The organism is Leptolyngbya sp. GB1-A1 (assembly GCF_039962475.1).
GTDB lineage: Bacteria > Cyanobacteriota > Cyanobacteriia > Elainellales > Elainellaceae > Leptolyngbya_A.
Window position 1 is genome coordinate 57,672 of the sequence record NZ_JAMPLI010000017.1, and the last position, 57,671, is coordinate 115,342.

General features: G+C 48.0%; 35 protein-coding genes and 1 pseudogene (1 of these 36 only partly in view). 27 read left to right on the forward strand and 9 right to left on the reverse strand.

Annotated features, from left to right (window positions below):
- Positions 1-66 precede the first annotated feature (66 nt).
- The 18 genes from NDI45_RS16895 (at position 67) to NDI45_RS16980 (ending at position 34,385) form a co-directional block, all read left to right on the forward strand.
- Positions 67-5,118: a PAS domain-containing protein gene (locus NDI45_RS16895; protein WP_348248018.1), complete on the forward strand. Its 5,052-nt coding sequence runs from the start codon at positions 67-69 to the stop codon at positions 5,116-5,118.
- A gap of 138 nt (positions 5,119-5,256) precedes the next feature.
- Complete coding sequence (locus tag NDI45_RS16900) at positions 5,257-10,188, forward strand: PAS domain S-box protein (protein ID WP_348248019.1); 4,932 nt, start codon at positions 5,257-5,259, stop codon at positions 10,186-10,188.
- A 42-nt stretch (positions 10,189-10,230) separates the two neighbouring features.
- Entirely contained in the window at positions 10,231-16,275 is a 6,045-nt protein-coding gene (locus NDI45_RS16905; RefSeq protein ID WP_348248020.1) for an AAA family ATPase, read from the forward strand.
- Between the two features lie 34 nt (positions 16,276-16,309).
- Positions 16,310-19,102: an ATP-binding protein gene (locus tag NDI45_RS16910; RefSeq protein ID WP_348248021.1), complete on the forward strand. Its 2,793-nt coding sequence runs from the start codon at positions 16,310-16,312 to the stop codon at positions 19,100-19,102.
- A gap of 127 nt (positions 19,103-19,229) precedes the next feature.
- On the forward strand, positions 19,230-20,315 hold the full coding sequence (locus NDI45_RS16915) for a class I SAM-dependent methyltransferase (RefSeq protein ID WP_348248022.1): 1,086 nt from the start codon (positions 19,230-19,232) through the stop codon (positions 20,313-20,315).
- Positions 20,316-20,347: 32 nt separating this feature from the next.
- Complete coding sequence (locus NDI45_RS16920) at positions 20,348-21,100, forward strand: GNAT family N-acetyltransferase (protein WP_348248023.1); 753 nt, start codon at positions 20,348-20,350, stop codon at positions 21,098-21,100.
- Between the two features lie 170 nt (positions 21,101-21,270).
- Positions 21,271-21,546: a hypothetical protein gene (locus NDI45_RS16925; protein WP_190791227.1), complete on the forward strand. Its 276-nt coding sequence runs from the start codon at positions 21,271-21,273 to the stop codon at positions 21,544-21,546.
- Positions 21,547-21,683: 137 nt separating this feature from the next.
- Entirely contained in the window at positions 21,684-23,036 is a 1,353-nt protein-coding gene (locus tag NDI45_RS16930) for a hypothetical protein (RefSeq protein WP_348248024.1), read from the forward strand.
- A gap of 64 nt (positions 23,037-23,100) precedes the next feature.
- Positions 23,101-23,439, forward strand: a complete 339-nt coding sequence (locus NDI45_RS16935; RefSeq protein ID WP_190791297.1) for a hypothetical protein — start codon at positions 23,101-23,103, stop codon at positions 23,437-23,439.
- Positions 23,440-23,482: 43 nt separating this feature from the next.
- Entirely contained in the window at positions 23,483-24,232 is a 750-nt protein-coding gene (locus NDI45_RS16940) for a DUF6585 family protein (protein ID WP_190791296.1), read from the forward strand.
- A 121-nt stretch (positions 24,233-24,353) separates the two neighbouring features.
- Positions 24,354-25,712, forward strand: a complete 1,359-nt coding sequence (locus NDI45_RS16945) for a hypothetical protein (RefSeq protein WP_348248025.1) — start codon at positions 24,354-24,356, stop codon at positions 25,710-25,712.
- A gap of 188 nt (positions 25,713-25,900) precedes the next feature.
- Complete coding sequence (locus NDI45_RS16950) at positions 25,901-27,376, forward strand: calcium-binding protein (RefSeq protein WP_190791294.1); 1,476 nt, start codon at positions 25,901-25,903, stop codon at positions 27,374-27,376.
- A 477-nt stretch (positions 27,377-27,853) separates the two neighbouring features.
- Positions 27,854-29,221 carry a hypothetical protein gene (locus NDI45_RS16955; protein ID WP_348248026.1) on the forward strand — a complete coding sequence of 456 codons (1,368 nt, stop codon included), beginning with the start codon at positions 27,854-27,856 and terminating at the stop codon, positions 29,219-29,221.
- A 120-nt stretch (positions 29,222-29,341) separates the two neighbouring features.
- Complete coding sequence (locus tag NDI45_RS16960; RefSeq protein ID WP_348248027.1) at positions 29,342-30,805, forward strand: hypothetical protein; 1,464 nt, start codon at positions 29,342-29,344, stop codon at positions 30,803-30,805.
- 135 nt (positions 30,806-30,940) lie between these two features.
- The gene (locus NDI45_RS16965) at positions 30,941-32,644 is read left to right on the forward strand and encodes a hypothetical protein (protein ID WP_348248028.1); all 1,704 of its coding nucleotides are present in this window, start codon (positions 30,941-30,943) and stop codon (positions 32,642-32,644) included.
- Between the two features lie 67 nt (positions 32,645-32,711).
- Positions 32,712-33,491: an alpha/beta hydrolase gene (locus NDI45_RS16970; RefSeq protein ID WP_348248029.1), complete on the forward strand. Its 780-nt coding sequence runs from the start codon at positions 32,712-32,714 to the stop codon at positions 33,489-33,491.
- 79 nt (positions 33,492-33,570) lie between these two features.
- Positions 33,571-33,798, forward strand: coding sequence for a hypothetical protein (locus tag NDI45_RS16975; protein WP_348248030.1), 228 nt, complete (start codon positions 33,571-33,573; stop codon positions 33,796-33,798).
- Between the two features lie 101 nt (positions 33,799-33,899).
- Positions 33,900-34,385: a hypothetical protein gene (locus tag NDI45_RS16980; protein WP_348248031.1), complete on the forward strand. Its 486-nt coding sequence runs from the start codon at positions 33,900-33,902 to the stop codon at positions 34,383-34,385.
- Positions 34,386-34,629: 244 nt separating this feature from the next.
- Here NDI45_RS16980 and NDI45_RS16985 read toward each other — a convergent pair whose 3' ends face one another.
- A complete protein-coding gene (locus NDI45_RS16985; protein WP_348248033.1) occupies positions 34,630-35,196 on the reverse strand; it encodes an NAD(P)H-dependent oxidoreductase in 567 nt (188 codons plus the stop codon).
- Between the two features lie 63 nt (positions 35,197-35,259).
- Here NDI45_RS16985 and NDI45_RS16990 point away from each other — a divergent pair, with 63 nt between their 5' ends.
- Positions 35,260-36,180: a LysR family transcriptional regulator gene (locus NDI45_RS16990; RefSeq protein ID WP_348248034.1), complete on the forward strand. Its 921-nt coding sequence runs from the start codon at positions 35,260-35,262 to the stop codon at positions 36,178-36,180.
- Positions 36,181-36,208: 28 nt separating this feature from the next.
- Here the strand turns inward: NDI45_RS16990 and NDI45_RS16995 are convergent, their stop codons facing one another.
- The gene (locus NDI45_RS16995) at positions 36,209-36,463 is read right to left on the reverse strand and encodes a hypothetical protein (protein WP_348248035.1); all 255 of its coding nucleotides are present in this window, start codon (positions 36,461-36,463) and stop codon (positions 36,209-36,211) included.
- Between the two features lie 420 nt (positions 36,464-36,883).
- Between NDI45_RS16995 and NDI45_RS17000 the strand changes: the two genes are divergently transcribed.
- The 4 genes from NDI45_RS17000 (at position 36,884) to NDI45_RS17015 (ending at position 42,101) form a co-directional block, all read left to right on the forward strand.
- A complete protein-coding gene (locus tag NDI45_RS17000; protein ID WP_348248036.1) occupies positions 36,884-38,869 on the forward strand; it encodes an alpha/beta fold hydrolase in 1,986 nt (661 codons plus the stop codon).
- A 98-nt stretch (positions 38,870-38,967) separates the two neighbouring features.
- Positions 38,968-40,155 (forward strand): ABC exporter membrane fusion protein, encoded by a 1,188-nt coding sequence (locus NDI45_RS17005; protein WP_348248037.1) that lies wholly within the window; start codon positions 38,968-38,970, stop codon positions 40,153-40,155.
- Positions 40,152-41,309: an ABC transporter permease DevC gene (gene devC, locus NDI45_RS17010; RefSeq protein ID WP_348248038.1), complete on the forward strand. Its 1,158-nt coding sequence runs from the start codon at positions 40,152-40,154 to the stop codon at positions 41,307-41,309. The genes NDI45_RS17005 and devC overlap by 4 nt, the downstream gene beginning before the upstream one ends.
- Positions 41,310-41,348: 39 nt before the next feature.
- Entirely contained in the window at positions 41,349-42,101 is a 753-nt protein-coding gene (locus tag NDI45_RS17015; protein WP_348248039.1) for a DevA family ABC transporter ATP-binding protein, read from the forward strand.
- A 210-nt stretch (positions 42,102-42,311) separates the two neighbouring features.
- On the opposite strand, the gene NDI45_RS17020 is transcribed toward NDI45_RS17015, so the two are convergent.
- The gene (locus tag NDI45_RS17020) at positions 42,312-43,559 is read right to left on the reverse strand and encodes an amidohydrolase family protein (RefSeq protein ID WP_348248040.1); all 1,248 of its coding nucleotides are present in this window, start codon (positions 43,557-43,559) and stop codon (positions 42,312-42,314) included.
- Between the two features lie 56 nt (positions 43,560-43,615).
- On the reverse strand, positions 43,616-44,551 hold the full coding sequence (locus NDI45_RS17025) for a 2-oxoglutarate and iron-dependent oxygenase domain-containing protein (protein WP_348248041.1): 936 nt from the start codon (positions 44,549-44,551) through the stop codon (positions 43,616-43,618).
- A 221-nt stretch (positions 44,552-44,772) separates the two neighbouring features.
- On the opposite strand from NDI45_RS17025, the gene NDI45_RS17030 reads away from it, so the two are divergent.
- The 3 genes from NDI45_RS17030 to NDI45_RS17040 are packed head-to-tail and all read left to right on the forward strand — an operon-like array spanning position 44,773 to position 49,361.
- Positions 44,773-45,996: an ABC transporter substrate-binding protein gene (locus tag NDI45_RS17030; RefSeq protein WP_348248042.1), complete on the forward strand. Its 1,224-nt coding sequence runs from the start codon at positions 44,773-44,775 to the stop codon at positions 45,994-45,996.
- Between the two features lie 14 nt (positions 45,997-46,010).
- The gene (locus NDI45_RS17035) at positions 46,011-46,880 is read left to right on the forward strand and encodes a branched-chain amino acid ABC transporter permease (RefSeq protein WP_190793574.1); all 870 of its coding nucleotides are present in this window, start codon (positions 46,011-46,013) and stop codon (positions 46,878-46,880) included.
- A 3-nt stretch (positions 46,881-46,883) separates the two neighbouring features.
- On the forward strand, positions 46,884-49,361 hold the full coding sequence (locus NDI45_RS17040; RefSeq protein WP_348248043.1) for an ATP-binding cassette domain-containing protein: 2,478 nt from the start codon (positions 46,884-46,886) through the stop codon (positions 49,359-49,361).
- A gap of 32 nt (positions 49,362-49,393) precedes the next feature.
- Here NDI45_RS17040 and NDI45_RS17045 read toward each other — a convergent pair whose 3' ends face one another.
- The 3 genes and pseudogenes from NDI45_RS17045 to NDI45_RS17055 form a co-directional block, all read right to left on the reverse strand.
- The gene (locus NDI45_RS17045; RefSeq protein WP_348248044.1) at positions 49,394-50,083 is read right to left on the reverse strand and encodes a GntR family transcriptional regulator; all 690 of its coding nucleotides are present in this window, start codon (positions 50,081-50,083) and stop codon (positions 49,394-49,396) included.
- Positions 50,084-50,456: 373 nt separating this feature from the next.
- Complete coding sequence (locus tag NDI45_RS17050; RefSeq protein ID WP_348248045.1) at positions 50,457-51,422, reverse strand: hypothetical protein; 966 nt, start codon at positions 51,420-51,422, stop codon at positions 50,457-50,459.
- A gap of 459 nt (positions 51,423-51,881) precedes the next feature.
- Positions 51,882-52,091, reverse strand: a pseudogene (locus NDI45_RS17055) (peptidoglycan-binding domain-containing protein); the annotation flags it as partial.
- Positions 52,092-52,774: 683 nt separating this feature from the next.
- Here NDI45_RS17055 and NDI45_RS17060 point away from each other — a divergent pair.
- Positions 52,775-56,560 (forward strand): NB-ARC domain-containing protein, encoded by a 3,786-nt coding sequence (locus NDI45_RS17060; protein WP_348248046.1) that lies wholly within the window; start codon positions 52,775-52,777, stop codon positions 56,558-56,560.
- Between the two features lie 31 nt (positions 56,561-56,591).
- Here the strand turns inward: NDI45_RS17060 and NDI45_RS17065 are convergent, their stop codons facing one another.
- Complete coding sequence (locus tag NDI45_RS17065) at positions 56,592-57,401, reverse strand: hypothetical protein (protein WP_348248047.1); 810 nt, start codon at positions 57,399-57,401, stop codon at positions 56,592-56,594.
- 111 nt (positions 57,402-57,512) lie between these two features.
- A protein-coding gene (locus tag NDI45_RS17070; protein ID WP_348248048.1) for a hypothetical protein crosses the window boundary here: on the reverse strand, positions 57,513-57,671 show its 3' portion. 531 nt of this gene lie beyond the right edge of the window; the window shows 159 of its 690 coding nt (coding positions 532-690); its start codon lies beyond the right edge, outside the window; the stop codon is at positions 57,513-57,515.

Here is a 57,671-nt window from a genome sequence, read left to right on the forward strand (position 1 = left end):
ATTGATTGCGTATCTTTGACAGGATTTAATTGATGAAAGCCATATGGGCATACGGGCAGTACCTCAATGAAGCGCGATAAAACTGGCAAGTTCACTCAGGCTTGGCGGGGAGAATCCAAACAAGCAGTCAAGTTATCTTTAACGAACACTGCCTGGCAGTTGCTTGAGCAACAGTCAAAAGAGATGGGCGTTTCTCGCTCTGAGCTGGTTGAGCGGTATGCCCGGCACTCTCAGTGCCACTGCTGTGCTGGAAATACAATTACTTCTAACCATGGAAAGGCAAGCTGTCTCTCCGAATCTGTGACAGTGCCGGATACTCAATTTCCAGAAGCACTGCTGGCAAAACAAATCGCTGCATTACAACAGCACAATAAACAGTTGCAGGACCAGGTTGCTGAGCTTCAGCAAAGGATTGAAGCGTTGCGATCGCAGGAACAAACGGACGAACGGCAATGGCTAGAAGCAGTGCTCAATCTGCTGCCGACTCCTTTGATTCTGGTTGACCCAGAGCAACAGCGGGTGATCTTCTCCAATCAAGCCGCCAACGCGATCGCAGGAATCAATATTGCTAAGGATATTGGGGCAACTTATATTGGGGCAACCTACAACAGAGATTATTACTGTACGGACTCAGCAGGACAAATCATTCCGTCGGAGCAGGTTCCGGCAGTACGAGCGACACGGGGAGAGAAAATTGCCGGGGCTGAAATTAATTGGCATACTCCGGCTGGCATTTTCCCGCTACTTGTTGACGCGGCGGTATTGCCCGCCCTGTACGATCGTCCACCCATTAGCGTTGTCGTCTTTCAAGACATTCACGAACGAAAGCAAATCGAGGAACAACTCAAAGAAAGCCAACGCTTCATTCAGCAAGTTGCAGATGCAACCCCCGGAATTCTCTACATTTATGACCTGATTAAACAGCACAATGTCTATGTCAATCATCAGATTGGAGAAATTCTGGGATATCCTGCTGACGAAGTTCAGGCAATGGGCAGCTTGCTGTTTTCAGCGCTGATGCACCCAGACGATCTCGAAACGCTGCCAGCTCACCTAGAGCGATTCGATCGTGCCCAGGATGGCGAAGTCATTGAGTGGGAATACCGGATGCGCCACGCCAATGGTGAATGGCGATGGTTATGGAGCCGAGATCTGGTCTTCTCGCGAACGGAAGCAGGCACACCCCACCAGGTGATTGGCATTTCCCACGATATTACTGACCGCAAGCAGGCTGAATTAAGTTTGCGAATTACAGAAGAACGCCTATCTCTAGTATTACAGGCAACCAATGACGCGATTTACGATCGCAATCTCAAAACAGATTCGGTTTGGTGGAACCAGGCATACGATCAACTGGTGGGTAAGCGACCTCTGGAATGCAATTCTTCCCGGTGGTGGATTGAGCACCTTCACCCAGACGATCGGGATCGGGTGACAATAAGCTTTGAAGCAGCTTTAACAAGAGGCGATGAACGCTGGAGGGATGAATACCGCTATCAGCGAGCAGATGGAAAGTATGCAAACGTTATCGATCGCGCCTATATTTTGCGGAATGCAGACGGAACACCAGAGCGATACCTGGGAGCAATTTCAGATGTCACTCATATCAAACAGGTTGAAGAGGATCTGAAACAAACGGAGGAGCGACTTCAGCTTGCTCTTTCCTCGGCTCGAATCGTGGCTTGGGATGTGGATTTGAAGACAAATCAGGTCATTTGCTCTCCCAATGCGCTGAACGTTTGGGGAATTCAAGCTGGAACCGCAGAAGATTTTTTCTCTAGCATTCATTCTGAAGATCGGGAACGGATCATTCAAGGCTTGGAGCGGGCAAAAGCTGGGAAGGAACAGCACTGCCAGGAATACCGCATTATTCGTCCTGACCAGACAATCAGTTGGCTTAACAGCCAGGGGCGAGTTTATTTTGACCAGCAGGGGCAGGCAACCCGATTCGTTGGAGTTTCGGTTGATATTAGCGATCGTAAACAAGCCGAAGAGGCAGCGGCTCGATCGGCAGATCGCACGGCTCGCCTACAAAACATTACTGCCGCCCTTTCCGAAGCCCTGACTTCCAGTGATGTCGCAACGGTAATTGTTGAGCAAGCCTTAGCTGCGCTGGGAGCCTGTCGCGGCTTAGTGATGCTGCTAAGCACCAATGGAGAAGAGCTAGAACTGCTTGGTTCAATCGGACATCCTCCCAATGCTTTGTCGATGTGGCAGCGGTTTCCGATAACGTCTGCTGTGCCGCTTGCTCATGTAGTGCAAACTCAAACTCCCGTTTTCCTGCAATCTTTAGATGAGGCGATCGCCGCCTATCCTCAACTGGCTTCTTTGCAAAACAGTATTTCCTCAGGTGCGATCGCCGCCATTCCGCTCATTGCTGAAAATAAAGTTTTGGGTTCGCTAGGCATTGGATTTACAGAAGCCCACTCTATCCACGAAGCAGATCGGGCATTTATCCTTGCCCTGGCACATCATTGTGCTCAAGCGATTCGTCGGGCACAGCTTTATCAGGCAGAGCAAGAGGCACGGGCATTTGCAGAAGCCAGTGAGCAACGCTTCCGGTGTCTGGCAGAATCGATTCCGCAGATCGTTTGGGTGGCTCAAGCCAATGGATTTACCGAATACTACAACCAGCGGTGGTTCCAGTACACAGGCTTAACTCTGGAAGAAAGCCAGAATGCAAACGGCAGCTTCCGCCATCCGGGTGATCACGATCGCTTTATTAACGCTTGGATCAAAGCCGTCACGGATAAAGATACGCTACAAGCCGAACAACGTCTGAGACGAGCCGATGGGGTCTACCGATGGCATTTAACGCGAGCTTACCCTTTGCTGGACGAGAACGGCGAGATCACGAAATGGTTTGGCAGCTGCACCGATATTGACGATTGGAAGCGGATGGAGCAAACCCAGCGATTTTTGGCTCAGGCTTCCCAGACGTTTGCGGCAGCCAATTTGGACTTGCAAACCATTCTAGACACAGTGGCTCGGCTCGCCAGCGAATTAGCGGGGGATGTTTGTGTCCTCAATCTGATTGGAGACGATGAGCGATCGCTAAATTCTGTCTCGTGCTATCACGCCGACCCAGAAATTCGAGCCTTTCTGAAGGATTTGCTAGAGCAATATCCCCGTCGCATTGATGAAGGCATTGGGGGACGGGTGATGCAGAGCGGAGAACCCCTGCTGATGCCTGTCACTTCGCAGCAAGAGCTTAGTGCGGTCATTAAACCGGAATACCGCCTTTATCTAGAACGGTTTCAAGTTCGCAGTACCCTGCTCGTTCCATTGAAGGTGCAGGGAGAGCCGATAGGGGTGTTAAGCCTCACCCGTCATGCGCCTGCCGATCCACACACGCAAGAGGATTTAAACCTGTTTCAGGATTTAGCAGACCGGGCAGCGATGGCGATCGCCAATGCCCGACTCTATCAGCAGGCAGAACAGGCACGCCAGCGAGCAGAACGAACTGCCGATCGCACCACCCGACTCCAGGCAGTAACGGCTGCCCTTTCCGAGTCATTAACTCCGGTTCAAGTTGCAGAAGTCATTGCCCACCAAACCATGGCGGTGGTGAATGCTGCCTCAGTTCTGGTCGCTTTGGTCACTCCACAAAAAGACGAACTGGAGATTATTCACCATCTCGGCGATGGAATTGCTATTGCTCCAGAATGGCGACGCTTCTCGCTCACCGTTGCTACCCCGTTAACGGATGCCGTTCGCACCGGACAACCCATGTGGGAAGAAACGCTGGAAGAACGCATTGCTCGCTATCCGCACCTGGCAAAAAGCTACGTTCAAGCCAAGTACCCGATCTGGGTCTCTCTGCCCTTGATGATTGAGGGGCAGGCAGTTGGTGGAATATCCGTCACATTTGCCCAGCTCCCCCAGCTTGAGCCAGCCGATCGGGCGTTTATGCTCTCGCTCGCGCAGCAGTGTGCCCAGGCGATCGCGCGTGCCCAGCTCTATGAAGCCGAACAACGAGCCAGAGCGCAAGCCGAAGCTGCAAATCGAATGAAAGATGAGTTTCTGGCAGTGCTGTCCCATGAGCTGCGAACGCCGATGAATCCGATTCTGGGATGGTCAAAATTATTGCAGCGAGGCAACCTGGATGCGAACAGAACCGCGATCGCCCTTGAAACGATCGAGCGCAATGCCAAATTACAAGTGCAGTTGATCGAAGATTTGCTGGACATTTCTCGCATCCTGCAAGGCAAGCTGATTTTAAATCGCTGTCCAATCAGTCCCGCCTCGATTATTAGCGCAGCGATTGACACCGTTCGCTTAAATGCCGAGGATAAGCACATTCAGATCCAAACCCAAATTGCCGCAGAGGTTAGTCCTGTTTTGGGAGATGCAGCGCGCCTGCAACAGGTGGTTTGGAATCTATTATCCAATGCGGTGAAGTTTACGCCTGAGCAGGGTCAAATCGAGATCCAGCTCGCTGCGATGGGTGGGCAAGCCCAGATTCAAGTCAAAGACACGGGAAAAGGCATCAGTGCAGAGTTCTTACCTTTTGTCTTTGATACTTTTCGTCAGGCAGATAGCAGTACAACTAGAACATTTGGAGGATTGGGGCTAGGACTGGCGATCGCCCAGCACATTGTTGAGCTGCATGGGGGTACAATCCATGCGGAGAGTGCCGGAGAAGGGCAAGGTGCAACATTCACAGTCAAACTCCCCCTCGTATCAACCTCAACCGTCCCAAACCAGGAGGCAGCCGTGGTTAATCACACCTTGTCGTTGCAGGGGATTAAAGTCCTTGCTGTGGATGACGAAATTGACAATCTAGAATTAGCGACCTTCATCCTGAAGGAAGCAGGGGCTTCTGTCGTTGCGGTTTCCTCTGCCCCAGAAGCCTTGCAAGTGCTGGCTCAAGCGAAACCTGATATTCTCCTTCTCGACATTGGAATGCCGCAGATGGATGGCTACACCTTGCTGCGACAGGTTCGAACATTGGAGGCTGAACAGGGCGATCGTCCAATTCCAGCGATTGCCCTCACTGCCTACGCCGGAGAAGTCGATCAGCAGCAAGCCCTAGCAGCCGGATTTCAACAGCATATTCCTAAACCCGTTGAGCCAGAGGTGCTCCTACAGGCAATCCTGGGCTTCATTGGCTCCTAGCAAAATCCTGAGCAACAACGGGTATCAGGATAGCGGCAGTACGTTATTCCCAAACCGAAGTCTCAGTTCCTTGCTTAATCCCAACGTGCATTAAAACCGCTGACTTCAATTAATTCCCTTTTTTATACGGCTACGTTCATGTTAGATGCGGAAAAGACAAAAGAACAATTGCTGGATGAATTAGCACAATTACGCCAACGCGTTCAGGAGTTGGAACAGCGTGAGGAACTGTGCAGGCAGCGAGAGCAGACAGCGCACCAAAAGTTAATCCAGGAGCAAGCAGAACGCCGGCGCGATATTCAGTATGCGATCGCCCAAATTCTGGCTGAAGCAACTACGGTGTCCGATGCCCTGCCAGCGATTCTACAAGCGATTTGTGAAACGTTGGGATGGCAATTAGGGATGTTTTGGAGTGTCAATCCCCAAACGAATTGCCTGCACTATAGCGATAACTGGCGATCGCCCACAACTTCTGCTCAGGCCCTGATTGAGTCCAAATTGCAAACAACCTTCGCTCCTGGTGTTGGGCTACCCGGTCGAGTTTGGCTCAATCGTCAGCCCCTGTGGATTTCAGACCCCAAGGAAGACAGCAATTTTCCGAGGGCGGCAAAGGCAGCAGAGGCAGGCTTACGGGCTGTCTTTGGATTCCCCATTGTATTGAGCAATCAAGTCTTGGGTGTGATTGAGTGCTTTTGCGATCGTGTTCAAGAGCCAGATGCAGATTTACTGAATATGATGGCGGCGATCGGCAGCCAGATTGGTCAGTTTATGGAGCGGAAGCGCACAGAAGCAGCCCTCAAAGAAAGTCATGAGCTGTTCCAAAGCTTCATGAACCACAGTCCGATCGCGGCATTTATCAAAGATGAAGCGGGGCGATATGTCTATGCCAATTCGTGGGTTGAGCGAGCCTGTCAGCGATCGCAGGCAGATTTGATTGGCAAAACGGATTTTGAGCTGTTGCCACCTGCCATTGCAAAACAGCTTCGCGAGAATGACTTAGCTGTATTGACCAGTCGTCAGCCAATGCAAACGCTGGAAACCATTCACCACGAGGATGGCGAACACAGCTATATGGCTTTTAAGTTTCCTTTCTGGAATGCGAGTGGGCAGCAGCTTCTGGCGGGGGTGGCGATCGATGTGAGCAAACGGATTCAAGCCGAAGTTGCCTTACAGCAACGAGAAGCCGAACTGCGCCTGATTACCAATTCGCTCCCGGTTTTGATTTCGTTTATTGATACTGAGCAGCGTTATCGCTTCATCAATCAAACCTACGAACAGTGGTTTAGACGACGTGCCAGTGAAGTGTGTGGCAAATATATTTGGGAGGTGATGGGGGAAGTCGCCTATGAAAGCGTTCGTCCTTATGTCGAGCAGGTGTTAGCCGGACATGCGGTTAGCTTTGAGAACGAAATGCACTACAAAGATGTTGAGACAAAGATTATTAGTGCTACTTTTGTGCCTCGGTTTGATCCGCAGGGTAAGGTCGAAGGTTTTGTGGCATTGGTGAGCGATATCACCCAGCGCAAGCAAGCTGAAGAAACGCTGCAACAAAGTGAAGAACGTCTGAGAATTGCTCAACAGGCTGCGAATGCGGGTGTATGGGACTGGGATATTACAACGAATCAGGTGACCTGGTCAGAAGAATATTACCGTCTTTATGGGCTAGATTCAGCCGTCACTCAACCTTCCTATAAAAATTGGCTCAATTCTATTGTTGAACAAGACCGCGATCGCGTTGATCGGGAAGCCCGTCAAGCATTAGAGCATCAGATTGATATCAACGTTGAATTTCGTATCCTTCATCCAGCCCAAGGAGAACGATGGTTAACCGCGATCGGACAAACATTTTATGATGAAAATCGACAGCCCATCCGCATGACCGGAATTGCGCTGGATGTTACCAAGCGTAAGCAGGTAGAAACAGCACTGCAAGAAAGCGAAGCCCGGTTTCAGGTGATTGCCCGCAACGTACCGGGAATGATTTATCGCTATGCGCCCAAGGCTGATGGTTCTGAAGCTTTTACCTACGTCAGCTCTGGCTCGCGTGAACTGCTTGAATTAGAACCAATAAACGTTATCCAGGATGCAGATTGCTTTTGGAATCTGATTCACCCGGATGAACTGCCATCGTTACGAGAATCAGTGGCAATCGCCATCAACAATCGACTGCCCTGGCAATGGGAAGGACGCTTGATTACCCCATCGGGTCGGCTCAAGTGGTTTCAGGGCAAATCTCGTCCAGAGCAAACTGAAGACGGCATGGTGTGGGATGGCTTGTTAATTGACATTACCGAGCGCAAACAGGCAGAACAAGCCCTGCGAGAAAGCGAAGAGTGGGCGCGGCTGGCAATTCAGGTGGCTCGGCTCGGCGGCTGGCGGCTGCACCTGAATACAAACCTGGTTGAAATGGACAAGCGAATGCGTGAAATATGGGGCGAGCCGGAAGATGCGGTGATGATTCCCCTGCCCAGCGTATTGGAGCGGATGCACCCAGACGATCGATCGCGCGTCGCTAATGCAGTGAGTGCAGCGATCGATCCGCAATCAACCGGGAGCTACGAAATCGAGTACCGGATTATATGGAATGACGGCACTGAACGCTGGGTACTTGCGAAGGGGCAAGCCCAATTTGAAGGAGAGGGAGAATCTCGGCGAACGGTTGACTTCTTTGGCACATTGCTGGATATTACCCCTACAAAGCAGCGCGAAGCGGAACGCAAGCAAGCAGAAGCCGCCTTAGCCCAGAGCAATCAAACCCTACAGGCGATCATCCAAGCCTGCCCACTGGCAATTATGGGCTTGCGCTCAGATGGCACGGTGCAGATTTGGAACCCTGCCGCCGCACGCATCTTTGGTTGGAGTCAACAGGAAGTTTTAGGAAAGTTTTTACCCGCAATCCCGGAAAGTAAACGGAATGAGTTTTTAAACAACCTGGCAATCACCCTTCAGGGGCAAGGTTTAGCCGGAGTTGAGGCACAGCGTCAAAAGAAGGGCAATGTCCTGTTTGATGTAGAACTATGGGCTGCTCCAGTTGATGAAACCCAAGCCGGAATTAGCTGTGTATCGGTCGTTGCGGATATTACGGCTCGCAAACAAACCGAAGCGGCTTTGCGTCTCAGCGAAGAACGGCTGCGCAGCTTTGTGGCTGCTAACGTCATTGGAATTTTGTTCGGAGATTTAGAGGGCGGCATTCAGGAAGCCAATGACGAATTTCTCAGGATTGTGGGATACACCCGTGAAGATTTACAGGCAAGAAACCTGAGATGGAGTGATATTACTCCCCCTGAGTATCAGTCATTAGATGAGGAAGCAATTGCTGAGGCGCGGAGACGGGGAGCCTGTGCACCCTACGAAAAAGAATATATTCGCAAAGACGGTCGCCGAGTTTCAGTTTTAATCGGTTTTAGTCTGGTTTATGCAGTGCGAGAAGAAGCAGTTGCCTTTGTTCTAGATTTAAGCGATCGCAAGCAGGCAGAGGAATCGTTACGTCAGAGCGAAGAACGGCTGCGCCTGGCTTTATCAGTAGGTCAATCAGGAATTTGGGATTGGGATATCATCAACAATCACATTACCTGGTCAGAGCAAATTTATCAGTTTCATGGTTTAACCCCCGACACCTTTAGCGGCAAAGTAGAGGATTTTGCAGAGCTAATTCATCCTGAAGATCGTGCAAAAGTCTCGGCAGCCATTCAGCAGGCGCTAGAAAAGCGATCGAGCTATGAAATTGAATTCCGGGTTGTCCAACCTTCTGGGGCAATTCGTTGGCTCTCCACGACAGGAGGTGCTTTTTTCAATGCTCAGGGCGGCCCGGTGCGAATGCTGGGGGCGACAATCGACATTACAGAGCGCAAAGCGATCGAAGCAGAGCGAGAACAGCTCTTGAGACGAGAGCAATTTGCTCGTGAGCAGGCAGAAGCTGCTAACCGGGTGAAAGATGAGTTCCTTGCGGTGCTGTCCCATGAATTAAGAACCCCTTTAAATCCAATTTTGGGCTGGACGAGACTGCTCCGCACTCGCTCGTTTGATGCGACAGCGACCGACCGCGCCCTCGACACAATCGAACGCAATGCAAAACTTCAGTCTCAGCTCATTGAAGATCTGCTAGATGTCTCTCGCATTCTTCAAGGGAAAGTAAGACTAGATGCTCGCCCCGTTGATCTGGTGACCACAATCGAAGCAGCCCTTGAAACAGTGCGACTGTCAGCGGAAGCAAAAGGCATTCAGATTCAGACTGCATTCAATCCTGGGGTTGCACAGACGAATGGCGATGCGAATCGTCTCCAGCAAATTGTATGGAATCTGCTCTCGAATGCAGTCAAATTTACTCGGTCAGGTGGTCGAGTGCAGGTTCGACTCGATCGCATAGGAACCAATGCTCAAATTCAGGTGAGCGACACAGGAGAGGGAATTAGCCCTGATTTCCTGCCTTATATTTTTGACTATTTTCGTCAAGCGGATAGCAGCACGACCCGTCAATTTGGTGGATTGGGGTTGGGATTGGCGATCGTCCGTCATCTGGTTGAACTGCACGGCGGTACAGTGAAAGCGGAAAGCCCGGGCCTTGGAATGGGCACCACTTTTACGGTTCAACTCCCCCTGATAGTATCGACGCTAACACCTCATTTAGAGTCACCCTTACCCACTCAAAAAACGCATCATTTGAATGATATTTGTGTTCTGATTGTGGATGATGAAGCGGATATGCGGGAGCTAATTCGTTTCATCCTGGAAGAACAGGGGGCAACGGTTAGGGTAGCGGCATCCGCAGCCGAAGCCTTGCAGCAAATTTCTGAGTCATTGCCAGATATTGTAATTAGCGACATCGGAATGCCGAAAATGGATGGTTACGCCTTAATGAGACAAGTTCGCCCGAGCTTATCCAAGCAGGGAAAAATGATTCCGGCCATTGCTTTGACTGCCTACGCCGGGGATGTCAACGAGCAACAAGCCCTATCTGCTGGATTTCAACGCCATCTTGCCAAACCAGTCGAACCAGAACAGCTCTTGAAAACGATCGCGCAGGTAATGGCAGAATCATTCCAGCCTCCTAGTCTTTTGAAAAATAATTAGGGTTTTATCATTCACAATGGGAACGGCAGAGGAGCAGCTAGAGTGACATTCACATTATCTGGATTGACGATTACCGATTTAATTCAAGAAGGAACAAAATCGCTCATTTACCGGGGTGTGAGAGAAGACGGTTGTCCCGTGGTCATTAAAAGCTTGCGTCCAGAGCAGTACAGTGCTCGCAATATTGAGCAACTCAAGCATGAATACGCGATCGGACAGCAGCTCAACTTACCAGGAACGGTGCGGGCATTAGCTTTAGAATTCAATCGAGGAGTTCCCTATCTTATTCTGGAAGACTTTGGGGGACAACCGCTCGATCAACTTTTGAGCCAGTTTCACGAACCTGCTGCCTTTCTCAATATGGCATTACAAATTGTAGCTGCCCTGGCACAAATTCATCAGCGACACATCGTTCACAAAGATATTAAACCCCAAAATATTATTGTCAATTTAGAGCAAAATCAAGTCAAAATTGGCGATTTTGGATTAGCTGCATTCCTTCCTTATGAGAGTCAAATTGTTGGCGCTTCTAACCGGATTGAAGGCAGCTTGCCCTATTTGTCACCAGAGCAAACTGGACGCATGAATCGCGGCATTGATCAGCGCAGCGATCTGTACTCGTTAGGTGTGACTTTCTATGAAATGCTAACTGGGCAGTTGCCGTTTCAGGGAAATGATCCGCTGGAGTGGATTCACTGTCATATTGCTAAAACACCGATTGCTCCTATTGCTATCAATCCAGCCATTCCTCAGGTCATATCCGACATTGTTCTAAAGCTGTTGGCAAAGGTAGCAGAAGATCGCTATCAGAGCGCGATCGGATTGCAGGCGGATTTAGAGCGTTGCTTGCAGTTATGGAAAACGACAGGAGAAATTCTTCCATTTCCGATTGCCGAACAGGATATCTCCGATCGCCTCCAGATTCCCCAAAAGCTATACGGACGCGAGCCAGAAATTACTCAGCTACTGACCGTATTTAGCCGAGTTATGGCAGAAGGAAAGCCGGAACTGATTTTAGTCTCTGGCTATTCTGGAATCGGGAAATCTTCTCTTGTCAATGAATTGCACAAGCCAATTGTGCAAACGCGAGGCATCTTTATTTCGGGTAAGTTTGATCAATACAAACGCGACATTCCCTACACCACAATTGTTCAGGCATTTCAAGGATTAGTCCGTCAACTTCTGGCTGAGCCAAAAGAAAAGTTAGTGATTTGGCGCGATCGAATTCAATCTGCTGTCGGCAACAATGGCAGGTTGATTACCGATGTGATTCCAGAAGTCACACTGATTATTGGCGAACAGCCTCCCATTCCCATACTGGGGTCAACCGAATCGCAGAACCGCTTCAATCTAGTCTTTCAAAATTTTATTAGCGCATTTGCCCAAGCTGACCATCCTCTGGCAATTTTTCTAGATGATATGCAATGGGCAGATAGCGCGACGCTGAGCCTGATTCAGACGGTTGCTACAGGTTCAAGTCTTCAGTTTCTCTGCTTCTTGCTTGCTTATCGAGATAACGAAGTCGATATTTCTCATCCATTTAACTTAATGGTAGAGAAACTGCACCAGCAGGGAATTCCATTGACAAAAATTGTATTGTCACCGCTTGATCTTGGCTGCGTGAATCAGTTAATTGCAGAGACTCTTCGATGTTCACTTCAGCAATCAGAGCCCTTAGCAAAATTAGTATTGCACAAGACTGGTGGAAATCCTTTTTTTGTAAATGAGTTTCTCAAAGCTTTGTGTCAGCAAAATCTATTACGCTTCAATTCATCTGAGAAAACTTGGCAGTGGGACATTGACCAGATTGAGACAAAGGGGTTTACCGACAATGTGGTAAATCTGATGATTGAGCGAGTGCAAAAGCTATCATCAGAGGCTCAACAGCTTCTTAAATTTTCTTCCTGTATTGGGAATCAATTTGATTTAGAGATTTTGGCGATCGTTGCTGAAAAACCTGCTGGTGTAATCGCAGAAGCACTTTGGGAAGCAGTGCTGCGAGGCTTAATTACTATCGGAGAACAAATTGAATCTGCTGAAAAGCACTACTCTTTTGTTCACGATCGTATTCAGCAAGCGGCTTACGTGCTAATTCCTGATGCCCAGAAGCAACTGGTTCACCTCCAGATCGGGCGATTGTTGCTCAAAAACCTGAATGCCGAACAGTTAGAAGATCGATTATTTGAGGTCGTGAATCATCTCAATCTCAGTCATGAACATATCACTGACCCAGAAGAAATTAATCACCTTGTGCAATTAAACATTGCAGCAGGCAAGCGGGCAAAAGCTTCAACTGCCTACATTCCAGCATTAAGATTTTTTGATACAGCAAGTCATCAACTCTCGCCCGATGCTTGGAATACTAACGGTTCTAAGGTCTTTAATCTCTTCACCGAATTGGCAGAGTGTGAGTATTTAACAGGAAATTTAGATCGGGCAGAGGCTTTGTTTCAATTACTCCTAAGCAAAGCTCAAACTAATTTAGATCGGGCAACGATCTATATGCTTCAAATCAGGCTTTATCAAGTTGCAGGGAAATTCGACGAGGCATTTAGAGTTGGATTAATAGCGCTTAGGCTATTTGAAGTTACGTTTCCCGAAACAGATGAACAGGTACAGAAGGCAATTGATTTAGAGAAGCAACAGGCAACCGTGAATCTGGGCGATCGTCAAATTGCTGACTTAATTGATGCTCCAGTCATTCAAGACCCAACCCTAAGAACCATTATTAGTCTCCTCACCTCGATGGGACCCCCTGCCTATCTTAGTAAGCCCAACTTGTTTCCCCTGGTTGTACTCAAAGCTCTCAACTACTCGTTGAAATTTGGTAATACCGAAGAATCCTGTTTTGCCTACAGTATGTATTCCATGCTGCTGGTCTCGATGTTTCGAGATATTCCTGCAGGTTATGCTTTCTCAAAAATGACGATTCGATTAAATCAGAAGCTAAATGACCCCAAATACAAGGGCACAGTTTTCCACATTCACGGGAGCCATATCAACGTCTGGAGACATCACATGGCAACAGATTTGCCGTTTCTAGAACAGGGATTCCTGGGTTGTGTGGAAGCGGGCGACATCACAATGGCAAATTACAATGGCTTCCAGGGTTCCTGGCAAATGATTGAAGCCATTACTCCACTAACGGATGCCGATCGCGCCATTCAAAAATATCTTGCGTTTGCCCACCAGTCGAAGCACGAAGCAGCCTACCAGACGATTCGCTTGCAGCAGCAATTGATTCTCAATTTACAGGGACAAACGCCTCATTCTCATACGCTAAATGGCGATGGATTTGATGAGGGGCAGGCTCTGGCAATCTTGAAACGAACAGAATTTGCTAGCGGCATTGTTTTTTACTACATCATCAAGCTGATTGTCTTTTTCACCTACGAGCAATATCAAGAGGCACTTCAGTCTGCTCAGGAAGCGTTCAAAGTTTTAGGTGCAGTGCGATCGCTGCCGATCGAAGCCAATTACTTATTGCATCACTCTCTCGTCCTAACGGCACTTTATTCAAGCCAATCCAGCGAGGTTCAGACTGAATATCTAACAACATTACAGCAACAGCAACAGCAGCTCCAATATTGGGCAGATTATTGTCCTGCTAACTTCTTACATAAAGCATTGTTAGTTGCGGCTGAAGTTGCTCGAATTGAAGGACGTGATTTGGAAGCAATGCGTTTGTACGAGCAATCTATCAAATCTGCTCAGGAGCATGAGTTTGTGCAGTATGAGGCATTAGCGTATGAATTGGCGGCAAAGTTCTACCTGAATCGAGAATTTGAACCGATCGCCAAAACTTATTTTCAAGAAGCGAGAAATGCCTACTTGCGCTGGGGAGCAGTGGGCAAAGTGAAATATCTTGAAGACCGCTATCCAGCTCTGCTGCCTCGGCTCAAACCAGCTTTTCCTAAAGATCCTGTAACTTCCTCTAGCACAACGTTTGTCAGCAGTGGAGCACAGCTTGATATTTTGTCGGTGATTAAAGCATCACAAACCATTTCCAGTGAGATCGTTCTATCCGAACTGCTAAAAACGCTAATGCAGATTGTGATCGAGCAGGCGGGAGCCGAAGTGGGCTATGTGCTGCAATTTCGTCGCAATCGGCTAGTGATTGAAGTCGAAGCTAGAGCAAATCGCGCGAACGAGCAACTGAGTATTCAACACTTTATGGCAGATGCTGAAACTTCATCGCTTGTTCCTCAATCGATTCTCAACTATGTGCAGCGAACCCAAGAAACAGTCATTTTAGAAGATGCTGCAACATCTACTCTTTTTTCAGAAGATCAGTATGTTATTCATAATCAGCCCAAATCTGTCCTGTGTCTACCGATCGCTCGCCAATCTAAACTCATTGCTATTCTGTATTTAGAAAATAATTTAGCAACCAAAGCGTTCACGCAAACCCAGCTTTCTGCGTTGGAGATCTTATCAGCTCAAATCGCGATTTCATTGGAAAACGCTCAACTATATCAGGAATTAGCCGAAAGCCGAGAACAGCTCAATCTGGCTTTGCAGTCTGGGCAAATCGGCGTTTGGAGTTGGGACGTGATGAACGACCGGATCGAATGGGACGACCAGATGTATCAAGCATTCGGCGTGAGCCGTGAAACGTTTAGCTGTACGTTAGAGGCTGTTCTGGGCTGTATTCACCCCGACGATCGCGACTATTTCACCCAAACGCTCAGCCAAACTTTGGCAGATCGAGTAGAACATAAGCTGGAATATCGAGTTGTTTTTCCTGATAGCACCATTCACTATATTGCAGCAAGAGGTCGTCCCTTTTTTGACGAAATGGGACAGCCGATTCGGATGACAGGAATTGTACTGGATATCACCGAACGTAAATTAGCAGAAGAACGACAGTTACAGCTTGTCCAGGAGCAAACTGCCCGTGCTGAAGCAGAATCTGCGAACCGGATGAAAGATGAGTTTTTGGCAGTGTTATCCCATGAGCTGCGATCGCCCCTTAATCCCATTCTAGGCTGGTCACGGTTGCTGCGTACCCAAAACTTGCCTGAGGCAAAAAGAGTACAGGCATTGGAGACGATCGAGCGTAATGCCAAACTACAATCTGAACTGATCGAAGACCTGTTAGATGTATCGCGAATTCTGCAAGGGAAACTGAGTCTCAATACTGCTCCAGTGAATTTAGTGCCAACGATACAAGCAGCCGTTGAAACAGTGCGCTTAGCAGCAGAAGCAAAATCAATTGAGATTAAGATGAGTCTTGATCTTCCTGCTGGACTAGTGCTGGGAGATTCAAATCGCTTACAGCAGGTTGTCTGGAATCTCCTTTCCAATGCGGTGAAGTTTACGCCAGCCAGAGGACGGGTAGAGGTTACGCTAGAGCAAGTCGAAATTGAGCATAACGAATTGGGAATTCAAAATGGAGCGAACTCTCAGCTTGCTCACGCTCAAATTACCGTGACTGACACAGGTAGGGGCATTCACCCATCGTTCCTACCCCATGTTTTTGAATATTTCCGTCAAGCTGATAGTACGACAACTCGTAAGCATGGAGGCTTAGGGTTGGGGTTAGCGATCGTGCGTCATTTGGTCGAACTACACGGGGGCACGGTTCAAGCCGAAAGTGAGGGAGAAGAGTTGGGAGCTACCTTTACGGTCAGACTCCCATTGATGCCTACTCAATCAACAGTGGATGTAGATATTGAACCCCCAGCACCCGCATTTATCCTAAGTGGGCTTCAAATTCTTGTGGTTGACGACGATACCGACACTCGCGAGTTTGTTGCCTTTATATTAGAACAAGCAGGAGCTAACGTTTTAACAGCCGCTTCAGCCGCCGAAGCATTGGCAACACTATCGCAGTCCCTGCCAAATCTCCTGCTCAGTGACATTGGAATGCCAGGAATGGATGGCTATATGCTGATTCGTCAACTCAGAAACCTACCTCCAGAACAGGGCGGAACCATTCTGGCGATCGCCCTCACTGCCTTTGCTGGAGAAATGAATCAACAACAAGCTCTGGCTGCTGGGTTTCAGATGCACATTTCAAAGCCTGTTGAGCCTGAATATCTTATCTCTAAGATTGCTAGTCTGGTCGTTCGTTCAATGAGCTGATATTTGTCCTGAATTCTCTGAAAGTGATGCGTGTATGGAACTGAACCCGATGAATGCAAACAGCGATCGCCTGTCGTCAGAACCATTGGCGCAGTTTCCTTTTCAGGCTCAAACGGCTAGAGAACCATTTGCTGCTGTGGTGGAAAACATGGCGGAGGCATTTTTTGCGCTGGACTTAACCGGACGTTGTACCTTTCTCAATGCCAGGGCAGAACAACTGTTTGGTGTCGATCGTACCAATCTGCTCGGCAAAACCCTATGGGATGTTTTCCGGGTTGACCCCTCATCTCAGCTCTATCAGCAGAGCCAGCAAGCGATTACCAGGCAACTGCTATCTGTAGAACTTGAGCCCGTGGAATTTGAAGAATTCTACTCGTCCTTGAATCGATGGTTCATCGTGCGGCTATTGCCAATCCCAGAAGGTTTAGCTGCCTATTTTCTGAACAATACCGATCGCAAGGCAATAAAATCTGCTTTGCAAAAGCAGCAGGAGTTGCTGAGAACACGGTTAGACAACGTTCAAGCAGGAATGAATGCTTCTGACATCCAGGAACAACCGAAGCTGCTTAATTCGGCAGCACAGTTGTCTCTCAATGAGCCAGAACAAGCCCAAAGTCGCTCAGCATTTCTGGCAGAAGTGAGTGAAGTGCTTGCTTCCTCGCTGGACTACGAACAAACACTGCAAAGCGTTGCACAGTTAGCGGTACCTTATTTTGCTGACTGGTGTGCTGTCGATTTCCTAAATGACGACGGTAGCATTAACCGGGTTGCCGTTGCTCATTCTGACTCGGAAAAAATTCAGTTGGGCTGGGAGGTGGCTCATCGCTTTCCCAGACATTTGAATGACGGGTATGGCATCTCTAAAGTGATGAAAACTGGACAGAGCGAAATTGCGATCGCCATTACTGATGAGCAGCTCGCGGCGGCTGTCACAAACCCTGAATATCTGGAAATTTTACGGGGATTAGGCTTGAAGTCTGCTATCACTGCTCCCCTTCAGGCCCGTGGGCGAGTGCTGGGCACCATTTCCTTTGTATTTGCCGAATCTAATCGCCACTATGGTTTGAAAGATCTGGAGCTTGCTGAGGATCTGGCACGTCGCGCGGCGATCGCGATTGATAATGCCTACCTCTACTACAGCGCCCAACAGGCAAAGCACGCTGCCGAAACCGCCGCCGATCGCACTGCCCGCCTCCAAACCGTGACCGCTGCGCTCTCAGAATCTCTCACGCCTGAGCAGGTTGCAGAGGTCATTGTGGAACAGAGCATGGCAACTTTAGAAGCGACGGCTGCCCTGGTGGTTTTAGTTAGCAAAGACCGGACGGAACTTGAAATTGTTAAATCGGTTGGATATGCAGAAGACCTGGTGAAGAGTTGGGGCAGATTTTCAATCAATCTGGATGTCCCTTTAGCGGAGGCGGTCAGAACCGGAGAGCCAGCCTGGGTCGAAAGTTTCCTCGATCGGATTGCCCGCTATCCGCACTTGGCTTCGATCTACAAACGCTATGATTTTGAATCCTGGATGGCGCTTCCCCTGGTGGTTGAAGGGAGATCAGTAGGTGGGCTACTGCTGAGCTTCATGAAGTTCAGAAATCCAAGCCAGGACGATCGCGACTTTGTTATTGCCCTCAGCCGTCAATGCGCTCAGGCAATTTTCCGTGCCCAGTTGTATGAGGCAGAACGTAATGCTAGAGCTGAGGCGGAACAGGCAAACCAGGTAAAGGATGAATTTTTGGCGGTGCTGTCCCACGAACTGCGATCGCCCCTGAACCCGATTTTAGGTTGGACAAAACTCCTGCGAACTCAGCAGTTGTCGCCTGAAAAAGTCGATCAGGCTTTGGCAACCGTTGAACGAAACGCCAAACTCCAGGCACAGCTTATTGAAGACTTGCTGGATATCTCTCGAATGCTGCGGGGCAAACTAAGTCTCAATATTGCGCCCGTTGATTTAGCCGCCGTGATTCAAGGGGCGATTGAAACGGTACAGCTTGCCGCTTCTAGTAAGTCCATTCAGATTCAAACGCTTCTGCAACTGCCCAAGAAAACTTTGTTAGGAGATGCGAATCGGCTCCAGCAAGTCGTGTGGAATCTGCTCTCAAATGCCGTCAAATTTACACCCAATCAAGGACAAATTACGATTCGGCTGGAAGATTGGGATCGCCAGATTCAAATCCAGGTTAGCGATAACGGCAAAGGCATCAATCCTGATTTCCTTCCCCATATCTTTGAATACTTCCGGCAAGCCGACAGCAGCACAACTCGTCAGTTTGGCGGATTAGGATTGGGGCTTGCGATCGCTCGTCAAATTGTTGAACTGCATGGCGGAACGATTCAGGCAGAGAGCCCAGGGGAAGGATTAGGAGCAACCTTCACAGTTCGCTTACCCGTTGCCACGGTCACCTCCGAAAGCCCCACGGCTCCAGAACCGCTTGCTCAAACTGCAAATCTAGCAGGGCTGCATATTCTTGTGGTGGATGATGAACCCGATATGCGTAACCTGGCAGAATTCATTCTGTTACAGCAAGGTGCTCAAGTTACCGTTGCCAGTTCTGCGGCAGAAGCATTGTTAGCTGTGTCTCAGTTTGTTCCCCACGTTTTGCTGTGCGACATTGGGATGCCAGAAATGGATGGGTATGCCCTCATGCAGCAGATCCGAGCCCGATCGCCAGAAGCAGGGGGAAAGATACCAGCCATTGCCCTCACTGCTTACGCTGGAGAATACGATCGCCGTCAGGCACTCGCTGCTGGGTTTCAACGCCATATCTCTAAACCCGTAGAGCCAGATGAATTAGTAAAAGCGATCGTTCAAGTGGTTAATCAAAGTTGACAGGCATTTAGGCTCAGAATGGTTTAGGAACGCTTTTGGAACGCTTTCGGAACGCTCGGATCGCTAACTTAGGTTCAGATGCAGGAAGTGAACGGCATCAACCCCTCAGTGAGTTAAGGAGACAGCGATGACATCCCAATTGCTAGACACGACCCCCTTCGACAGTACGAAAGCTGAAGCCTTTGCCGAAAGGATGCTGACGATTCTCAATAGTGGCGCAGTTTCCCTCATGACCTCGATCGGGCATCGCACCGAACTGTTTGACACCCTGGCAGAACTGCCGCCTTCTACCAGCCAGCAAATCGCTGATGCTGCTGGGCTAAACGAACGCTATGTGCGCGAATGGCTCGGTGCAATGGTCACAGGTCGTGTGGTGGAGTATGACCCGATCGCCAAAACCTACACTTTGCCTGCGGAACACGCTGCACTGCTGACCAGGGCTGCCGCCTCGGACAATATCGCGGTCTTTGCCCAATACATTCCGCTGCTGGGTTCAGTCGAAGAACAAATCATTGATTGCTTTTACAAAGGGGGTGGCGTTCCCTACTCTCAATACAAACGCTTTCATGCGGTGATGGCAGAAGATAGCGGTCAAAGCACGGTGTCTGCCTTGTTCGACCATGTGCTGCCGCTCATTCCCGGACTCACCGAAGACTTGCTGCAAGGCATTGACGTTCTGGATGTGGGCTGTGGTAGTGGACGTGCCCTGAATAAGCTGGCAGCAGCCTTTCCCAATAGCCGCTTCACAGGCTACGACTTTTCGGCTGAGGCAGTTGCCAATGCCAACGCGGATGCTCAGATGCGAAAGCTCAGCAACATTCAGTTTCAGGTCAAGGACGCTGCCACGCTCGATGAATGCGATCGCTACGATTTCATTACGACATTTGATGCGATTCACGATCAGGCGAAACCGGATGTGGTGCTGCAAAACATTCACAATGCCCTGCGTCCAGATGGGGTGTATCTAATGCAGGACATCCACGCTACGACAGAAGTGGACGGTAATCTGGATCATCCCATTGCTCCCCTGCTCTACACCATCTCCTGTATGCACTGCATGACAGTTTCCCTCGCCTATGGCGGCATGGGGCTGGGAGCGATGTGGGGCAAAGAAAAAGCACTGGAATTGCTCGCGAATGCAGGATTTAAGCAGGTTGAAATCAAGCAGCTCGCACACGACTTTCAGAACGACTACTACATCGTTCGTAAATAGTATTCGTAAATCATAAATGGAGAAAAAATTGAATGAAAACTGCAACTCGAACGATCTTTCGTTCCGCAACTCGTAATGACTGTTATACGATCGCTCAACTGTTTAGAATTGCATCTGATGGAGTATCGGATTATATATGGAGTACATTAGCAGACGAATATCTAGGTCTAATGCCGATCGAAATTGGAGCGAAGCGTTACGCCAATGAGGAGAGCCTGTTCAGCTACAAAAATTGCGTGCTAGCACAGCAAGCAGGTGAAATCGCGGGTATGATGCTGACCTTTCCTATTGAAGATTCTAAAGAAGCGACATCAGGTCATGCCGCTCCTCAGGAAATTCCCATTGCGTTAACCCCTGAAGTTGTGGAAGCTCCTGGAACTTGGCATGCTGGACATCATGTGCTGTTTACTAATTTGCAGCAAACCAGAATTGTAGAAACACAGATTGAACAGCCGACAAGCATTCTATTCGAGCCGTCAGAGCCGGATGTGTTAGATCCTTATAACCTGGAGGCTCCCGGAACCTGGTACATCTGCGCTCTCGCTCTCTTTCCAGAGTTTCGGGGACAGGGAATTGGCACACAATTTCTCTCGATCGCCCATCAGCAAGCCGCAGCGCGAGGATTCTCAGAGCTAAGCCTACTGTGTTTTGAGCAAAATACCAGAGCACTGAACCTGTATCAGCGCAACGGATTTAAAGTGATCAATTTCAACCCAGTTGTGCCCCATCCTCTCATTCATCACACGGGCGATATTCTTCTCATGACCGCTCCCGTTCAGTTCTAAATCTCTCAAATTAATATGTGCAAAATCTGTGCATTCGCGGCGCGATATCCTCGCGTTCGTCAGGATTCCCTTGTCTTTAATCTCAGTCAGTTCGCGACTGTCATTGCTGCTAAGCCGCCAGCCGAGCAATCTCAGAAACAATCAACCCCATCAATTCAGGAGAAATCGCTATGAAAGAGCAACTTATCAATTATCACGAGCTTGAGTTGATGATTCACAAGAAATCAGACAAGCAAACAAAATCTCGCTTTGCATCAATTCTGAATCGAATCTGGAATGGAATTGTTAGATCGATCGCCGCATCAAATGAACCCATCATTCATTCACGCAAAGATAAATCTGGCAATCCTTACTGGGTGGTTCACGATCCGCTGCTAGGGCACAGAGTATTCTTCAATTCAGAGACAGAAGTACGGGCATGGCTCGATCGCCGCTACTACGAATAGATTCATGATTTGATTCGAATCCGACTCGATCTCACCACTCCACGCTTTGCATTGCAGCAATGAATTCATATTCATTGTCCAGAGTTCTTGCGTCCAAATTTCGCTCAAGCTCAACTACATTCTCAAGAAGACGAATCATGGCACAGGTATTTGAAACCGCTAATAATGACACATTCGCAACTGCAACGAAGTTGGGCAACATTCGCAATGGCCCGTTTGTCCGAGGTTCTCTCCTGAATGGTGACAACTTTGATTTCTTTAAATTTCAGGTTGATGTTCCTGTTAAAGGCGGTATTGCAGTTGTACCTCAAGGCATTGATGCCAACTTGGTTCTGTTCGATAGCAGCGGTCAACAAATCAGGAATTCCCTCAAGCCGGGAACCGCAACAGAAGGAATTTCGTTTGACAATTTGCCGACGGGCGAATACAACTTGCTAGTTAGTAAATCAACGGGCAGTGGCAGCTATACGCTGAGTGCAAGTGGCAATGCAATTACTCGTGCTCAATTGAGTACGACGGTCGATCGATTGACCGCACTTGAACGTTTTGACACTCCAGTGCCGTTCACAAGATTGGGAGAGGCTGACTTCTACTTTAAACTCAATAAGGGATTTGGAGAAGATACCGATCCTAAAAGGAGCAAAGTTTTCAAGGATAATGATGACATCAGCCCTAACTTGACTCTCACTCAAGATTTCAACATCAGTGAGCTAAAACCTGTTGTATTCCTCGATCCGAAAGACTCAGATGGTAGCCTGCGTATTGATGATGATGCAGATATCCATCCTTTTAGAGCTTTCAATCAGGCACCCTTAGAGTTTGATGTCCTTAGAAACGAAGTTGTTGTCGTTAATGGTGTTAATGTGCGAGCGCGTGAGAATGAAGTCATTACGTTAGAAGGAGATGGTGGTCGTGACTTTCTGGATATATCTACCAACAAAGCCAGAATCTCCTTCCGCGTCAACTACGACACCTTCACCTCCTCAACATCCAGCTTCAGCAACAGCACACCTCTGGTTGTTGGCACCAACGCCAGCCAAGACCTGACCGGAAAAAATCAGGGCGGCATCCTCTGCGGCGAAGGGGGTAATGACAAACTCTCTGGCATGGGCGGCAACGATGCCCTCTGCGGCGGCACAGGCAACGACATTCACATCGGCGGCACAGGTAACGACATCAGCTTTGGCGGTGCAGGCAACGACACGCACATGGGCGGTTCTGGCAAAGATACCTTCGTGCTGGCACTGAATAACGGCGTGGATATCGTCAAAGACTTCCAGAAGGGCGAAGACAAAGTGGGACTGTCGATGGAGTTAAACCCAGAGATCCTCGACATTGTGCAGCGGGGCAGAAACACCGTGATTGGCGTGGGCGGTGAACGACTTGCGACTCTCTTGAATGTGAAAGCCAATCAAATTAATGCTGCTGATTTTGCCACCGTGGACTTCTCCCACTTCAAGGGAATGGAAGTACCCACGTTAGTGTCCTAAAAAAATGGCTTCATCTGCTTACCTTGTGTGTGTTGATGCCTTCCCATTCAGTTGAGAATCCACAATGGCACTATTTATTCTGTTTGCTTTGTTGCTTGGGTTAGTCGGCAGCATTGTGATAGGTACATTGAGCGTATCGCTGTTAATAACTAGGCTGCAAGAACATAGCGGATCTCGACGATTAGTTCGCGCTGCCCTTTGTGGAATGAGTGCGATCGCCACCCTCCTGCTCACTCTGTTGTGGAGTCAGTCGCAGTTCCAAACAATTACCCCTCCAGATGGTGGAGCACCTACCCCGGATGATGCCCTTGCCTTATTAAAAGCTTGGCTTGGCTTTGGTCTTGCACCGGGTTTGGGTCTGCTCTCAGCAGGGTTAACTAGCCTTTGCTGGAGAAGAAGTTGAAGTTTTCCACGTTCTAGAAATTTGATTCATTTGAAGTGTAGTTATGAATTATTCCGCCTCATTCCCACCTCAAGAACTTGGTCAACTCCTCGGAGAATTTAACTGGCACAAACCAAAAGCCAAACAGCTATTTGTGACTTGGGGTTTGATGATTATTCCCTCACTGATTAGTTGCTTGTTCTTGGTCGGTATTCCTGCAACAATCTTCTCGATCTACTTTGCTCATCGATCGTGGCAACGATGGCGATCAGCTCAAAGTGTTGTCCTCCTTTATCAACATGGTTTAGTCGATCGGCGTAAATCTGATCCTATAATTTTGCCCTACGCCGACGTTGATACCCTACTCATTGCCGTAACCCGTCTGGCAAAAATAACGAGCTATACCCATACCATTCAAACCCGAGACAATCGCAAGATTCAATTTGATGAGCATCTAGCACAGATTAAAGAACTGGGATACATCTTGCAGGAGCAGGTCGTGCAGCATCAATTACCGAATGCGATCGACACCTATCATCGAGGACTGCTTGTTTTCTTCAAGCCGCTTGCAGTCACAGATAGTGGTCTTGTCATGGGTATGCAACATCTCTCTTGGCAAGAGTTTGATGGTGCGGCAGTAATTCAAACTCGAACTCGTACGACCATTCACACCTTCGTTGAGATTAAGCAAAAAGGTCAGAAGAAGCCCTGGGCACTGCTTGATCAAAAGACATTTCCAAACCTGCCCCTTTTTTTCGTGCTACTTGATTACATTCAGGGTTCAGCAGAGCGTGACGATATTCAGGTCAGTTAGGTAGACATCGCGATTCAAGTTGAACTTACCTCAATTCATGGCATAGAAACACCTGACAAAGTAATGCAAGTTTCTGTCCCAATAAACAACAGTTCACAATTCAATTGCAAGAGATAGTTTTATGGCACGCGACAATGATAATTCACTTGGTAATGCAAGAGATTTAGGCGTTTTTCCACTCAGCGGTCGAATTGTTAGCGATACGGTCAGCTCAACCGATGACTTGTCAGACTTCTATCGCATTAATGTTTCTAAACCCATTCGATTAGGTGCGACCTTAATTCCGAAGAACTCAGACGTCGATTTGTTTCTGAGAAGCGCAGATGGACAGGCGATTTCATCCTCACGAAATAGAGGTACTGCCGTTGATTCACTTAATGCTGAAACCATTGCCCCTGGCGTTTATTTTCTGGAAGTGCAAAAGCCAGATAGCGGTAGCACCGCTTACGATCTAAGCTTGAACGGGCTTGCAGTGAGCGAAGCCAATTTATCAGTCAATGTGAAGACGATCAGAGCTTTAGAACGATTTGACCCCAGGACAATCTTTGGTAATTTCCAGCAGGCTGACTTTCAAATTTTCACAAATATCCAAGGTGAATCTCGCAAGAGCAAGGTCTTTGGCAACAACGATCAAATTAGTCCCAATTTCATTGTTTCCAAAAGTGTTGATCTAAACCAGCGATTTGTTCCCGTTAACCTCGCCGTAACAGATCACGATCCTGCTCCCAGCAGGTTTGATGATTTCGCCGATTTTAATCCTAGCAATACTCAAATCGGTTCATCGTTTGAGTTCGACGCAGCGACTGGAAGACTGCGATCGCAATTTGGCAACAATTCTGGCGGCTTTGGCGTACCGAGATTAGAAGGAGAAGTCATTACTCTGGAAGGCGATGGGAAAGGTGCACCAGTAGGGCAGGGAGGAACAAAGCGGGCAGTCGTATCGTTTCAAGTGACCTATGATGCCTTTACCAATTCATTCGCTACATTTAGCAACAGCACCCCTATCATTCGCGGTACCAACGCCAGCCAAGACCTGACCGGAAAAAATCAGGGCGGCATTCTTTGCGGCGAAGGCGGCAACGACACCCTTTCCGGTATGGGCGGCAACGATGCCCTCTGCGGCGGCACAGGCAACGACACTCAGATCGGCGGCACAGGCAACGACATGAGTTTTGGCGGTGCGGGCAACGACACGCACATGGGTGGTTCTGGCAAAGATACCTTCGTGTTGGCACTCAACAATGGGGTCGATGTAGTCAAGGATTTCCAGAAGGGCAAAGACAAATTGGGATTGGCGATCGAGCTAAATCCTGAAATTCTCGACATCGTGCAGCAAGGCAAAAACGTTGTCGTCGGGGTAGGGGATCAGCGGCTTGCCGTTCTCTCCAACGTTAAAGCCAATCAGATTACGGCTGCCGATTTTGTCACCGTTGATTTCACTCACTTTAAGGGAATGGAAGTACCCACGTTAGTCGCGTAGCCGTTGCAGGCGAATTAACACGAAGCAGTTTTCAATAGGCTTTTCAATATCATCCAGTTCGGTCGCGATTCATACTTTCTGAGTCTAAACGGGTGTCTTGTCGTATAGCACCGTTGCAAAGAAACGCCGATCGGAACGTCACCTTTATCTTTATTTACATCATTCACAATTTCAGGAGAAATTCAATCATGGCGAACGCAATCATTAACGCATTGCTTAATCCCACAACCCTTGTTCAGGAGAAAGAGCAGACCAACGTCTCTGGGACTCGGAATAGTTTTCTAAGCACTGCTGAAGCGGTGTTTGGCAATATGCCCAATGGCAGCATTGGCGCAGTCGGCAACGTCAGGGGATTGGGGAATATTGGCTCAAACGATGGAATCGATAACTTCTCATTTGCCGTTGATCGCCCCACTCGACTGGATGCCAAACTCACGTCAAACAACGAGAAGAATATTGCCTTTAACCTGATCAAAGACTTTGATAATGACGGCAAAAAGGGCTTTAGCACAGGCTTTGAAGATTTGCTAAATGCTTCCTTCATGCCGGGAGCCGATGAAATTCAGTTCGATCGCCTGGAACCAGGAACTTATTTTCTGGAAGTCATCAAGAGTACTGACCCCACGACTTCGGTCGACTATACGCTAACACCCAAAGCGTCTCCGATCGCGAATTCCAGACTCAACGTTGAGATCGATCGTATCATTCCGCTCAACAGTCTTGGCAACGTGATTTTGAAGGCGAACATTGAGGGATTCACTCAGCAAACGCAGCCTTTCGGATCGGGCGGCAATCAAGGCATCATTCTCAGTCGACCTGTTGACCCAAATAAGCGAGAAATCAACGTTAAACTGAATGCCTTTAAAGTGGATGCGAACGGCAGGCAATCCCCGCTCGATCTCAATGCCAAATTGGGCAAGACGGAACTGGAGTTCAACTACGACACGCTGACTCGTCAGGTGAAAGGCGAAACAGGCTTCGGCTTCTTTGGCAAAGAGAACGCCACAATACGGCAAACGGTGCGGGGAGACGGTGAAGGAACATCTAGTGGCATCAAAGTCAGCTATGACACGTTCACGGTTCCCGATGTAATTGTGGGCAATCAGCCTGCTGTGCTGCAAGCCAACAATATTCCCGTGATTCGAGGCAGCAACGGCAAAAACCCGATGCAGGGCAGTAACAATAACGGCATTCTGCTGGCACTGGGCGGAGACGATCGCGTGAACAGCCGTGGCGGAGATGACATTGTGGATGGCGGGAGCGGCAAAGATGCGCTGACTGGCGGCAGTGGCAATGACATTCTGATTGGCGGCACCGGAAACGATCGCATCTTCGGCAATGCAGGTGATGACCTGCTCGATGGTGGCAAAGGATTAGATGTGCTGAATGGCGGTGCAGGCAGTGACACCTTTGTTCTCGCTCGCGGCAACGGCACCGATATCATTCAAGACTTCCGCGATGGGCAGGACTTTATCGGGCTAAAAGCAGATTTGAGCCTTGCCGATTTGCGGTTTGTCCAACGCGGCAGCAGCACGGTCATTCAAGCAGGTCAAGAGCAGCTTGCCGTTGTGCAGGGCGTTCGTCCCGCTGCGCTAGACCTGACCGATTTCAAATCCATTGCAACGATGCCCGTTCTGGAAACGATCGTCCCTGTTGTGGCGTAGCGGATTATCCAACTCAGAATTCATCCATCGTGAGTTCTGAGTCACTCCCTACCCCTGCATAGTCAAAACAGAGCAAGACGATCGACTTCGGAACGCTTTAGGAACGCTTCGGGAACGCTTCTTTCGCTAACTTGATTTCAGATGCAATAAGAGAACTGCATCGCTCCTGACTAGTGATTCAAAGAGGACGTTTATTCTGAAACAGAATTGCAGGTATCGCTCGATCGCGCCTCGTGCTGTGTTGAAGACAATCGCTGCTACTACCAGTAACGCAGTTCATCAATGCAGCACAAAGCAACAACAACTTGCTGTCCTCTCGAATCTGAAAACCAATCAGATTACCGCTGTCAATTTCACTTGCTTCACGAGAATAGAAATACCAACATTGCTGGAATAGAATTCCGTGTTTTCGTCTTCCAATGTACTAGCTGAGCCATTGACAACCCATGATTAATGTTCCTCGAGAAGGTATTTCCCATGGCACGTGACGACAACAACTCTACGAGTACTGCTAAGGATTTAGGGCAATTTTCTAGCTCCAACAGATCCTTCTTTCAAGAAGATAACATTGGTCAAGACGATAGGTTGGACTTCTACCGTTTTACCATCAATACTCCATCTCGATTTTCTGCGGTTGTATTTTCTTCCAACGTCAATCTGCTGACATTGCAGGACGCTAACAACCGGACGTTAGATGTCTCTATCCTGAGCACATCATCTGATGTGGGAGTGGTTAGCTCTCAAAACTTGCAGCCTGGAACTTACTTTCTAGAACTTAGCTCCCTTAGTAACACATTCGACGGCTATAAGCTAAGTGCCAGTGCTTTAAGCATTAATCGGGCAGAAACGAGCATCACTCTAGAGCGAATTACAACGTCAGAGCAATTTGATATCAAAATTCCCTTTTCCTCATCTCATCGGGCAGATTTCAAGACGACTATTAACATCGATGGGCAAAGTCGATCGAGTGGTGTATTTGACAAGGATAGCAACGATGTCAAGCCGAACTTTACCTTCACTCAACCTGTCAATATCTCTGCAAAAGAGATTCCCTTCGAGATTAAAGCGATCGATGCTGACCCCGATCGAGATGATCCGGTGGATTTGGTTCCCTTTTTCTCAGAGCTTCCCCAGTTTTTTGGAAAGTATACTCCTGGTACTGACACGCTTTCTACAGGTGGTCGTATCAGTGGCTTCATCAGTGGATTTCCCACTCGTGCAGGACTCAGCCAATCTGTAGAAGGGGATGGATTTGCTCGGCTGAGAGATGTGTTTGGCGCTCCAAGTGAGAGAGCTAAACAAGCTAAAGTGACATTCCGAGTTGATTACAACACCTTCACTGCATCATCGACAGCACTACAAAGTGCCCCAATGATTGTAGGCAACGGCACAAATATCACCGGACGCGATGTTGGTGGCATTTTGGTGGGCAACGATCGCCTCAACAATCTGTTTGCGAAAGGCGGCAACGATGCCGTTTATGGCGGCAAAGGTAACGATCTGCTTGATGGCGGTACAGGCAACGACATCACCTATGGCGGCGATGGCAAAGACGTCCATATTGGCGGTGCAGGGCACGATGTCTTTGTAGTGGATTTGAATTCTAAGAGCGTAGATCTGTTCAAAGATTTTCAGATTAATGGCGATCGCATTGGACTTCCGTTTGCGCTACAGCCCGACATGATTGACGTGATTGCACATCAATTGGGTGCTGCCCTTAAAATGGGTGGCAATACGCTAGCCGTGCTGCAAGGCGTTCGACCGAATCAACTCACTAACCAGCATTTTGCTCAAGTTGATTTTGCCGCCGTTAAGGGCGTAGAAGTACCCCACGTCATTGTCTAATTTGTAGTCTTGCATTTCACAATCGATTCGGCTTTGGCGCTCGCGATTGTCAACAGGAATTTTTGTTGAAATTTGCTCACATCTTGTTAATCCTTTAACTTCAATGAGAGACATTCAATTATGGCGAACGAAATTATTGAAAGCATACGCACCCCAACCGATATCGTCATATTCAAAGAAACTGAGCCAAATGACTCGTTGGGGCAAGCGAATTCGCTGGGCAACCTACTGAACTTCAGAAGCACAATTGAGGGCAATGTCCGGATCATTACCACGCCCTTTAGCTCAACTCAACCTTCCACGATCATCCGAGATCCGATCGATGTTTTCTCTTTTAGCGTCGATCGCCCCTCAAAACTCGATGTCTCACTGAGAACCGACAAGGCTGAAGATGTCGCAATGCAGCTCATTCGAGATTTGAATGGAGATGGCACAGTGGGTTTGAATGAACTCCTGTCATCTTCTTTCCAACCCGGTGCAGATGAAATTAAGTTCGATCGCCTTGATTCGGGAACCTATTTCTTAGAGGTCAACAAAAGGGAAAGTTTTTCCTCCGTGGATTACAGTTTGATTCCCAGAGCGGGTCAAGTTGTGGCTGCAAACCTGACGATCGGTATCGATCGACTCATTCCGCTCACTTCGAAATCGAACGTTACTGTCAAAGCAGATATCAACGGACAGCAGCAAGTCACTTCTCCTCCATTTTCGCCAGCACCCGGACAAAACATCAACTTATCAGCATCGGTTGATCCAGGTCAACGCGAACTCAGCGTCACACTGAGGGCTTTTAAGCCAGGGGCGAAAGGTGCTCAAATTCCGCTTGATCTGGACGCGAGAACAGGCAAAACGGCACTAGAGTTCACCTATGACACGCTGACTCGGCAAGTGAAGCCCAAAGACGGTAACGGTTTCTTTGGCAGCGAAGATCAAATTATCCGACAAACAGTGCGGGGTGATGGAGAAGGCACAATCAGCGGCATTCGCGTTAGCTATGACACGGTCAAGCAAGCCGATCCTAATCCAGGATTAATACCTGTTGAGCAGTTGCGGCGTGTACCGATCGTGCGCGGTAGCAGCAAAGCAAATCCGATGCGGGGAGGTTCCCAAAGCGGGATTCTATTAGCACTGGGCGGAGATGATCGCGCGAATGGCGGCGATGGCGATGACATTATTGACGGTGGAACGGGCAAAGACACGCTGATTGGCAATACCGGTGATGACATTTTGATTGGTGGTAACCAAAACGATCGCATCTTTGGCAATGCAGGTGATGACATTCTGGAAGGCGGTAGAGGCGGAGATCAGCTCACGGGTAGTGCAGGTGCTGACACCTTTGTTCTGGCTCGCAGCAAGGGAACTGACATCGTCACTGATTTTCAAAATAGTCAAGATTTCATTGGGCTAATTGGATTGTCTTTTGCTGATTTGAAGTTTGTTCAGCAGGGCAGCAGCACGATCGTTCAGGCAGGCAAAGAACAACTTGCTCAACTATCAGGCGTTCGTGCCACACAGCTCGATCCAACCGACTTCCGCTCGATCACGACGCTAGGCGTTTCAAGCGCGATCGTCCCAGTGCTGGCATAGGAATCAGCCGCCTGGCTGGATTTGTACAAAAACCTGTACAAAAACGAAATCCAGATTTTATGCCATCTGCATTCCATCTAAAGGTTAAGCGATCGCGACTACACCATTCTTTTGAATTTTTGAGGGGTAAACATCATGAATCGACTGTTCAAATCCTACCGAACTGTATTTGTTGGCTCGCTTCTGACGACGCTACTTCTGAGTTACCCGATCGGTTGGGCTGAAACGGCAATTGCTCATACCGAAAGCCATTACCCTGAGCAAACGACCATTAATTCTGTCACGACTCCGCTATTCGATAACCTGGGCAACTACAGCCATTCGATTTCAACTCGCAATCCGCAGGCACAGCGTTACTTCGATCAGGGATTGATTCTATCCTACGGTTTCAACCATGCCGAAGCGCTGCGATCGTTTCAGCAAGCCGCCCAACTTGATTCCAACTGCGCGATCTGTTACTGGGGCATGGGGTATGTGCTAGGTCCAAATATTAACGCAGCAATGGAAGCGGGAGCCGTTCCCACTGCCTGGGAAGCGATTCAAAAGGCGATTGCCCTTAGCCCGTCTGCCAGCCCTAAAGAACGCGCCTACATTGCGGCACTGGCAACCCGCTACACGCCTGAGCCTGTTAAAGACCGAACTGCTCTCAACCTCGCTTATGCGAACGCGATGCGGCAAGTGGTACAACAATATCCTGATGATCTTGATGCTGCCACCCTGTTTGCCGAAGCACTGATGGACACCACGCCCTGGGACTATTGGGCAGAAGATGGCACGCCCAAACCCGAAGGCGCAGAAATCATTGCAACGCTGGAATCTGTCCTGCAACGCAACCCAAATCATCCGGGCGCACTGCACCTCTATATCCATGCGGTGGAAGCCGAACGTCCAGAACTGGCAGCACAAGCCGCCGATCGCCTCCGTGACCTCAACATCAACACCGGGCACCTGATTCACATGCCGGGTCACATCTATATTCGGGTGGGACGCTACCATGATGCCGTCATTGCCAATCAGCAAGCCGCCGCCGCCGATGCCTTCTATGCTCAACAGCACAACCCAGAAGGAACGTATCCCACGGTCTATATGCCCCACAATCATCACTTTCTCTGGTTTGCAGCGGTGATGTCGGGACAGCGGGAAGTGGCAATGCAGGCTGCCCAACAAACGGCAAATTTAGTGGATCAATCCCTGATTCAACAAGCAGGCAATGGTCCCTTGCAGCATTTCACCCTGATTCCGCTTTATACTCAGGTCAAGTTTGGGCAATGGAATGAGATTCTGGCGCAACCTGCTCCAGGGCAGGATTTGATCTATCCCACAGGCGTTTGGCATTTTGCTCGCGGCATAGCATACACGGCAAAAGGTCAGCTTCAGCAAGCAGATCGGGAACTCCAGGCACTCCAAGCGATCGCCACCAATCCTGATCTGGAGTCTGTCACCGTCGATGGTCTCAACAACGCAGATTATCTGCTAAAAATTGCGATCGAAGTGCTATCCGGTGAACTGGCAGCTCAACAGGGAAACTATCAGGAAGCGATCGCCCATCTTCGTCAAGGCGTTGAGTTGGAGGATAGCCTCACATACACTGAACCTGCTTCCTGGTATGCTCCGGTACGTCAGACTTTAGGCTCGGTGCTGCTCCAAGCCAACCGCCCCACAGAAGCCGAGCAAGTTTACCGAGCGGATTTAGCAATCTATCCCGAAAACGGTTGGTCGCTCTATGGGCTAGCGCAAAGTTTACGAGCGCAAGGCAAAGAGCAAGAAGCACAGCAGGTACAAGCCCGATTTGAGCAGGCTTGGCAATATGCCGATACCTCGATCGCTACTTTGCAGTAGTCGTCATGCAAAGTGTTTTCCTGGTTTGCAATCTGTTTCAGAAACCTAATTCACTGGAAATCAATTCATGCAGTACCTGTCTTCACCCACGCTCACGACAGTCTCCTACGACAAATCCGGCAGTGGTCCACCCCTAATTCTCGTACACGGCAGCTTCAGCGATCACAATACTAACTGGGAGTTTGTAAAACCCCAATTCGAGAAGCAGTTTACCGTTTATGCGATCGCTCGTCGTGGACGGGGTGAAACAGACGCAACCGAAGGTCACAGTCTTATTGATGAAAGTTTGGATGTCGTGACCCTGATTCAGGCGATTGATGAACCCGTTTTCCTTCTGGGTCATTCCTATGGTGCTCAAGTTGCCCTTGCCGCAGCGAACAAAGTTCCCAACCACGTGCTGAAACTGGTGCTTTACGAGGCTCCCTATCCGCAGTCCATTCGTAAGGAAGCTCTAATGCAGCTGGAGGCACTGGCGCAGGCAGACCACTGGGAGGATTTTGCAATCACCTTCTTCCGCGATGTTCTGTTTGTCCCGATTGAGGAGCTAGACGAACTGCGAGCCACCGAACTTTGGTCGCCAATTATTGCCGATGCGAAGGCAACGCTGGGCGATCTTCGGACACTGGTCAGGTACAATTTCAAAGCCGATCGCTTTCGGGATCTTCCAATCCCGGTGCTGCTCCAGATTGGCAGCGAAAGCCCTCGTGACCTTTATGTGACTAATGCGATCGCCGCCGTCCTTCCTGATGCTCGCATTGAAGAGTTACCGGGTCAGGCACACGAAGGAATGACCACAGCACCCGAATTGTACACCGAGGCAGTATTTCGCTTCTTGCTTGAAAAATAGATTGAAGTTCTAGTGACCGTTGTCGCCACCATTGCCCTGACTTAATCTAGCCTGATCCTCTACTGCACTAGCTTTCTGAATGGTGCGCCAAACTTTAGAGGCAGTACTGCTGCAAGCGAACCGTCCTGCCCAGGCAGAGCAAGCCTATCTGGAGAATGTGGCTGAATATCCTGAAAACGGCTGGTCGCTTTATGGGCTAGTGCAGAGCCTACGGGCAGAGGGCAAAACACAAGAAGCGCAACAGGTGCAAACTCAATTTGAGCAAGCTTGGCGCGATGCAGACGCTTCGATTACCACCTCACGGTAGTAAAGCATCTGTCGGTTTTGGTTAGCAGTGCGGATCAGAACCGACAGAAATAGTAACTCGCAAAACATAGTAACTCGATTGACCTATAGGAGACGATCACCATGAAGATCCAATTTACCAAGCATGGAGGTAAGCAGGACTGGATGGAGTGCATTCGCGACAATGGAACTTCTACCCGATGTCCAATGCCAAAACAGGGCATTCTGCCTCACGATTTTGTTCATTACGTGGTTGAAGATACGCTCAAACTCAAACGGGGATTCTATGGCATTTTATCCATAGGCGTTGGGTTTCCGAACTCGGCTCCTCCCTGGGATGCTGCCGACTTTCAATTAAACGATCTCAGCGAAGCACTGCAAGCCGAATCGTTCGTAGAATGCTTCCAAGCCGAGATGTGGAATGGCTTCGAATCCAGCGAAAACTTTTGGGAGATTTTACAAATCGCCTGTAGCCAGCGCAGCGTTCCTACTCCAGATCACATCACAAGCAATAATCTGCAACAAGTACGCTCTCGGCTGCGAGCTTATACCGAACAATGGAATGCACTGCCAATCGGTGAAACATTAACAGTTGTGTTTAATTCATGAGCGATCGAAGCAAAAGCGCATGAACTATCATTGGAGTGAGTGTTTGTTGAAGCAAGCATTACTGCGATTTAGCAGCATCCTACTGAGCATTGTCTATCTACCGGCAGCAATCCGCCATATTATTCTTAGAACAAAACTAAGAAACTATTTGTTAATCAAAGGATTCACGAAAGGTTTGATGGCAAGCAGGGCAGCGATCGCATTGATGCTTAATTATTTTGGTGAAATACTCAAAAGAAGCCTTTTAACTTGCAACATACTTTTGCAACAGGTGTTGATATCGCTTAGCTTCCTCAAACACTTGCTCATCTGTAATCGTTTCGGCAATTCCTAATTCTTTGGGCAAGAATCCATGAATAGCAACGGGAGTTTTGTAGCTCATGCCGCAATAATTAGCGGTTTGTTGAATCGGTCGCAAAAATTCACTGATCGTGAAGTTGACCGCACCCCCAGCAATATACATCGCTGATGTTCCCCCGGTTGTTACAACTGGCATTAATTCTTTGCCTTGGAGCGCAGTTCCATTTGCTCCAAACGCAAACCCATAGGTCAACACGTCATCTATCCATTTTTTGAGCAGAGGTGGCACTGAATACCATTGCAACGGGTACTGAAACACAACCAAATCGTGATGTCGCAATAATTCTTGTTCAACTTGGACATCAATCTGCCAATTTGGGTATCGCTCATAAAGATTGTGAATTTTGACAGAAGGCAGCATTTGAACGGCTTCTATCAATGCCTTATTGCCTCTAGATTCTGCAAAATTTGGATGCGCCAAAACGACCAACACTTTTTTCATGACTTGCATTGCCTTTGCTCTACAAATCCAAGATATTGGCAACCCTGTTATATTGTCTAATAAATAATTAGGATGAGGGTCATCACTGACGTGAATTATAACCAGTTTGATCTCAACCTGCTAAATGTCTTTGATGCCGTGATGACAGAACTCAATGTGACACGGGCAGCAGCCCGATTGAATATGACCCAGCCTGCGGTTAGCAATGCGCTTAAACGCTTACGTCACTTGCTGAATGATGAGTTGTTTAGCAAAGTTCCTACTGGAGTTAGCCCAACTCCAAAAGCCCTCGAAATTTGGCAACCTCTTGGTGAGGCACTCAACCAAATTCGCCAAACGCTTGAGCCGATCGATTTTGACCCCGCCACAGAGATGGCTACCTTTACGATCGCCTTGAACGATTTTAGTACAGCTTTAATCTTGCCTCGGTTAATTGCAGTTCTCGAAGCGGTTGCCCCCAATATTAATCTGCGAACAATCCCTAACACTCACATCAACGCTTCAATGTTATTAGAACAAGCAGAAATTGATATTGCAATCGGGGTACTTCCAAGCCTACCTCCACGCTTGCGATCGCAAACCTTATTAACCTCTTCCTGGGTCTGCGCAATGCGGCGTGATCATCCGCTTGCAAGAAAAAAGCTGACACTCGATCGCTATGCTCAAGCAAAACATTTACTAGTGACGCTAACTGGAGAAGCCACCGGAATAATCGACCCATTGCTGCAAGAGCGAGGGCTAAATCGGCGCATCGGACTTACCGTAAATCAGTTTTCTGTTGCACCTCAAATTCTGGTGAATTCTGATCTCATTGCAGTTTTGCCAACACGGGTTATTCAATTAAGCGCAATTGCCGCTCAGCTTCATTTGACAGCCGTTCCCATCGAGATCAGCCCCACATCTATAAAGATGATGTGGCATGAACGAAGCCAAGGAAATACATCACAGGTGTGGTTCAGAACACAACTAGCTGAGGTCTGCTCACACCTTTAGTCCTTTCACCAATGACGAAACTCTGAATCTAGACTGTTTTCCAAATCATCTTAGTAATTGCTAAGCCAGCATAACGACCCCGTTCATCCACCGTCAAAACTTTTGAGTCTCGCCGATCGTCTTGTAGCGCAACCACCATCGTAGAACTTGAAACACGATATCGATAAGCACTTCGATAAAGTTGAAGGGGATGCCGCGCTTTGCAGCGAAACAGCCCATACCCTAGATTTGTCGCACGCTTCAGGCGAGTGATGGGAGCCGAGCCGCCATGAGGGCAATGCATAAGACGTGAGCTAGGCAAAGGATTGAGGATAGTAGCCAGTCTATCAAGGCAGGACTTCTGTTCTCAAGGGGTGTACCCAGTTCTGACAATTTCGTTCGCTCCTACCCCTACAAACCAACACTGGAGCTAAGAACGGTTTTGGAACGCTTTGAGAACGGTTCTGGAACGCTGCGATCGCTAACTTAAGTTCAGTTGGTCAGTAGCTGGGCGAAATTCAACAACGGATGAATTTGGGGGTGGAGGAAGCTGTGTCCCTACCTTAAGGCATCGCCCCAGACCCCAGCTCCATCTAGGCAAAATGTGTCACCTGAGCATCTCAAAACTTTAGCTTGATTACGTCTAATCATGGTCACAAAACTGATAAAGAAATACGGGCGAAACAATAAACGGTGGCTCATTCACTGGTGCCGCATACCGCCCATGATGAAGTCAGGTCTTATGCTACTGGCGATCGCATCCCTCATCTCGCTAGTCATTGTCGGAACTGATCATGCCCCGCATTTTTTTCAGGGTTGGCAAAATTCAAGCAACAAAGGTACTGTACCTCGTGCTGCTGAAATTGCTCGTTCAACAAAAGTTCAACCTGTTGCACCATCTATCGTTGGCTATCATTCAACTACGCTCACCATTCACGATCGTCAGGGAAACCCAATCCGCTCGTTAACGGATGGTAATCTCATTTCACTTACGGTAGAAATCCCGCAGAAGGCCAATCAGGCAACTCCAGTCACCTTTGAACTGGATTCTCCTGGAAAACGAGTTGCAGGCTGTACGATTTTGCAGGGAAGCAAAAGCTGTAAAACAGAGCCATTCACGGCATTGGGATGGTACTGGTCGCGTGGAAATCCTACACCTAATCGCCATCTCTACGCCAAATCCGATGTGTTCCCGCAAACAGGAATGACAGCAGTGCAGGTGGCCCCTCGCCCTGTTGTGTTGGTGCATGGCTTCTTATCCAGTGCCAGTAATGCCTGGAGTGCTTATACGGGTGCTAACGGAAGGCTAAGTTCGATTGGGCTTTCGGGTTATGCGGTAGGGGATGGTCAAGCAGAGGGAGTCTTGTCCATTGGTGATTTGAAGTCACCAACCAAACGGACGAACACGATCGCTGAAAATGCCCAAGTTCTGAAACAGTATATTGCTGGCATTAAACAAAAAACAGGGTCCGAGCAAGTAGATCTCATTGCTCATAGCATGGGTGGCTTGATCTCACGCTATTACATCGATCGCCTGATGGAAGAACGCGACGTAGCTCAATTGATTATGGTTGCATCTCCTCACGGGGGCTCAAACTGTGCGAATTTACCAGCCGCACTCGGCTTTTATCTGCCTGCAACGCTGGAGCTACGTCCCACTTATATAAACCATATCTTTAACCCGCAAATTACCCATCGACGTGGTGTTCCTTTCTACCTATTTGCAGGAAATCCGATTATTGAGGCGTTCAAAGCACCCTGCACCAACGTCCCCAGCGATCTGGTCGTTGACCTCAGCAGTGTGGCAACGATCGGTCAACCCCTGGTCGAGCTGCCCTATCTCCATATCGCGATGAATCGGTCACAAGAGGTTTTTAGAACCTTTGTTGAACCACTGCTTAAACATGAAGTGGATGAGTTTCCAGTTGAACCCGATCCACCCGCGACAAACGATAGTACTAAATTGGCTCAATTCACAAAGATCTTTACTGGACACGTTGCCGCAGGTGATCGCAAGCGCGTTACGATTCATCTCGATCAAGTCACAATCGCCAGCTTTTCACTCTTTGATCCCACGCGATCGCTTCAGGTTATTGTGCGGGGCGCAAGCGGCAAGGTGATTCCCTTGAGTGCAGACAAACATGGGTACATCACTGTTAATGATCCAACGAGCCTGATTTATTTAGGATACGGATTTAAGAACCCCAAGCCAGGACCCTGGAATGTAACGTTAGTAACCACCGCTAAAACACCAGCAACTGGCGCAGATTACGCGATCGCCGCAAAAGTGGTGGGTGATGCTGCTTTACAAGCTCAAGTGAGCCATCTTTCCCCCAAAATTAACGAACCTATCACGCTTTCAGCCAGCTTGGCTCTCGTCAATCAACCACTCAAAACGGCTGAGATCGAAGCAACCATTCGCCAGCCAGACGGCCACTCAGAAACCTTGAAGTTAACAGGAAACACAGAGAAGCAAGTAACCTGGAGACCTTTTAAGCCAGGCACCTATGGCATTGATGTTGCAGCACGCGACTTCACCCTGGACGGCAAACTCATTGAACGAACTACATTTCTGGCGGTTGAAGTTCAGCCCTCTTTTAGTAAAGGCTGGTGGAGCCTTATCAGCCTCATTGCAGCGTTTGGAATTGGAATACGGCTGCTCATAGTTCAGGGCAGAAGAAAGAAACGGAGGGAAATGAGAAATCAGTAATGGTGCAGAGATGAACTCCACACCTCCTTGTTCACAACCTATTTGTGAACGCCTTGATGACTAATGATTAATTGCTTAACTGATCAACAGGAGACACTATGCAACAAACAAGCTCAGATCAATCCTCTCTGTTTCCCCGTGTCCATTGGGCGATCGCTATAGGTGTCAGTTCAGCAATCATAATGGCTGCTGGAACCATGTACTATACGCAATCTCAATCCACCTCCACATCACCCTCTCTCGTGGAGACAGCTACACAACCTACAAAAGTCAATGCATTGGGACGACTAGAACCGCAAGGAGAAGTCATTCAAGTCTCTGAGCCGTCCGGGCAGGGTGGTGCTTATCGAATTGATGAACTATGGGCTAAAGTGGGTGATCGCGTTAATGCAGGTCAGATTATTGCTATTTTAGATTCTCGCGATCGCTTGCAAAGTGAGTTAGGTGAGGCTCAGGAGCAGGTCAAGGTGGCTCAGGCAAGGTTAAACCAAGTCAAAGCAGGCGCACAGCAAGGAGAGATTGCAGCCCAACAAGCCACCATTGCTCGATTAGAAGCACAGCTTAATGGAGAAATGGAGACTCAACGCGCCACGATCGCCCGCTTTGAGGCAGAGCTGCAAAATGCAGATGTGGAATATCAACGTCATCGAGACCTGCATCAAAATGGAGCGATTTCTGCATCTGTGCTAGACAGCAAATCACTCGTGCTAAAAACAGCTCAACAACGGGTTAATGAAGCACGAGCCGCACTCGATCGCACGATTCAAACCCTACAACAACAGATTCAGGAATCAAAAGCCACATTGGGTCAGATTGCTGAAGTTCGTCCAACTGATATTGCTGCTGCCCAAGCTGAAGTGAATCGAGCGATCGCAGCTACAGCAAGGGCACAAGCACAATTAAATCATGCATTTATTCGTGCTCCTAAAGCAGGTCGTATTCTTCGAATTCACACTCATATCGGAGAAGCAGTCAGCCCAGAAGGCATTGTGGAATTAGGGAACACCGAGCAAATGTATGCGGTTGCTGAAGTGTATGAAGGAGATATTGGCAAAGTTCGGGTTGGTCAAGCTGCAATCGTTACAGCCGATTCAATCAAAGAACCGCTGCATGGAACCGTTGAGCAGCTCGGTTGGACGATCGCCAAACAGGATGTTCTCAATAGCGATCCAACCGCCACAACCGATGCCAGAATCGTTGAGGTCAAAATTCGATTGGACAAAGCATCCAGTGGACGTGTAGCACAATTGACCAATTTACAAGTTGCTGTGGAGATTAGGCAATGAAAAAGCGATCGATTCCCCTCGCCTGGCTTCAGCTAATCCGTCAGAAAGGACGATTTTTTGTTGCCTTATCTGGAATTGCGTTTGCCGACATTCTCATGTTGATGCAGCTTGGATTTGAGTCTGCCCTGTATGACAGTAATACTCGCTTACACCAAAATCTCAATGCAGATGTTGTTCTGATCAGTCCCCAGGCTCGCAATTTAGCAAACATGGCAACCTTCTCCCGTCGTCGTTTGTTTCAAGCTGCCAGCTTGCCGGAAGTGGAATCAGCAACTCCTCTGTATGTTGCTTTTGCAGATTGGAAAAATCCGCAAACCCGCAGCCAAAATGCCATTTTACTGCTTGGCTTTGACCTGGAAAAACCCGCATTTAACCTGCCGGAAATCAATCAAAATTTAGGTACCCTTCAACAAGCGGATACCTTACTATTTGACCGTTCATCGCGGGGAGACTACAAACAGGCGATCGCTCGTATTGGTCAGGGTGAAACCGTCAGTACTGAGATTAAAGGACGCACAATTCACCTGAAAGGACTATTTACGGTTGGTTCTTCCTTCGCGGCAGACGGCAGCTTGATGACCAGCGATCAAAACTTTCTACGAATTGTGTCGCAACGTCAAGCAGGTGAAGTTAGCGTTGGCTTGATTACTCTTGCACTGAATGCCAATCCAAATGCCGTGGTTACTGCATTAAAATCCCGCCTGCCGCACGATGTCCGAGTTCTCACTCGTGCAGAATTTATTGAGTTTGAAGAAGGGTATTGGCGTAGAAATACCGCGATCGGATTTATTTTTGCCCTGGGAACCTTGATGGGATTTATGGTAGGCGTGATCATCGTGTACCAAATTTTGTATAGCGATGTCAGCGATCACATGGCAGAATACGCCACGCTGAAAGCGATGGGTTACCGCAATCTTTACTTACTGGGTGTTGTCCTGCAAGAAGCCCTGCTCCTAGCGGTCTTAGGCTACATTCCCGGAAACTTAATTGCGATCGGGCTTTATTCATTGACCCGTAATGCGACAAATTTGCCAATTTACATGACCTTGTCTCGCACGATTTACGTATTGCTGCTCACGATCATTATGTGCGTGATGTCAGGAGCGGTTGCAGTCCGAAAATTGCGATTGGCAGATCCAGCAGATATTTTCTAACTCCTTCTTAATTACTTTCTAACTTCTTCCTGATTACTCATGCAGACTCTTGATTCGCTTAAACCTAAACAATGTACAGCACTAAATGCCGTCATCTCGATCGCAGAATTGAATCATTTTTTTGGTCAAGGTCAACTCCGAAAGCAAGTCTTGTTTAATATCAATTTAACAATTAATGCAGGTGAAATTGTGATTATGACTGGACCTTCTGGCTCAGGAAAAACAACCCTGCTGAGTATGATCGGCGGATTGCGATCGCCTCAGTCAGGAAGTTTAAAGCTCCTCAATCAGGAACTCTGTGGAGCAAGCCAGAAACAACTCATTCAGTCTCGACGTAGCATTGGCTATATCTTCCAAGCCCATAACTTATTAAATAGTTTGACCGCATTGCAAAACGTACAGATGTCATTGCAATTGCACCATCATCTGTCTCCTGAGGAAGAAGGAACAAAAGCAGCTGAAATGCTGGAAGCGGTTGGGCTAGGGCATCGCCTGCACTACTATCCGGATGACTTATCAGGAGGGCAAAAGCAGCGGGTAGCGATCGCCCGTGCTTTAGTGAGCCATCCTAAGATTGTGCTGGCAGATGAACCAACGGCTGCGTTAGATAGTAAGTCGGGGCGAGATGTCGTGAATTTGATGCAAAAACTGGCAAAAGAGCAGGGCTGCACGATTTTGATGGTGACTCATGATAACCGAATCTTAGATATTGCCGATCGCATTGTCCACATGGAGGATGGTCATCTTACCTCAGACACACGAACCACGATGCACAGCACCAGCTACCAGTAAGTCGTTCAGCCTAAATACTACAATCCTTAACAGGATTTGAACGGGGTGCAGGAGTTCCTCCTTGTTCACAAACTGGCTGTGAACGCTGTGCAATTGAGTTGATGCGAGCAGACGGGTATATCAATTAGTTTGGGTCAAGGTCTGCCTGCCCCATTCCTCTTGCCCACCCATGACAGCACCCCCTGAACGATTACGTATCTTATCTCTTCCCTAAAGTGAAGTTGCCAGTACTTTGGGGGCAAACCACTGTTGTTCTACTTTACTTTGCACAATCACAATCCCGTTTTTAATAACGGTTCGTCCCATTGGTGCAGAACCGATCGCCTCACTGACTGAACGAACATTGAGTAGTACCAGATCTGCTAGATTACCGACTGCAATTCCATAATTTGGAATGGCGATCGCCTCTGCTGCCCGATTTGTCGCCAGCTCTAAGCAAAGCTGATGGCTCGATACGGTTCCTAAATGGAGTACCTGTGCCAGCAGGGTACAAAGCTTTAGTACGTCCCCATCGCCAAAAGGTGTGAATAGATTCAACACGTTGTTGGTTGCAAGCCCAACGCTAACTCCCAGCTCTGCTAAACAATGCACAGGAGCAATGCCCCGACGTACATTGTGGGTATCTTTGCGAGCCATCATGTACAGGTCAGTGGTAGGTAAAGCCAGAATTGAGATACCCGCATCGCGCATTGCAGGGGCAAGGGATTCTAATTTTAACGGCGTTAATGCCGCTAACTTGGTCATATGACCTAAACAGACTCGTCCTTGCCAACCCCGTTTAATCGTTTCTTCAATAACCAGTGGTAACAGTAACGGATCATCGTTATCCAAAAAGTCGAGATGGAAGTCAACATTGCAATTAAATTCTTGAGCCAGATCGAAGACAATTTCAATGTTCTTCTTGGGATCTGGATCAACATAGGGAGCAGAGCCGATCGCATCGCCACCCATTGCCAAGGCCTGGCGGAGTTGATTCACTAATCCGTCATGGTTTGTGATTCCTTCCTGAGCAAAAATAGCAAGTTGTAAGGTTATGCCCCAGGCGTAGGATTCTCGTAGAGGCAGAAGTGCCTGGATTGCATTCAGTCCAATCGTTGGATCAACTTCAACATGGGTTCGCATGGCGGTTGTACCAAAAGCGATCGCCCGTTCAATCAGTCGGCTTGCCCGGTTTTGAATATCCTCAACCGTAAATGCTTGCTTCAACCTCAGCGTTTCACGCAGGGCTTCGTCGAACGTCCCATCTAACGCCGGATAGCGATCGAGAATAAGGGCTTTATCGAGGTGAATGTGTCCATCTACTAGGCCTGGGATGAGTAAATTTCCCTGGGCATCTAATGTTTGGGTTGACGGGTTGGAAAGGGTTGGTGCAATGGCGGTGATGCGATCGCCCGTAATGCCGATATCCCAAATTCCAGTTTGCCCCGGAAGAGTAGCGTTAGTGATTTTTAGATCCATTAATGCACACCGATTGAAAGAGCAATGATTGCAAATAGAGGTCTTTTCTTGATCTGCTATGACTCGACTTGATAAGAAGCTTGCAGGCAATTGATCAAATGTTCACGAGTCGTTGTAGGGGGATAGAGAGGCGCATGTCCCGGTTGGCAACAGGGTTCTAGGCAAACGATTTCTGCATCAATGTTGGGGCGATAGAAAAATGTTGCAGAATAGCGCGATCGCCGTGCTGCTGGTTCAGGTGGAACTACCACTCGATGCTTGGTTGAGCGAAAAGCATCATTTGTCCAGCGTTCCATCAAATCCCCTGTATTCACAATAGCCGTACCGGGAATATAGGGAGCTGGAAGCCAAACCCCATCGTGGAGAATCTCCAATCCACCCACGTCATCCTGAAATAGAAGCGTAATCGTGCCATAGTCGGAATGGGCTCCGGCTCGAATTTGTCCAGGGATGACTGTTGCAGGAGCAGGTGGATAGTGGAGCAGCCTCACAGTGCTGTAATGCTGGTCATGGGTTGGCTCAAAAAAGGATTCTGGCAACCCCAAGGAGAGGGCAAAGGCTCCCATAATTTGCTGACAGACAGCTGTGCTTACTCTATAAAACTCCAATAGGGCCTGATTCAAGGTGAGTTGATTTGGTAGCCATTTTTCGTTAGCACGCGGCTGCAACAGCCCAATATTGTAGGCTTCCATCAAATCGCCTGCGTCACTAGGATCAAGATGTTGCATTTGCATCCCGATATATCCACAGTTGCATTCTGGACTGTCCCAGGGAATCTGATTTTTCACCTCAGTCGGCAGATCAAAAAACTGTTTGGATTCAGCGAACAGGCGATCGATCAAGGATTGTGACACCCCGTGGTTCTTTAGATACAAAAAGCCAACGTTGGTGCAGGCATGACGAATTTGATCTGCAACCTGTTGACGCGTGGAGCGATCGCCCGATTGGTACGCTGCGAAATCAATGACCGGAATTTGTTCAGTTGCTTGCATTGCAGCCCTACTCTCCTGCTCTACCGATTTGTGGCTGACCATACTCTCTCCCTGGCTCCCCTACCATTCCACGCGCAAAAAAACTCCATGCTCATGAGTACAACAGATTCATTCAAGATTTGGTATTACTGAACACAAGCTTGTATACAAGACTGTATTACTGTTGCTTCTGAGTTGAAACGCAGTTCACATTTCATTCAATAAAAGCAGGAAGGTTATCCATGTCGTTTTATCGATTTGGGCTACGTCGTCGCGATGTTTTGCGTGGAGCATTGGGGATGGGCGTGGCGATCGCAACATCCAAGCTTACCGGGTGTTCGTCTAAGCCATCCAGCACTGCTGAAGCGTCTTCAGAGCCGATCAAGATTGGTTTGGTTGCCGCCATTACCGGGGGTTCCGCCCTATCTGGTGAGTCAATTATCCGTGGATTGGCGATCGCGATTGATGAAATCAATCAAAAGGGTGGCATTCTGGGAGGGCGTTCCTTAGAACTGGTAACGCGAGATGATGAGTCTACCCCAGCCAGAGGTGTTGCAGCAGCACGTGAGTTAATTGAGCAGGAGAAGGTTGCTGCTGTGTTTGGTGGCATTGACTCCCCTGTCTCTATCGCAATGATGCCCGTTATCCACGAATTGCAAGTGCCCTATATGGGAGTGTGGGCTGCAGCAACCAAAATTACTCAGAATGGTCACGATCCCAACTTTGCGTTCCGGGTGTCTGCTAACGACAACATTGTCGATCGCTTCCTGATCAAGCATGTCAGCGAAGCCTACGGTAAACCCAAAGTCGGTTTGATGCTAGTCAATAACCCCTGGGGAGAATCGAACGAAGCAGGCTTTAAGCAGTGGGCACCTGAATACGGCGTAGAAGTTGGTGCAATTGAAAAGTTTAATGACACCGACACTGACATGTCAGCTCAACTGGCACGCCTTAAAGATGCTGGGGTAGGAGCTGTATTGCTGGTAGGGAACGCGGCACCCGGTGCACAGGTGATGAAGTCATTAACCCGAATTGGCTGGGATGTTCCGGTGGTGTCTCACTGGGGTATTTCTGGTGGACGCTTCCCCGAATTAGCAGGCAAAGCAGCCAGCAAAGTAGTGTTTGTGCAAACTCATAGCTTCTTCGGGGAACAGAATGCTACAGGTCAGAAAGTGATGACCGCGCTCAAAAACAAATACAAGTTGAATAGCCCTGGTGAAATTCTCGCCCCGGTCGGTACAGCAAATGCGTACGATGCAATGCATTTGACAGCGCTGGCGATCGAAACGGCTGGCAGTACGGAAGGCCCCAAAGTTCGGGAGGCGTTCTACAGCTTGCCAACTTACGAGGGATTGATCAAAACCTACAATCGCTCCTTTACGCCAGAAAATCATGATGCCCTGAATGAGGACGACTACATTCTGGTGCAGTGGAAAGGGAAGGAAATTGTTCCCGTCAGCGCATAAAGCTTTCATCTAATATGCTGCAACAACTTATTTTGTCGGGAATTGCGATCGGAAGCATGTATGGCTTGATTGCTCTGGGGTTTCAAGTTACCTATGCCGTTTCTAACACCATGAATTTCTCCCAGGGGGCATCCGTCATGCTGGGAGCTGTTCTCTGCTACATGCTCAACATCACCTGGGGCTGGAATTTTTGGATTGCTGCCCTGTTGACGCTACTCCTTTGTGCTGGAGTTGGGTTATTAATCGAGCGCTTTATCGTTCGTCCGTTTGCCAAGGGTGGCTCTAACTCCTGGTTATTGACCACGATCGCCATTGGCATCATTGCCGATAACGTGGCAATGGTCACCTTTGGTAAGGAAGTGCGGGCTTATCCCTCTGCCTTAGCGACCGATCCCGTGATGATTTTGGGTTTTGGCATCTTTCCCATTGAGCTACTGACGCCCGTCATTGGATTTGCAGTGGCACTTTTAGTACGCGTAATGTTTACTCAAACGCTGTTAGGCAAAGCCTTTCAAGCGGTCAGTGAGAATCACGACACCGCTCGCATTATGGGCATTCCTGTGGAGAAGATGATTGCCTTCTCCTTTGCCGTTTCCACTGTTTTAGCAGGTATCGCCGGAATCTTGATTGCCCCGGTTGCCAATGTCTCTGCCACGATGGGCACGTTGCTTGGCTTAAAAGCTTTTGCAGCCGCAATTATTGGAGGTTTGGCGAATCCCTGGGGAGTGATGCTGGCAGGCGTGTTTTATGGTGTGGTCGAATCAGTAGCAGCCGGGACGCTGGGCGGTAGTTATCGCGAAATTGTTGGGTTTGCGGTGGTCATTCTGGCATTGGCACTCAGACCAAACGGACTATTCGGACGGATGCAAGTGAAGAAGGTATAGGGAATGGGGATTCGTCGCGGGTTGGGAATTGGGTTGTTGGCAGTTGCAATTGTCGGAGCGATCGCCGCACCCAACACATACTACTTATTTCTGTTAGCCATGATTGCCATCACCACCATGGTGGGCGTAGGGCTAAATGTGCTGATTGGCTTGTCTGGACAAGTTTCGATCGGACATGCTGGATTTTTCGCCATCGGTGCCTATACGGGTTCCTTGATCATCACCAAGGCGGGGTGGAACTTCTGGTTAGCACTGGGTTTAGCGGGAATTACAGCCGCCGTCACGGGAGTTGCACTGGCAGCTCCTGCATTACGGGTAACGGGTCCTTATCTAGCAATGGTGACGATCGCCTTCGGAATCATTGTCGAACGAGTGTTAATTGAGTGGGTGTCTCTTACGGGTGGATTTGGCGGTATTTCAGTACCCAAGCCATCGCTGTTGGGATTGCAACCGAGTCTGCGATTGGTTGTGGTGCTGGCGATCGCCTGTGCTGCCCTGGCCGTCGTCACATTTACCTTTTTGAAACAACACTCCTGGGGTAAAGCTTTTCAAGCCGTTAAAGATGACGAAATTGCAGCCGTCTCAGTTGGATTAAACGTGTTGCAAATTCGGGTAGTCGCATTCGCGATATCTGCTGCACTGACAGGAATTGCAGGTGTTTTCTTTGCGTCTGCTGTAGGCTTTATTAGTCCTGATAGTTTTACTTTCTACCGTTCTATTTTATTTCTGCTCGTTGTTATTCTAGGCGGCTTGAATACCGCAGAAGGGGCAATTTTTGGAGCCGTTATTCTCGTTGTTCTTCCTGAATTTCTACATGACTTTGCCGACTATCAACTCATCGTCTTTGGATCACTCCTGATTCTAACGCTGTGGATTGCTCCCAATGGATTAGTCAGCCTGTTTACCGATCGCTTCAAACGTACTGCTCCTGTTTATCCTCTTAGCACTCCTCCTAGCGATATTCCGGCATTAATCGGGCATCACCAAGAGCGTTCCAGGCTCGAGGTTAGCCAGGCCGGCATTCGCTTTGGTGGTTTGCAAGCATTACAAAATGTTGATTTAACCGCTGAACCTGGCACCATTACAGCCGTCATCGGTCCAAATGGCGCAGGCAAAACAACTCTGTTGAACTTAATTAGCGGTTTCTACCGAACGCAGAGCGGCAACATTACGCTGGGAACAATCGATTTAACGAATCAATCAAGTTTGGCGATTGCCCATGCGGGGGTAACCCGTACCTTTCAATCCACTCGATTGTTCAACTCCCTTTCTGTGTTAGACAACCTGAGAGCTGCACGCTTCAGCCGCAAATTAGGCAACCCGCTCACCGCGTTAATGGGCATTGGGCGATTACGACAACCCGAGAAGAATTTGCTCGAGTTATTGGCATTTGTGGGTTATCAGGGAAACGTTTATTTAGAAGCAGCAAACCTACCCTTTGTCGATCGCCGTCTGGTAGAAATTGCTCGCGCTCTGGCAACATCTCCCCAGGTTCTACTGCTTGATGAACCCGCTGCCGGATTAAGTTCTGAAGATAAAAAATCGCTAGCAAAGTTAATTCGACGGATTGCCAGCACTGGCATTAAAGTGATTCTGATTGAACATGATATGGAGTTGGTCATGAGTCTCTCCGATCGCGTTCTGGTTCTGGATAGCGGGCAATTAATTTGTGCCGGAGAACCCAAGTTAGTTCAACAAGATGAGCGAGTGTTAGCTGCCTACTTAGGTGTTTCTGATCTGTCTTTACCTCGTTCTACTCACCCTGAACCCAATCCAGTTTTACAAATTCAAAATCTTGTGAGTGGCTACGGTTCGCTGCAAGTTCTCGATCAAATTTCGCTCACGGTGAATACTGGAGAATTAGTGGCAGTGATCGGTGCCAATGGTACTGGTAAAAGCACCCTCCTGAAGAGTATTTGCGGGCTACTTCAACCCTGGTCAGGCGACGTGAAATTTGCCGGAACTGATCTCAGAAAAATTCCTGCTCATCACATGACCGATCAAGGAATTGTGTTAGTTCCAGAAGGACGACAAATTTTTACCGAATTAAGCGTCTATGACAATATTCGATTAGGAGCATATCGTCGTCACGATCAAGAGGCAATTCAAGCTGATATCCAAGCTGTTCTCAAACGTTTTCCACGTCTACAGGAGCGACAACATCAACGAGCCGGATTGCTCTCTGGAGGAGAACAGCAAATGCTGGCGATCGCCCGTGGCTTAATGGCTCGTCCTAAAGTGTTGCTGCTAGATGAACCGTCGCTGGGATTAGCTCCTAAACTTGTATCTGCACTGTATGAAACGCTAGCAGAATTACGAGATGAAGGGATGACCATTCTGCTCGTTGATCAAATGGCAAAACTAGCACTCTCAGTAGCCGATTATGCTTATCTACTTGAAGGGGGTCGAATCATTCAATCTGGTAGCGCAACCGAAATGCAACAAGATCCCACGATCGCTCACGCCTATTTAGGCGGTTAATGAGTAGGTATCCATCACTAAAACTCACAAAACTACCCCATATACAATCGAGCAATTCCTTCTTTGATAACATTAACAACCTGTTCGCGGCGAACTTCAACATGAGAAGACATGCATTTTGCCGCCATCTCAATCTCGTGTTCTTTTATTGCTTTCAAAATTTCCCGATGATGCTTACAGGTATCATTGCGTTTGTCAAAATCTTCCATAAAAATCTGACGAATGAAATGGATTCGCGTATTGATACTTTGTAAAGTATGAAGTAGTTCAGTATTGCGTGAGAGAAGTGCCAATTGCTCGTGAAACTGTTCATCAAAATGAACGCATTCGGCAGGTGTATAGGTATCAAACTTATCCGATACACCCTCCCAAAAGTTAGCTAAGCCAGTTATCTCATCCTCTGTTGCGCGTTCGATCGCCAATTTAGTGCTAATAACCTCTAAGCCACAGCGCATTTCGTAGAGGTCATAAATGAGTTTAGCATTGAGCGATCTTCCCAGAAAACCTCGACGAGGCACAAAGTCAAGTAGGTCTTCTGCGACTAAGCGATTGAGGACTTCTCTTAGCGGTGTGCGACTAACACCCAGCGATGTAGCCAGCTCAACCTCATTTAAAGGTTCTCCTGGACGAAACCGATAATTGATCGCCATTTGCTTCAGCTGATCATAAATTCGTTGAACGCTACTTCCTTGTTTTGTGTTTTTGGAAGTTTTACCAGCCATTGAATTACCTTACTTGAATAGATTAACTTCCAAAAGTTTCTTGTTTATTGCTGCGAAGGTAGAGTGGCGAAGAACGTTCACACATCAACAGTTAATAGAATCTCCATTACATTCAGATAAAATAGCTGTAACTCAAAAAGCAATTATTTCATAACACAACGAAACAGAACCTTGTGAGTATTTATTTATACAAAAACGACTCCAGAAAAATAGGATGGTTTTTGTATACAAGCAAGTATGCAACGTAAAATACATACCTGTATTTCATAAAGATAGCACGAAACTTTTGAGCTTCATTCTCATCCTTACATAGCTCTGTTTATTTCTGTTAGCTACTTAAAAGCTAGTATGTGAAGGACAGGAAAAAATAGCCTCAAACGGTACCAGGGGCGTTTGTCCCCTCTGCTATGGAGACGTTTGTTCTATCTGATCTTAGAGCAGCTATAGCTTTAATTTCGCCCTTGACTTCATTTATGCATTTCTTCACTTGATTGAAAACTTCAACATCGAGCTGCTCCCCTTTCTTAATTACAAAGTAGTCTCCACCTTCCGGGGACTTAGACTTGCTTTTTATTGTTTGCTCTAGTATCTTGAAAGGCGCAGTAATTTTGTCTCCTATTTGTTTATCAATCCCTTTAACTTCATTCAATGGCTTCCATACTTCATTAAAGTCATTTTGCTTTAAAGCAACATTCTTATCCTTTGAAAACTTCAAAACATTGGGTTCTTCTTCGACAGTCTCTGAACCTTCTCTCAGTTTTTTCTCGACCTCTCCTAGCTTTGTTGAAACATTTTCCAATTCCCCAAGAATTAATCGAGCGCTCTGCTTTAACTTTGCCTGCCTCAACGGTTCTTGTACAATTTCTTTTTCTCTCTCAGCTACAGCTACAGACACAGCATTCCGTTGTTCAGCAATGACTGTTCTAATGCGTTCTTGTAAAGCAATAAAGATAGCAGTACCTGCTGAACCAGCGACTACCGACATACCAAATAGAGCAAAGATACTAGCAGGATTCAAGAACACTATTGCTGCAGGAGCAGCTAGACCTCCAACACCTAATCTTGCGAGGATACCTAAATCATATAAGTCTTTAGGTTGGGCATCGCGAGTGCCAGTATCAGCAGCTCTCAAAGCCCACTCATCGTTACTCGGCCTGTGGGGCAACTCAATGTTGCCGTTTAGATTAATTAATTCTGCAACAAACCCTCCTAGGATTCCGGCACCAATAGTTATACCAAGTACTATCCAGAATTGATTGTAATTTTTTTGTGTATTTAACCCATTAAGTACACCTACTTCACGCTTGATAGGTACGACGTTTCCTTTATCGTCATTCATGTATTCAACGACATCTCCTTCCCTAAAGGAAGGGCTTGATGTAGGAGAGGAAGTAGGGCTTGAAGGATTTTGGCAATATGCGGCTGTAACAAACAGACTCGTAGACAAAACTAATCCTAAAAACGTGCCTATTCTATATTTCATGGTCTGAAGAGTCTAATTCTTTTGCTTGTAATGTCACTGAATTATATAAGAGTCAAGACTGCTCAAAGCAGTGCAGAGAAAGATGTTCAAAGCAAATTTTCAGGTGATGTTTTCATTAAATTCCCCAGCTTTACTCCTAACTAAAACTGAATTGATTAATTGAGTGAAACTCATTAGATATTGAGACGTACGTAGCTCAGATTGAAGTACGAAGCCCAAGGAATAAGCAGATGAATGTTGCGAATATGTAGTATGAGCGATCGCTCTTCATTAGTCGAAGAATTAAAGAGTGATCGCCATGCTCAAAAACCTTTATCAAGCGACTGGTAAGCCACCGAAATCAGTTAGGCCAACAACATCAAGCTTTGCAAGCGTTTTAGGACTGACCTTTCCATCAACCAAAGTTGGAGGGAATCCCTCAACTTCTTGAAAGTCCTTTACTGTCCTTTCCGTTTTTACTCCAAAAATTCCATCTAGTTCACCTGGATCAAATCCTTTATCTTTCAAAAGCTTTTGAATTCTGAAAACGTCCGGACCTTCATCATCTCGCTTGACTCCTGGTTATGGATCATCTGCGCCTTTTCACTCGCTTTGCAAATCAAACTGACGACCGTGCTGTAAGCCCGTTTGCTGATACGGCTTATACCCTGCAAGCGATTGCTCTCACAATGCGATTGCAAAATTAGGATGCATTTCTTCGGGACTGACTTGGCGACGGTAATAGAGGGTGGCGAAGGTTTCGGTGAAGGTTTGGTGGCAGGCAGGACATTGGAAGCGTTGGATGCCCTTACGAGTCCGATCGTGTTAATAGACTTTGCCATGGTCGCAGAAGGGACGGCCCATCGCAAACATACCATCACGACAACGCTTCTATTCTACCTGCCCACACTTGTTCGGTGCACAACCCACCTCACCACTATTAATCGGACATCTGCATTAGCCTTGAATAATTCATGCTTCACAACCCAAATGTGATTCGATCGCCTTTCGGTTGGTAGTCCTAAGGTAAGGGATCAGCACTTGCATTGACACCTAACGCACATTAGGAATCGAGTGGGGCTTAACCCAGAAATCACATTGGTATAAACTACAACATCTCGAATTAAGGGTAAGAAGTTGTATATGTAAAGTTTTTCAGGAAATTTACTGATGGTTGAGGTAATTAGGTAATTATTGATTGTTCCCTAGCACATCTACTCTCGCTTGTTATGCCATCCTCTTCCAGCCCCCAAGAGGAGAAATTTCTCGACGCTGCTCAGGTTTGGGACTTAGAGCAGCTATATGCTGACTTAGCCGCTATTAAACAAAAGCCACTGTCTTCAACAGAACGAATTTGTTTGCGAGGATTGCTTTGTGGTCTTGACCCCAATGGAATTGCTGCTTCACTACACCGCCAAGCACAAGGGCTGCGAGTCGATCTGACACGGGGATTGTATCGTTATGTTGCAGCGATCACCGCAGGACAGGTAAAAAATTGGCGAGATGTTGCTGTGTTATTGGAGCGGCAGGGTTACAAGCGAAACGATGGAGGTCTGCCGAATACGGCAACTACTCAACCCTCTTTAGTCTCGTTACCCTCGGTTCCGACACTGACCCATGACTGGGGGGATGCTCCTGATGTGCGCGTTTTCTTTGGACGTACTGAAAAACTGGAACAATTAGAACAGTGGATTGTGCAAGACCGCTGCCGTATTGTCAGTATCTTGGGCATGGCAGGAGTGGGCAAAACTCGGCTGTCGCTCAAGCTGGGTGCAGGCGGCATCGGCAAAACGGATTTGTCATTGAAACTCGCGCAGGGAATTCAAGACCAATTTCAGTTTGTGATCTGGCGATCGCTCCTCAATGCCCCACCACTACCTAACCTGCTCACCGAGCTGGTCCAATTTCTCGCTCAACAGCAGGAAGCGCCCCTATCAAACGATCTCGGTGCAGGCATCTCAAAGTTATTGCATTACCTGAAAGCTCACCGTTGCTTGCTGATTCTCGATAATGCCGAGACGATCTTGCAAGGAGGAACCTCGGCTGGGCACTACCGAGAAGGGTATGAAGGATATGGGCAATTGTTCCAGCAGTTAGGAACCGTGCCCCATCAAAGTTGTCTATTGCTCACCAGTCGAGAAAAGCATAAAGAGATTGCTCAATTAGAGGGAAAAGCGCGCCCCGTGCGATCGCTCAATCTGGATGGGCTGAGTGTTGCAGAGGGAATCAAAATTTTTTCTGAGATTGGTAACTTCTCCGGTTCTGATGCTGAGTGGCAGACCTTGATTGAGCTTTACAATGGCAATCCCTTAGCATTGGAACTGGCAGCCAAGCATATCGATGAAGTCTTCTGTGGCAACATTTCTGAGTTTCTCAAAGAAGGGCATCCCATTTTTCAAGATTTGCGAGAGCTGTTGGATTGGCATTTCGATCGCCTATCCGACAACGAACAAGAATTAGTCAATTGGTTTACCATCAACCGGGAGTTGCTAGCTCCAGCAGAACTCAAGGAAGACGTCCTCACTCCTGCGGATCGGGAACAGGTGGCAGCGACCCTGCAATCGCTCCAGCGACGACTCCCCTTAGAACGAAGCGGCAATAGCTTCACCCTGCAACCTGTCCTGATTGAGTATGTGACCGAACGACTGATTAAACAGGTGTGCCAGGAGATTCAAACTGGAAGTCTCTGGCTGCTTAGTCGTTATGCACTGCTTAAGGCAGTTGCCAAAGAATATGTGCGAGACAATCAAAGCCGCTTAATTCTCAAACCGATTTTGGAGAGAGCGATCGCCACCCTTGGCAGCCGAGAAAAACTTGAAGCACAACTACAGCAGCTTCTAGCTCAATTGCAAAAAAGACTACCTGTTGGATCTGGATATGCAGCCGGAAACCTTATCAATCTTCTGTGCCACTTGCAAACCGACTTAACTGGGTATGACTTTTCTCGTCTGACCATTCTGCAAGCGTATCTGCAAGGTGTGAATTTGCGGCAGGTCAGCTTTGCTCACTGTAAATTTGTCAAGTCTGTTTTTACTCAAACCTTTGGTGGTGTTCTATCGGTCACTTATAGCTCAGATGGAGCCTACTTAATCACGGGAGATAGCAACGGTGACATTCACCTTTGGGATACCGCGAGTGGCAACAAGCGGATGACCTGTAGAGGTCATAAAAGCTGGGTTTGGGCAGTTACCTCTAGTCCGGATGGTAGGCTGCTTGCTAGTGCTAGTGATGATAACTCAGTCAAGCTATGGGATATGGAGACGGGAAACTGTCTTCAGACGCTATCAGGACACACCTCAGCCGCTAATGCGGTTGCTTTTAGTCCTAATGGGCATTTGCTAGCAAGCAGTAGCCAGGACGCTACGATCCGTCTGTGGCACGTTAATTCGTCCCTCCAGCGATCAAAAGAGCAAATCGCTCAACCGTTTTGCACCCTGCAAGGATTAACTCAGCGGGTTTGGTCGATCGCCTTCAGTCCTGATGGTCAAACCCTAGCCAGTGGTTCAGAAGACCATCACATTCACCTGTGGAATATCACGACTGGGAACTGCTACCAGACGCTTCAAGGACATTCCGGTTGGGTACGATCGGTTGCCTTTGATGCGAATGGACAATTGCTGGCAAGCGCCAGTTCTGATGGCACGCTGAAGCTATGGGACCTGGAGCAAGGAACTTGCCTTAAAACCTTTCAGGGACATACCCAAGAGGTGACCACTGCCATTTTTAGCCCAGATGGTCAATCTCTAGCGAGCTGTAGCCATGACCAGATCATTAAGCTCTGGGACATTGAGACTGGACAGTGCATTAAGACGTTACAGGGGCATAGCAACCGGATTTGGTCGATCGCCTTTAGCCCCAATGGTCAATCCTTAGCGAGCGGCGGGGATGATCATGCCATTAAAGTCTGGGATGTCAGAACAGGGCAATGTATCAAAACCTGGAAGGGTCATACGAACGAAATCCTTTGTCTAGCATTGCATACTGAACATGCGTTGATGGCGACGGGTCATGAGGATGAAACCATCAAGCTTTGGGATCTCAAAACAGGTCAAGTCATTAAAACCTTACGAGGACATCGCGATCGAGTTTGGGCAGTGGCATTTTCCCCTCAATCCACTGACACAGATGCGAACGAGCTAAATCAAGCGATTTTAGTGAGTGGCAGTGGAGATAACACCATCAAAGTATGGGATTGGAAGACAGGGCAGTGTTTGCAAACCTTCGAGGGACATACAAGTTGGATCTGGTCTCTCGCGTTTAGCCCCAACAGCAGGCAATTAGTGAGCGGTAGCTATGATGCCACCGTCAAGCTCTGGGATATAGAAACCGGCAACTGTCTAAAAACGTTGGAGGGACATCAGAGTTCAGTCGTTGGTGTCGCGTTTAGCCCAGATGGACGACAGGTTGCCAGCAGTAGTTTTGATGCCATGATTAAACTCTGGGACGTTGAAACAGGACACTGCACTCAGACCTTACAGGAGCATGAAAACAGCGTTTGGCAAGTTGCATTTAGCCCAGATGGCACGACTCTCGCAAGTTGTAGTTATGACAAGACCGTTAAAGTGTGGGATATGACGACGGGTAAATGTAAATACACCTTTGAGGGACACACGGCACCTGTGGGTGCGCTTGCCTTCAGTCCGGATGGAGGATATCTGGCGAGCGGTAGCTTTGATCAAACCATAAAACTGTGGAATCTTGAAACTGGAGAATACGTGCAAACCCTTGAGGGACATCAAGGAATTATTCTTTCTATCCAGTTTTATATTCGATCTTGCCTTGCTGAAGACAAGGAAACAAACTTACCTGGCAAGATGCAGAACAATGATTTGATTCTGTTGAGCGGCAGCTTTGATGAAACCATTAAATTCTGGAATGTAGAAACTGGTAGATGCCTTCAGACGTTGAGAGTGCCGCGTCCCTATGAAGGAATGAACATCGCAGGGATTAGCGGCTTAACACAAGCAGAAACGGTAACTCTCAAAGCATTGGGAGCGATCGAAGAGACACGATGAGATTTAGACATATTTGTCCCTAGCGATCGTCTCACCCCAAATCATCCCAATCAATCACTTTGAAGGCAACGAGGTAATCCTGTCCGTTGTGTACTTTAGCAGTGACCCGCTTTTTATTAACTCGGTCGAGAGAAACTGAGATCTTTCCAGCGTTTTGAGCATTGACAAATGAAATTTCTGCCTCGAATTGGCTACTAAAGTTTGAGTCAGATTCAAAAATCACATTGTACTGGTTAGCGAGAAGAATTTGATCCACGATGTAGTTGTTATCAATGTCTATTCCAAGGCTTGGCTCAATTAAGTTGTCATCCCCGTCAACAAGTTTGTAAAGCCTGCTTAAGTAATCCGTTGAAATATACTGCATTTTGGCTGATTCTAGCTCTACTGTGATACTGACCATCCGCGAGTAGTCCACATCTAGGAAAACAGGTATGCTCGGAAAATTACCAATTCCTGATTTAATGCTTTTTCGCCGTTCAGTGCTAATTCTCAAACTAGCGAATTTTATTTCTAGTACAATCGATTCTCCGTTGTCCAGATTGAGTTTGTCTCGACGCAGTTCGATCGCGTCACGGATCAACTTGGGTGTTGCCATATGGTATGGCGCGGGATAATACGAAAAGAGACCTCCATCAAACTCTTCAACGACTGATCCTAAAAGGCTTGCGCCTCCTCCATTACTATCTGTTTCTTGAGGAGTAATCAAAAACCACATCTTACCGAAGCCGGAGATTAAGTTGCGTGACCAATAAAAGTTTGATGAAGGCATCACTAAACTTCTCTTAATCAGGGTTGGGGTGGGGGCTTGTCTTAAGATAAGAAATCGCTTTGCTGCCGTCACCTAACCGTGATTAGGGATCTAACTCACGAAGACAGCAGCAAAGCAGATGAAACTGTAAACAGCAGGCTCTCTAGCGGAGATACAGTGGCGAAATAACCAAAGAATATCACACTACTTCAAAGCAACAGGAGTTGTACCTTTTACTGAAGGTTTGCTGAATGCGATCGCTAGAGGATCAGTTCCAAAAGCCCAGTCCACCATCCGAAGATACAGCGTTGCTCCTATTTCTGCACCTTCTTGCAAGTCCTCCAGGTTAGTGCTGTCAAGTTC

Excerpts from the sequence above, each read along its gene's own strand:
- NDI45_RS16895 (WP_348248018.1), top strand. The coding sequence starts at position 67 with ATGAAGCGCGATAAAACTGGCAAGTTCACTCAGGCTTGGCGGGGAGAA.
- NDI45_RS16945 (WP_348248025.1), top strand. The coding sequence starts at position 24,354 with ATGGCACGCGACAATGATAATTCACTTGGTAATGCAAGAGATTTAGGC.
- NDI45_RS16910 (WP_348248021.1), top strand. The coding sequence starts at position 16,310 with ATGGAACTGAACCCGATGAATGCAAACAGCGATCGCCTGTCGTCAGAA.
- NDI45_RS16985 (WP_348248033.1), bottom strand. The coding sequence starts at position 35,196 with ATGCAAGTCATGAAAAAAGTGTTGGTCGTTTTGGCGCATCCAAATTTT.
- NDI45_RS16980 (WP_348248031.1), top strand. The coding sequence starts at position 33,900 with ATGAAGATCCAATTTACCAAGCATGGAGGTAAGCAGGACTGGATGGAG.
- NDI45_RS17045 (WP_348248044.1), bottom strand. The coding sequence starts at position 50,083 with ATGGCTGGTAAAACTTCCAAAAACACAAAACAAGGAAGTAGCGTTCAA.
- NDI45_RS16940 (WP_190791296.1), top strand. The coding sequence starts at position 23,483 with ATGAATTATTCCGCCTCATTCCCACCTCAAGAACTTGGTCAACTCCTC.
- NDI45_RS17050 (WP_348248045.1), bottom strand. The coding sequence starts at position 51,422 with ATGAATGACGATAAAGGAAACGTCGTACCTATCAAGCGTGAAGTAGGT.
- NDI45_RS16935 (WP_190791297.1), top strand. The coding sequence starts at position 23,101 with ATGGCACTATTTATTCTGTTTGCTTTGTTGCTTGGGTTAGTCGGCAGC.
- NDI45_RS16950 (WP_190791294.1), top strand. The coding sequence starts at position 25,901 with ATGGCGAACGCAATCATTAACGCATTGCTTAATCCCACAACCCTTGTT.
- NDI45_RS16930 (WP_348248024.1), top strand. The coding sequence starts at position 21,684 with ATGGCACAGGTATTTGAAACCGCTAATAATGACACATTCGCAACTGCA.
- NDI45_RS17030 (WP_348248042.1), top strand. The coding sequence starts at position 44,773 with ATGTCGTTTTATCGATTTGGGCTACGTCGTCGCGATGTTTTGCGTGGA.
- NDI45_RS16965 (WP_348248028.1), top strand. The coding sequence starts at position 30,941 with ATGAATCGACTGTTCAAATCCTACCGAACTGTATTTGTTGGCTCGCTT.
- NDI45_RS16955 (WP_348248026.1), top strand. The coding sequence starts at position 27,854 with ATGGCACGTGACGACAACAACTCTACGAGTACTGCTAAGGATTTAGGG.
- NDI45_RS16900 (WP_348248019.1), top strand. The coding sequence starts at position 5,257 with ATGTTAGATGCGGAAAAGACAAAAGAACAATTGCTGGATGAATTAGCA.
- NDI45_RS16990 (WP_348248034.1), top strand. The coding sequence starts at position 35,260 with ATGAGGGTCATCACTGACGTGAATTATAACCAGTTTGATCTCAACCTG.
- NDI45_RS17015 (WP_348248039.1), top strand. The coding sequence starts at position 41,349 with ATGCAGACTCTTGATTCGCTTAAACCTAAACAATGTACAGCACTAAAT.
- NDI45_RS16920 (WP_348248023.1), top strand. The coding sequence starts at position 20,348 with ATGAAAACTGCAACTCGAACGATCTTTCGTTCCGCAACTCGTAATGAC.
- NDI45_RS16915 (WP_348248022.1), top strand. The coding sequence starts at position 19,230 with ATGACATCCCAATTGCTAGACACGACCCCCTTCGACAGTACGAAAGCT.
- NDI45_RS16970 (WP_348248029.1), top strand. The coding sequence starts at position 32,712 with ATGCAGTACCTGTCTTCACCCACGCTCACGACAGTCTCCTACGACAAA.
- NDI45_RS17040 (WP_348248043.1), top strand. The coding sequence starts at position 46,884 with ATGGGGATTCGTCGCGGGTTGGGAATTGGGTTGTTGGCAGTTGCAATT.
- NDI45_RS16960 (WP_348248027.1), top strand. The coding sequence starts at position 29,342 with ATGGCGAACGAAATTATTGAAAGCATACGCACCCCAACCGATATCGTC.
- NDI45_RS17000 (WP_348248036.1), top strand. The coding sequence starts at position 36,884 with ATGATGAAGTCAGGTCTTATGCTACTGGCGATCGCATCCCTCATCTCG.
- devC (WP_348248038.1), top strand. The coding sequence starts at position 40,152 with ATGAAAAAGCGATCGATTCCCCTCGCCTGGCTTCAGCTAATCCGTCAG.
- NDI45_RS16995 (WP_348248035.1), bottom strand. The coding sequence starts at position 36,463 with ATGCATTGCCCTCATGGCGGCTCGGCTCCCATCACTCGCCTGAAGCGT.
- NDI45_RS17020 (WP_348248040.1), bottom strand. The coding sequence starts at position 43,559 with ATGGATCTAAAAATCACTAACGCTACTCTTCCGGGGCAAACTGGAATT.
- NDI45_RS17035 (WP_190793574.1), top strand. The coding sequence starts at position 46,011 with ATGCTGCAACAACTTATTTTGTCGGGAATTGCGATCGGAAGCATGTAT.
- NDI45_RS17060 (WP_348248046.1), top strand. The coding sequence starts at position 52,775 with ATGCCATCCTCTTCCAGCCCCCAAGAGGAGAAATTTCTCGACGCTGCT.
- NDI45_RS17025 (WP_348248041.1), bottom strand. The coding sequence starts at position 44,551 with ATGCAAGCAACTGAACAAATTCCGGTCATTGATTTCGCAGCGTACCAA.
- NDI45_RS16975 (WP_348248030.1), top strand. The coding sequence starts at position 33,571 with ATGGTGCGCCAAACTTTAGAGGCAGTACTGCTGCAAGCGAACCGTCCT.
- NDI45_RS17005 (WP_348248037.1), top strand. The coding sequence starts at position 38,968 with ATGCAACAAACAAGCTCAGATCAATCCTCTCTGTTTCCCCGTGTCCAT.
- NDI45_RS16925 (WP_190791227.1), top strand. The coding sequence starts at position 21,271 with ATGAAAGAGCAACTTATCAATTATCACGAGCTTGAGTTGATGATTCAC.